This is a genomic window from Symplocastrum torsivum, assembly GCF_059505465.1.
In genome coordinates this window covers 84,328-136,244 of sequence record NZ_JCACKQ010000126.1, presented here as the reverse complement: position 1 = coordinate 136,244, position 51,917 = coordinate 84,328, and the positions used below count along the sequence as shown (strand labels likewise).

At 45.6% G+C, this 51,917-nt stretch carries 47 protein-coding genes and 1 pseudogene (1 of these 48 running past the window's edge); 18 read left to right on the top strand and 30 right to left on the bottom strand.

Annotated features, from left to right (window positions below; genetic code table 11):
• The coding region (locus AC5JL3_RS31930) for a CHAT domain-containing protein (protein WP_496078282.1) at window positions 1–1,631 on the top strand (1,631 nt) is incomplete at its 5' end.
• Window positions 1,632–1,764: 133 nt separating this feature from the next.
• On the opposite strand, the gene AC5JL3_RS31925 is transcribed toward AC5JL3_RS31930, so the two are convergent.
• The 8 genes from AC5JL3_RS31925 to AC5JL3_RS31890 form a co-directional block, all read right to left on the bottom strand.
• Window positions 1,765–2,727 (bottom strand): PhoH family protein, encoded by a 963-nt coding sequence (locus AC5JL3_RS31925; protein WP_496078281.1) that lies wholly within the window; start codon window positions 2,725–2,727, stop codon window positions 1,765–1,767.
• A gap of 143 nt (window positions 2,728–2,870) precedes the next feature.
• Window positions 2,871–3,284, bottom strand: coding sequence for a KH domain-containing protein (locus AC5JL3_RS31920; protein ID WP_496078280.1), 414 nt, complete (start codon window positions 3,282–3,284; stop codon window positions 2,871–2,873).
• Window positions 3,259–3,507 (bottom strand): 30S ribosomal protein S16, encoded by a 249-nt coding sequence (rpsP, locus tag AC5JL3_RS31915; RefSeq protein ID WP_192217886.1) that lies wholly within the window; start codon window positions 3,505–3,507, stop codon window positions 3,259–3,261. The genes AC5JL3_RS31920 and rpsP overlap by 26 nt, the downstream gene beginning before the upstream one ends.
• Window positions 3,508–3,643: 136 nt before the next feature.
• On the bottom strand, window positions 3,644–5,092 hold the full coding sequence (gene ffh / locus AC5JL3_RS31910) for a signal recognition particle protein (RefSeq protein WP_496078279.1): 1,449 nt from the start codon (window positions 5,090–5,092) through the stop codon (window positions 3,644–3,646).
• Between the two features lie 271 nt (window positions 5,093–5,363).
• Window positions 5,364–6,725, bottom strand: a complete 1,362-nt coding sequence (locus tag AC5JL3_RS31905; protein ID WP_496078278.1) for an adenylate/guanylate cyclase domain-containing protein — start codon at window positions 6,723–6,725, stop codon at window positions 5,364–5,366.
• Window positions 6,726–6,727: 2 nt separating this feature from the next.
• A complete protein-coding gene (locus AC5JL3_RS31900; protein ID WP_496078277.1) occupies window positions 6,728–7,117 on the bottom strand; it encodes a response regulator in 390 nt (129 codons plus the stop codon).
• Window positions 7,118–7,127: 10 nt separating this feature from the next.
• Complete coding sequence (locus tag AC5JL3_RS31895) at window positions 7,128–8,570, bottom strand: sensor histidine kinase (protein ID WP_496078276.1); 1,443 nt, start codon at window positions 8,568–8,570, stop codon at window positions 7,128–7,130.
• Between the two features lie 9 nt (window positions 8,571–8,579).
• On the bottom strand, window positions 8,580–11,609 hold the full coding sequence (locus tag AC5JL3_RS31890) for a hybrid sensor histidine kinase/response regulator (RefSeq protein ID WP_496078275.1): 3,030 nt from the start codon (window positions 11,607–11,609) through the stop codon (window positions 8,580–8,582).
• A gap of 497 nt (window positions 11,610–12,106) precedes the next feature.
• Here AC5JL3_RS31890 and AC5JL3_RS31885 point away from each other — a divergent pair, with 497 nt between their 5' ends.
• Window positions 12,107–12,250, top strand: a complete 144-nt coding sequence (locus AC5JL3_RS31885) for a hypothetical protein (RefSeq protein ID WP_496078274.1) — start codon at window positions 12,107–12,109, stop codon at window positions 12,248–12,250.
• Between the two features lie 87 nt (window positions 12,251–12,337).
• Complete coding sequence (locus tag AC5JL3_RS31880) at window positions 12,338–14,860, top strand: GAF domain-containing protein (protein ID WP_496078273.1); 2,523 nt, start codon at window positions 12,338–12,340, stop codon at window positions 14,858–14,860.
• A gap of 23 nt (window positions 14,861–14,883) precedes the next feature.
• Here AC5JL3_RS31880 and AC5JL3_RS31875 read toward each other — a convergent pair whose 3' ends face one another.
• The 4 genes from AC5JL3_RS31875 to AC5JL3_RS31860 form a co-directional block, all read right to left on the bottom strand.
• The gene (locus tag AC5JL3_RS31875) at window positions 14,884–15,885 is read right to left on the bottom strand and encodes a mycofactocin-coupled SDR family oxidoreductase (protein ID WP_496078272.1); all 1,002 of its coding nucleotides are present in this window, start codon (window positions 15,883–15,885) and stop codon (window positions 14,884–14,886) included.
• Between the two features lie 135 nt (window positions 15,886–16,020).
• The gene (locus AC5JL3_RS31870) at window positions 16,021–16,908 is read right to left on the bottom strand and encodes an AraC family transcriptional regulator (RefSeq protein ID WP_496078271.1); all 888 of its coding nucleotides are present in this window, start codon (window positions 16,906–16,908) and stop codon (window positions 16,021–16,023) included.
• A 246-nt stretch (window positions 16,909–17,154) separates the two neighbouring features.
• Window positions 17,155–17,973: an inositol monophosphatase family protein gene (locus tag AC5JL3_RS31865; RefSeq protein WP_496078270.1), complete on the bottom strand. Its 819-nt coding sequence runs from the start codon at window positions 17,971–17,973 to the stop codon at window positions 17,155–17,157.
• A gap of 74 nt (window positions 17,974–18,047) precedes the next feature.
• Window positions 18,048–19,484 (bottom strand): BCD family MFS transporter, encoded by a 1,437-nt coding sequence (locus AC5JL3_RS31860; protein ID WP_496078269.1) that lies wholly within the window; start codon window positions 19,482–19,484, stop codon window positions 18,048–18,050.
• A gap of 165 nt (window positions 19,485–19,649) precedes the next feature.
• Here AC5JL3_RS31860 and AC5JL3_RS31855 point away from each other — a divergent pair, with 165 nt between their 5' ends.
• Window positions 19,650–20,600 (top strand): aldo/keto reductase, encoded by a 951-nt coding sequence (locus AC5JL3_RS31855; RefSeq protein WP_496078323.1) that lies wholly within the window; start codon window positions 19,650–19,652, stop codon window positions 20,598–20,600.
• Between the two features lie 218 nt (window positions 20,601–20,818).
• On the opposite strand, the gene AC5JL3_RS31850 is transcribed toward AC5JL3_RS31855, so the two are convergent.
• Window positions 20,819–22,024 (bottom strand): hypothetical protein, encoded by a 1,206-nt coding sequence (locus AC5JL3_RS31850; protein ID WP_496078268.1) that lies wholly within the window; start codon window positions 22,022–22,024, stop codon window positions 20,819–20,821.
• Window positions 21,990–23,417 carry an MBOAT family O-acyltransferase gene (locus tag AC5JL3_RS31845; RefSeq protein WP_496078267.1) on the bottom strand — a complete coding sequence of 476 codons (1,428 nt, stop codon included), beginning with the start codon at window positions 23,415–23,417 and terminating at the stop codon, window positions 21,990–21,992. The genes AC5JL3_RS31850 and AC5JL3_RS31845 overlap by 35 nt, the downstream gene beginning before the upstream one ends.
• 623 nt (window positions 23,418–24,040) lie before the next feature.
• Between AC5JL3_RS31845 and AC5JL3_RS31840 the strand changes: the two genes are divergently transcribed.
• Window positions 24,041–24,589 carry a phycobiliprotein lyase gene (locus AC5JL3_RS31840; RefSeq protein WP_496078266.1) on the top strand — a complete coding sequence of 183 codons (549 nt, stop codon included), beginning with the start codon at window positions 24,041–24,043 and terminating at the stop codon, window positions 24,587–24,589.
• 132 nt (window positions 24,590–24,721) lie between these two features.
• Here the strand turns inward: AC5JL3_RS31840 and AC5JL3_RS31835 are convergent, their stop codons facing one another.
• Window positions 24,722–24,889 carry a hypothetical protein gene (locus AC5JL3_RS31835; RefSeq protein ID WP_496078265.1) on the bottom strand — a complete coding sequence of 56 codons (168 nt, stop codon included), beginning with the start codon at window positions 24,887–24,889 and terminating at the stop codon, window positions 24,722–24,724.
• A gap of 351 nt (window positions 24,890–25,240) precedes the next feature.
• Here AC5JL3_RS31835 and AC5JL3_RS31830 point away from each other — a divergent pair, with 351 nt between their 5' ends.
• Window positions 25,241–26,278: an adenylate/guanylate cyclase domain-containing protein gene (locus AC5JL3_RS31830; protein ID WP_496078264.1), complete on the top strand. Its 1,038-nt coding sequence runs from the start codon at window positions 25,241–25,243 to the stop codon at window positions 26,276–26,278.
• Between the two features lie 165 nt (window positions 26,279–26,443).
• Here AC5JL3_RS31830 and AC5JL3_RS31825 read toward each other — a convergent pair whose 3' ends face one another.
• Window positions 26,444–28,657, bottom strand: coding sequence for a protein kinase domain-containing protein (locus AC5JL3_RS31825; protein WP_496078263.1), 2,214 nt, complete (start codon window positions 28,655–28,657; stop codon window positions 26,444–26,446).
• A 260-nt stretch (window positions 28,658–28,917) separates the two neighbouring features.
• Between AC5JL3_RS31825 and AC5JL3_RS31820 the strand changes: the two are divergent.
• Window positions 28,918–29,672, top strand: a pseudogene (locus tag AC5JL3_RS31820) (phytochelatin synthase family protein).
• On the opposite strand, the gene AC5JL3_RS31815 reads toward AC5JL3_RS31820, so the two are convergent.
• Window positions 29,667–30,950, bottom strand: a complete 1,284-nt coding sequence (locus tag AC5JL3_RS31815) for a glycosyltransferase (protein WP_496078262.1) — start codon at window positions 30,948–30,950, stop codon at window positions 29,667–29,669. The pseudogene AC5JL3_RS31820 and the gene AC5JL3_RS31815 overlap by 6 nt on opposite strands.
• An 86-nt stretch (window positions 30,951–31,036) precedes the next feature.
• Window positions 31,037–31,753, bottom strand: coding sequence for a DUF4230 domain-containing protein (locus AC5JL3_RS31810; RefSeq protein ID WP_496078261.1), 717 nt, complete (start codon window positions 31,751–31,753; stop codon window positions 31,037–31,039).
• Between the two features lie 332 nt (window positions 31,754–32,085).
• Between AC5JL3_RS31810 and AC5JL3_RS31805 the strand changes: the two genes are divergently transcribed.
• Window positions 32,086–33,126: a hypothetical protein gene (locus AC5JL3_RS31805; RefSeq protein ID WP_496078260.1), complete on the top strand. Its 1,041-nt coding sequence runs from the start codon at window positions 32,086–32,088 to the stop codon at window positions 33,124–33,126.
• Window positions 33,127–33,293: 167 nt separating this feature from the next.
• Here the strand turns inward: AC5JL3_RS31805 and AC5JL3_RS31800 are convergent, their stop codons facing one another.
• The 3 genes from AC5JL3_RS31800 to grxC form a co-directional block, all read right to left on the bottom strand.
• Window positions 33,294–34,406: a Gfo/Idh/MocA family protein gene (locus AC5JL3_RS31800; RefSeq protein WP_496078322.1), complete on the bottom strand. Its 1,113-nt coding sequence runs from the start codon at window positions 34,404–34,406 to the stop codon at window positions 33,294–33,296.
• 47 nt (window positions 34,407–34,453) lie between these two features.
• A complete protein-coding gene (gshB, locus tag AC5JL3_RS31795) occupies window positions 34,454–35,419 on the bottom strand; it encodes a glutathione synthase (RefSeq protein WP_496078259.1) in 966 nt (321 codons plus the stop codon).
• A 179-nt stretch (window positions 35,420–35,598) separates the two neighbouring features.
• Window positions 35,599–35,874, bottom strand: coding sequence for a glutaredoxin 3 (gene grxC, locus AC5JL3_RS31790; protein ID WP_496078258.1), 276 nt, complete (start codon window positions 35,872–35,874; stop codon window positions 35,599–35,601).
• A gap of 944 nt (window positions 35,875–36,818) precedes the next feature.
• Between grxC and AC5JL3_RS31785 the strand changes: the two genes are divergently transcribed.
• From AC5JL3_RS31785 to AC5JL3_RS31770, 4 genes are all read left to right on the top strand, one after another.
• Window positions 36,819–37,718 carry an MBL fold metallo-hydrolase gene (locus tag AC5JL3_RS31785; protein WP_192218659.1) on the top strand — a complete coding sequence of 300 codons (900 nt, stop codon included), beginning with the start codon at window positions 36,819–36,821 and terminating at the stop codon, window positions 37,716–37,718.
• A gap of 124 nt (window positions 37,719–37,842) precedes the next feature.
• Complete coding sequence (locus AC5JL3_RS31780; RefSeq protein WP_496078321.1) at window positions 37,843–38,877, top strand: bifunctional riboflavin kinase/FAD synthetase; 1,035 nt, start codon at window positions 37,843–37,845, stop codon at window positions 38,875–38,877.
• Window positions 38,878–38,954: 77 nt separating this feature from the next.
• Complete coding sequence (locus AC5JL3_RS31775; protein WP_496078257.1) at window positions 38,955–39,863, top strand: AAA family ATPase; 909 nt, start codon at window positions 38,955–38,957, stop codon at window positions 39,861–39,863.
• A 28-nt stretch (window positions 39,864–39,891) separates the two neighbouring features.
• Window positions 39,892–40,485 carry a diheme cytochrome C gene (locus AC5JL3_RS31770; protein ID WP_496078256.1) on the top strand — a complete coding sequence of 198 codons (594 nt, stop codon included), beginning with the start codon at window positions 39,892–39,894 and terminating at the stop codon, window positions 40,483–40,485.
• Between the two features lie 144 nt (window positions 40,486–40,629).
• Here AC5JL3_RS31770 and AC5JL3_RS31765 read toward each other — a convergent pair whose 3' ends face one another.
• Window positions 40,630–41,538, bottom strand: a complete 909-nt coding sequence (locus AC5JL3_RS31765) for a LysR family transcriptional regulator (protein WP_496078255.1) — start codon at window positions 41,536–41,538, stop codon at window positions 40,630–40,632.
• 177 nt (window positions 41,539–41,715) lie between these two features.
• Here AC5JL3_RS31765 and AC5JL3_RS31760 point away from each other — a divergent pair, with 177 nt between their 5' ends.
• The 3 genes from AC5JL3_RS31760 (at window position 41,716) to AC5JL3_RS31750 (ending at window position 43,921) form a co-directional block, all read left to right on the top strand.
• Complete coding sequence (locus AC5JL3_RS31760) at window positions 41,716–42,003, top strand: hypothetical protein (RefSeq protein ID WP_496078254.1); 288 nt, start codon at window positions 41,716–41,718, stop codon at window positions 42,001–42,003.
• A 523-nt stretch (window positions 42,004–42,526) separates the two neighbouring features.
• Window positions 42,527–43,015 (top strand): DUF554 family protein, encoded by a 489-nt coding sequence (locus AC5JL3_RS31755; protein ID WP_496078253.1) that lies wholly within the window; start codon window positions 42,527–42,529, stop codon window positions 43,013–43,015.
• A gap of 45 nt (window positions 43,016–43,060) precedes the next feature.
• Window positions 43,061–43,921 (top strand): alpha/beta fold hydrolase, encoded by an 861-nt coding sequence (locus AC5JL3_RS31750; protein WP_496078252.1) that lies wholly within the window; start codon window positions 43,061–43,063, stop codon window positions 43,919–43,921.
• A gap of 112 nt (window positions 43,922–44,033) precedes the next feature.
• On the opposite strand, the gene AC5JL3_RS31745 is transcribed toward AC5JL3_RS31750, so the two are convergent.
• The 5 genes from AC5JL3_RS31745 to AC5JL3_RS31725 all read right to left on the bottom strand — a co-directional run bounded on the left by AC5JL3_RS31745 (window position 44,034) and on the right by AC5JL3_RS31725 (window position 48,031).
• A complete protein-coding gene (locus AC5JL3_RS31745) occupies window positions 44,034–44,306 on the bottom strand; it encodes a hypothetical protein (protein WP_496078251.1) in 273 nt (90 codons plus the stop codon).
• A gap of 106 nt (window positions 44,307–44,412) precedes the next feature.
• Complete coding sequence (locus AC5JL3_RS31740; RefSeq protein ID WP_496078250.1) at window positions 44,413–44,775, bottom strand: hypothetical protein; 363 nt, start codon at window positions 44,773–44,775, stop codon at window positions 44,413–44,415.
• Window positions 44,775–45,593, bottom strand: a complete 819-nt coding sequence (locus AC5JL3_RS31735; protein ID WP_496078249.1) for a hypothetical protein — start codon at window positions 45,591–45,593, stop codon at window positions 44,775–44,777. The genes AC5JL3_RS31740 and AC5JL3_RS31735 overlap by 1 nt, the downstream gene beginning before the upstream one ends.
• A 153-nt stretch (window positions 45,594–45,746) precedes the next feature.
• On the bottom strand, window positions 45,747–46,823 hold the full coding sequence (gene acsF / locus AC5JL3_RS31730) for a magnesium-protoporphyrin IX monomethyl ester (oxidative) cyclase (RefSeq protein WP_496078248.1): 1,077 nt from the start codon (window positions 46,821–46,823) through the stop codon (window positions 45,747–45,749).
• 458 nt (window positions 46,824–47,281) lie between these two features.
• Window positions 47,282–48,031 carry a DUF2996 domain-containing protein gene (locus AC5JL3_RS31725; protein WP_496078247.1) on the bottom strand — a complete coding sequence of 250 codons (750 nt, stop codon included), beginning with the start codon at window positions 48,029–48,031 and terminating at the stop codon, window positions 47,282–47,284.
• Here AC5JL3_RS31725 and AC5JL3_RS31720 point away from each other — a divergent pair.
• Entirely contained in the window at window positions 48,030–48,203 is a 174-nt protein-coding gene (locus tag AC5JL3_RS31720) for a hypothetical protein (protein ID WP_496078246.1), read from the top strand. The two genes, AC5JL3_RS31725 and AC5JL3_RS31720, sit on opposite strands and share 2 nt — an antisense overlap.
• A gap of 262 nt (window positions 48,204–48,465) precedes the next feature.
• On the opposite strand, the gene AC5JL3_RS31715 is transcribed toward AC5JL3_RS31720, so the two are convergent.
• The gene (locus AC5JL3_RS31715) at window positions 48,466–48,741 is read right to left on the bottom strand and encodes a MoaD/ThiS family protein (RefSeq protein WP_496078245.1); all 276 of its coding nucleotides are present in this window, start codon (window positions 48,739–48,741) and stop codon (window positions 48,466–48,468) included.
• A gap of 118 nt (window positions 48,742–48,859) precedes the next feature.
• Window positions 48,860–50,164 carry a threonine synthase gene (thrC, locus tag AC5JL3_RS31710; RefSeq protein ID WP_496078244.1) on the bottom strand — a complete coding sequence of 435 codons (1,305 nt, stop codon included), beginning with the start codon at window positions 50,162–50,164 and terminating at the stop codon, window positions 48,860–48,862.
• Between thrC and AC5JL3_RS31705 the strand changes: the two genes are divergently transcribed.
• The gene (locus AC5JL3_RS31705) at window positions 50,163–50,477 is read left to right on the top strand and encodes a hypothetical protein (RefSeq protein ID WP_496078243.1); all 315 of its coding nucleotides are present in this window, start codon (window positions 50,163–50,165) and stop codon (window positions 50,475–50,477) included. The two genes, thrC and AC5JL3_RS31705, sit on opposite strands and share 2 nt — an antisense overlap.
• Before the next feature lie 39 nt (window positions 50,478–50,516).
• Here AC5JL3_RS31705 and AC5JL3_RS31700 read toward each other — a convergent pair whose 3' ends face one another.
• Window positions 50,517–51,434, bottom strand: a complete 918-nt coding sequence (locus tag AC5JL3_RS31700; protein WP_496078242.1) for a LysR family transcriptional regulator — start codon at window positions 51,432–51,434, stop codon at window positions 50,517–50,519.
• 84 nt (window positions 51,435–51,518) lie between these two features.
• Here AC5JL3_RS31700 and AC5JL3_RS31695 point away from each other — a divergent pair, with 84 nt between their 5' ends.
• On the top strand, window positions 51,519–51,917 hold the 5' portion of the coding sequence (locus AC5JL3_RS31695; protein ID WP_496078241.1) for an SDR family oxidoreductase. The gene runs 354 nt beyond the window's last position; only the first 399 of its 753 coding nucleotides appear in the window; the start codon lies at window positions 51,519–51,521; its stop codon lies beyond the right edge, outside the window.

Sequence of the window (51,917 nt, the reverse complement as noted above, 5' to 3'; positions counted from 1 at the left end):
CGGGCGAACCACCAGAACCCACACCTCCGGGCGAACCACCAGAACCCACACCTCCAGATGGTGATGGTGACCAGAACTATAGTGTGAGTGAACAACAGCCAGCTTCATCTCAAGACACGTCGGGTACTCAAACAGCCCAGACAGCTAGAGATAGCGACCCTATTTATTTGTTAGAAGAAGCTTTTACGAAAGAATTTGAGGAATATCTTCAGCGAGACTCACAGACCAAAATTTATGCTGAGACTGATGTTCGCGATCGCACTCGTGAAATCGAGCAGGTAACAGGTCTCAAAACTGGTGTTATCTATGTCAATTTTGTACCGACTTCTGGTGCCTCACTGAACAATCAATGTCAAGCTCAATCTCCGTCTTCTTCCGCAACTGGTTCACGCACTAACTTGGCTGGACAGTCTTCTGCTAGCGCTTCTGGAGCAGAATTAACGACTCCTAATAGCTCTAACACAAGCGCTTCCGGAGTTGCTGTGATAGCACCTTCTTCTCAAGTGGATCGTCGGTTTGGTCACCGTCGTTCTGACCTTACTGAGGCAACAACGGGACAAGCTCAACAACAGGGAAATTGTTTGCAAGCGGAAAGTGACCAGCTAGAACTCTTGGTAGTCACAGCAGAGGGTGAGCCGATTCGGTATCGAGTTCCGGGAACCAATCGTACCAATGTCATTGCTGCAACTCATGAGTTTCAGCGAGCACTAACCCACCGTAGCAAAACTAACACCACTAATTATCTAAGCTCAGCGCAGCAACTTTACAAATGGTTGATTGCTCCTTTGGAAGCTGACTTACAAGCGCAAAACATTGACAGCTTAGTATTTGCGATGGATGCAGGTCTGCGCTCTCTACCTGTAGCTGCTCTTCATGATGGTCAAGGCTTCCTAATTGAGCGGTATAGCGTTAGTTTAGTACCGAGTTTAAGTTTAGTTAATTCGGATTACAGAGATATCCGTCCCTTGCAAGTTCTCGCTATGGGAGCATCAGAATTTACTGATAAAGCTCCTTTGCCTGGGGTTCAGGTAGAGTTAGCGACCATTACGCAGCAACTGTGGAAAGGTAAATCCTTCCTCAATGATCGCTTTACCCTAGAGAATTTGAAGGCTCAGCGACAACAGCAGGAATATGGGATTGTCCATCTGGCAACTCATGCTGAGTTCAAGCCTGGAACTCCAAACAATTCTTACATTCAACTATGGAATAGCCAGCTTCGATTGAATGAACTAGAGAAGCTGCAATTGTCTGATCCTCCGATAGAGTTACTAGTGCTGAGCGCTTGCAGAACGGCGCTTGGCAATCGGGAAGCCGAGTTAGGTTTTGCGGGTTCGGCTTTGCAAGCAGGGGTTGACTCGACTTTGGCAACACTCTGGTACGTGAGCGATCAGGGGTCTTTAGGGCTAATTACTGAGTTTTATCATCAGTTGAGTCAGGTGCCGATTAAAAGTGAGGCATTACGACAAGCACAACTGGCAATGATGAAAGGTAGAGTTCGCATTGAGAATAATCAGTTATACAGCTTTAAAAAAAGCATTTCTTTACCACCAGGATTGTCAGCATCAAGAACCCCTAACCTATCTCATCCTTACTACTGGGCGGGTTTTACACTTGTAGGTGAGCCTTGGTAGGTAGGAGTTAGCAAAAAGCCGTCAGCTATCAGCTATCAGCTTTTTGATTTTCCTTGCTCTGTTTAGGTTTCACAGACCTGATCTGTGCTTCATCCAACTGAAAACCGCTATAAGTCCAATAAGTAATTACAAGTTAAAATGATTTCTCATGTTGCTCATAAGCGGCAACAATCCGTTGGACAAGAGCGTTGCGGACAACATCCTTAGTGGTGAGTTCGCAGAAAGCAATGCCTTCAGTGGAGCGTAGGATTTTTTTTGCAACGGCTAATCCTGAGGGTTGGTTAGGTTGTAAGTCGGTTTGAGTTAGGTCACCTGTAACTACCATCCGTGAGCGGAAACCTAGACGAGTCAGAACCATCTTCATCTGTGCTGGTGTTGTGTTCTGAGCCTCATCAACAATTACAAAGGCATTACTAAGTGTACGACCGCGCATATAAGCCAAAGGCGCAACTTCAATGACACCGCGCTCCATTAAACTGGGCATTTTTTCGGCATCAATCAGTTCATGGAGAGCATCGTAGAGAGGACGCAGATAGGGATTGACTTTCTGCTGCAAGTCTCCAGGAAGAAAGCCTAGCTTTTCTCCAGCTTCTACAGCAGGTCGCGTTAGGATTAATCGTTCATACTGATTCGCTAGGAGAGCCTGAGCAGCTATAACAACGGCGAGAAAGGTTTTTCCGGTACCAGCAGGACCTGTGCAGAAGGTGAGATCATGACTGAGTACAGCTTTGATGTACTGCCTTTGGCCGAAGGTTTTGGCACGGATGGTTTCGCCTCGACGGGTACGTGCCAGAATGTCTTGCTGTAAATCTTGTAGTTCGTCTTGGCGATCAGTATCTAGAGCTTGAGCAGCAGTGAGGATATCGACACCTGTGATACTTTTACCTTCCTGCCAAAACGGTTTTAGCGATCGCACCAAAGCGGAGGCACGTTCAACTTGCTTGTCTGTTCCCGAAATATGTAGTTCTTGACCCCGCAGCACGATAGACGCTCCAGTATGCCGGGATAGAATTTTGAGGTTTTCTTCCCGTTCCCCAGCTAGCGCGATCGCACTTTCGCTATTTGACAGTTCAATTACTTTTGATACTTCACTCATTTGTTCGTTGTTGTCACCTTATGGTGACCGCGCTTCCTGTACCGGAAATGAAGTCCGGCAGGCAGCGTCGGTCAGTTGTCAGTTGTCAGTTGTTCTCAACAAGTAAATTCGCGACTGACTCCTGACCCCTGACACACAATAAACTACTGCGAGCGGAACTTAGGAGCTGGCTTAGGTGTTGATGAGCGCGTTGCTGGCGCTCGTTTTGCACCCCCTCTACCACCTGGAGCAGCATCTCGACGGGACTCCCCCCCCTGACTATCGTAGATATCCAGATGGACAGATTGACCGGCAGCTTGAGCAGCCGCCTGAATTACCGTCCGAATTGCCTGGATGTTGCGACCACCGCGACCGAACACCCGTCCCTTATCCGCCACGTCAAAAGCCACCCTAATCCAGACTCGCTCTTTGGTATTTGACCTTTCGCAGTCTACGCTTAAAAGTTGCGGTGACTCCAAAAACGGCTCTACCAAAAATCTGACGAGACCAACATAATCAGGGCTTGCTTCGTGAAGCGAGGAAGACAGGGTTTCAGGCACCGACTTGTTCAAGGACATTAGCTTTGCGAAGAATACTGCGTACTGTTTCAGTAGGCTGAGCGCCTTGCTGGAGCCGCTTCACAATGGCAGGAACATTCAATCTTACTTCATCAGTTCTGGGATTGTAGAATCCCAATTCCTCCAAAGGGCGTCCATCACGACGAGCGTCACTTTTAATCGCGACAATGCGATAGCTAACTTCACGCTTTTTGCCGAATCGTTTTAATCTCAGTTTGACCATGTTTCAGAATAATTCACCTGTTTGATTTTAAGCGATCTACGGGGGGTTGGTTGTTGGTATTTAATTATTGGTTATTTGTCGTTGGTTAAGAGGTGATGACGCTAGAGACCACAAACAACGAACAACTAACAACAAACTAAAGCTGACCAAATCCTTTTTTCTTTTTCTCCTTTTTCTTTTTCTTGGGAACACCACCACCTCCAGGGTAACCACGCCAGCCAGCTTGAGAGGGCTGATTACCTCCCATACCGCCAAACATCCCCCCCATACCTGCCATTCCCGGCATCTGACCTTGACCCATCTGCTGCATGAGATTTCGCATTTTGGTAAATTCACTTACCAGATTGCTAACATCTCTCTCCGCATAGCCAGAACCACGGGCAATCCGGCGTCGGCGACTAGGGGAACCTGCGAGTAAATCCGGGTTGCGACGCTCCTCTGTGGTCATGGAATTAATCATCGCTTCAGATTGCTTGAGCTTCGTTTCCCCTTGTTGCAGTTGCTCAGAACTCAGTTTACCCATCCCCGGAATCATTTTCATCAAACCGCCGAGGGAACCCATATTCTTCAACAGCCGCATTTGCTTCAAGAAATCGCTGAAGTCAAACTTAGCCGTCAGCATTTTCTCCTGCATTTTCTCGGCATCAGCAAGGTCAATCTCCTCCTGGGCTTTTTCCACCAGAGTGAGGACATCTCCCATGCCGAGAATCCGTGAAGCCATCCTGTCAGGATAAAACGGTTGCAGCGCTTCTACCTTTTCTCCAACGCCAACGAATTTAATTGGCTGCCCAGAAATACGCCGTACCGAGAGTGCTGCACCACCACGACTGTCGCCGTCTAGCTTCGTGAGGATTGCCCCTGTAATGCCAATTTGTTCATGGAAAGTCCGGGTAAGATTCGCCGCCTCCTGACCCGTCATCGCATCCACAACTAGCAAGGTTTCGTCGGGTTGCACGGTTTCCTTGATGCGGGCGAGTTCCCCCATCATGTCCTGGTCGATTTGCAGTCGTCCTGCTGTATCGATAATCACAGTATCGACACCTAGTTCTCTGGCTCGTTCTACTCCTTGCCGTGCGATCTCTACAGGATTTGCATCTTTCCCCAGTTCAAACACCGGAACATCAATTTGTTGACCTAGTGTGATTAACTGGTCAATCGCAGCAGGTCGGTAAACGTCGGTAGCAACGAGGAGACTAGTGCAGTCTTGCTTGCGAAGATGTAAAGCGAGCTTAGCACTGGCGGTAGTTTTCCCAGTACCTTGTAACCCTGCCATTAGCACAATAGTTGGTGCGGTATTGGCTTTTGCCAGAGGGACGTTGTTTTCCCCCATGACCTGCACTAGTTGGTCGTAGACAATTTTGATAAATTGCTGGTCAGGACGGACACCAGAGATGACCTCCGCTCCCTGTGCCTTGGATTCCACCTCAGCAACAAAATCTTTGACGACTTGAAGGTTAACATCCGCTGATAACAGCGCACGACGAACTTCTTTCAGGGCGTCTTGAATGTTGGACTGGGAGATTTTGTCCTGGCCCCTGAGTTTCTTCCAAGCATCTTCTAAGCGTTCGGCTAGAGCATCAAACATATGTCAATTTTTTCTAAAAGGTTCCCTGTATTAACTAAGGTAGTATTCTTGGCAACCTTTTGACAGACAAAGCGTGTTTATCGATAGTAACTGTGGTGCTGTGCGATCGCACTACCCTTTCAAGAGGCTAGGCGGCTACAAATACGGTAGTTAAGGGTCGGCATGATTTAGAGCCATTCGCACCAAGCCGACTATTGGCAAACCCAAAATCAGTCTGTGGCTGCACTGATCGCTTGAACGCTGGATGATGCGATCGCTAGTTCCGCGACTCCTATTGAGGTTGTTGACAGCGTTGACGATAAATTTGAGCAACGCGATCGCCGGGGTTTTGCCGTAGACAATCAGCAAATAGTTGTTCAGCTTCACCCAATTTTCCCAACTTGAACAACAACAAAGCTTGTGTAAAAGTCTGACTTGTGGCTAACTTGCCTTCTCGGATTTCTGGTTGATCTGCATCAAAGACTTCAAAGAGAGATACGGTTTCTGACTTTCCTTTCACCTGAACTCTATCAATAGCACGAATTGCATAATTTTCCGGGTTCTGTAATTGCATAAACGTGAAATGAGAAATTAACATCGACACGCCATAGTTTTTTGTTAATCCTTCAATTCGAGCGGCTACATTTACCGCATCGCTAATTACAGTTCCATCCATGCGGTTTTCTCCTCCGACTGTCCCCAGCATCAAAGAACCTGTATTGATTCCAACCCCAATTTGAATTGGTACATCGCCCCTACTTTGCCGCTCCTGATTATATTCATTCAGCGTGTGAAGCATAGCAATTCCCGCTTTGACAGCACAATCAGCGCTACCTTGAAAAAGTGCCATAATTGCATCGCCAATGTATTTGTCAATAAATCCCTGATTTTCATTAATTGCAGGTTCCATCCGGCTGAGATAAGCATTAATGAACTTAAAGTTATCTTCTAGTTTCATGCTTTCCGATAATGTTGTGAAATCACGGATGTCGGAAAATAAGACAGACATTTCTTGCTGTACTGCCTCACCTAATTGGATGTCAACAATACTTGATTTATTTAATAGTTGGAGAAATTGACGTGGGACAAAGCGAGAGAAAGCTTCATTCAGGTGAAAGAGTTCTTCCGTATGCTGTTTCAAGTGGCGCTCATTCGTATGCAGTTGTACAATTAATTTAGATTGCTCACGATTCAATTGGTCTAACTCCAAATTCATCTGCATGAGTTGTAGATTTTGTTCCGCGAGCTGTTTATCCTTAAAATAGCTATGGACGGCTTCTTTAACGGTTAAAATTAGGTCTTTATCGTGCCACGGCTTAGGGATATAACGATACAACCTCGCATAACTAATCGCATTGCCTACCGCTTCCAGATCGGCTTGCCCGGTCAACATAATCTTGAGGGTTTTTGGGGAAATAACATGGATGCGTTTTAGCAATTCATCCCCTTTGATTCCGGGCATGATATAGTCAGAAATTACTAAAGCGACTTCGTAGCTATCCTCTAGCAATTCTATTAAGATGTCTAAAGCCTCTTCCCCGTCTTGAGCAATTTCAATCAGGTATTCGTTTCCAAAGAAATTTTCTAGTTCAATTCTCAGGCTGTCCAGGATCGCCCGTTCATCATCAACACAGAGAATTGCCGTTTGTTTCATGGCTAAGCTAAAGCCGAGCGAATTGTTTCAATTAATTCCTGACTGTTCCAAGGCTTTTGCAAGTAGCGGTAAAGGTTAGCATATTGTTTTGCTCGGTCAACGGCTTGATCATCTGCTTGTCCTGTCAGCATTACTTTATGGATTTTAGGATAGTTTTGATGAACTTTGATCAAGAGTTCATCTCCTTTCATTCCTGGCATTAACCAATCTGAAACAATGATGAGTAACTGAACCTCTTCACCAGTCAGTTCATCAATGATTTCCAAAGCTTCATCACCACTTTCAGCGAATTCATAAAGGTAAGTATCACCGAATGCGGATTGAAGTTCAATTTCCAAACTTTTTAAGATTACAGCCTCATCATCTACGCATAAAATTACGGCTCTAGGCATATTGTTTTCCTTAACTATTGATGGGTAAAAATACGGTAAATGTAGTCTTGCCAGGTTCAGACTCTACTTCGATCTGACCTTGATGCTTCTCAATAATTTTCTTGACAATATCTAATCCCAAACCGCTCCCTTCTCCAGATGGTTTTGTAGTAAAGAAAGGCTGAAAAATTTTGGGCATAATGTCTGGAGAAATACCTTTGCCAGTATCAGTAATTTTGACATTGGCTCTATTGTCTTGTTGCATCACATCAATAGTTAATGTTCCTGTATTGTCCATCGCTTGTAGAGCGTTGTGAATTAAATTTGTCCACACTTGATTGAGTTCATCGGGATAACACCGGAACGTCGGCATGGAACGATCGAAGTTTCGGATGACTTCTACCCCTAGTTTAGTTTGGCTGTGGTAAAGGGTTAATATAGTTTCAATTCCCTCAATGATATTTGCTTCTACCTTTTCACCCGTCTGATCGTACCGAGCATAGGTTTTTAGGGCAAATACTACCTTTGCTGCTCGTTCTACAGCGGTGATAATAGTTCGGATACTGGTTTGTACGCTACCAAATTGATAGGCAGTTCTCAAAATATCTTGGCTATCTAACTCGCTGAAAAGAGGTAAGAATCTTTCTGGTTCCTCATAAACACCTAGATTGACTAACATATTAGCGATCTCAGCTTCATTTTTAACACCATAAGATTTGACTTGCTCAGTCAAAGCTTTTTTGATTTGACGTTGTTCACGAGTCGATAACATCATTTCTTGTTGCCTTGATTTTTGAAGTAAAGCAAAGAAATCAAGCTGACGTTCTGGGGAAAGTTCTTGGAAAAATTTAGGTAATTGTTCGAGGTTGTTTTTCCAAAAATTGTCAATATTCCTGACAGAGGAATTAATTGCACCTAAGGGAGTATTTATTTCATGAGCTACCCCAGCAACCAGTTGCCCCAAAGCTGCCATTTTTTCTGATAAAATTAATTCTTCCTGGGTAGCTTTTAGTTGTTGCAGGGTATTTAACAATTCCTCAGTTTTAGCTTGGAAGCTTTTTTGCAGATGTCGCAAAGCTAAGTGAGTTTCCACACGAGCTAAAACCTCTTCCACTTGAAACGGCTTAGTAATGTAATCTACCCCGCCTACCCCAAAAGCTTTGACTTTATCAAGTACATCATTCAAGGCACTGATAAAGATTATGGGAATATTGTAAGTTCGTTCATCGGCTTTTAGCTTGGTACAGACTTCATAGCCATCCATCTGAGGCATATTGATGTCTAGCAAAATTAAATCCAGAGGAACACTCTGAGCGGTTGACAGAGCTTGTAAACCATCCCTTGCGGGTCGAACTGTATACCCTTGATTCGTCAAGAGTTCGACTAACAAGCGCACATTCGCTAAGGTGTCATCAACTACTAAGATATTTGCTTTTGCTTCGATGCTTTCAGTGGAAGTCATAAAAGAAGTCATAAAAAAAGATTAATTCCTAGTTTTATCTTTGGTTTCTTGAATCAAAGACACAATTTTGCCATACTCATAATCATTTGCTAATGCTGCTAGGGTATTAGCAATAGAAGCATTATACTGGCGTATTTCATCGATATAGCTATCGATTTTATTCATATCCGAGCAGCTAGCAGCATTTTCTAAATTAGCTAGTAAATGGGTTGGTAAATTAGCTAGTCTGTCTGGGTTTAGAGCCTCTTTAAGTTCTGTTTGAGGCTGAGTTGAAATAGTAGGAATTGTTGGATCATCGTAGATATAACGCACACCGATATGTTTATTCATTGCTGCAAAGATGTCTTCTTCTCGAAACGGCTTACGCAGAAAGTCATCACAGCCAGCAGATAAGACTATCGCCCGCTCTTCTTCAAAGACACTAGCCGTTAAGGCAATGATGGCAGTAGCTTGCCCTTTCGTGGTGGCTTTAATTTGTTTGGTAGCTTTATAACCATCCAAAATAGGCATCCGCATATCCATCCAGATTAAATGGGGTTCCCAGTTATCCCAGATTTCAATAGCTTCTTTACCATTACAAGCTTCTTGAAGTTCAAATCCTAGGGGATTGAGTAGTTTAATTAGTAGTTGGCGATTGAGGGGTTTGTCATCAACAATAAGAATCCGATAACGGGGTTGATTCGGTTCTAGTGCAATAACTCGGCGTGTCAGTTGTTTGCTTTCAATGTCTTCAGCCTCAACGACAGTGACAGCAATAGCGAATTTAAAGATACTGCCACGCCCTACTTCAGAATTAACACTAATATCACCGCCCAGCAGTTGCACAAATCTACGACTAATCGGTAACCCCAAGCCTGTACCTTCTTGTGATTCTTTGCCAGCTTTGGTTTGTACAAAGGCTTCAAACAGTCCGTCTAATTCGTCAGCCGCAATGCCTGCACCTGTGTCTTCGACTTCAAAGGTGATTAGGGATTTCTGATTAGTAATCGGGTGATGCTGGTTTTCGGAGGGAACGCGAGACAGAGAGGAACCCTCACTATGATAGTAGTTACCTGGAAGCGCATCAGAAGGAGATTGCACGGTTGCCTCACTTACTGTTTGGGAATAGTGAATTGGTGAAGAGAAAGAATCTTTCCCAGTCCCCAACCCCACTCGTACCGAAACCCCACCATCTGACGTAAATTTCAGAGCATTATTGAGTAAGTTAATTAGGACTTGACGTAATTTAACCTCATCGGTGCGGACATATCGGGGAACAGTAGAAGCACAATCGAAAATCAATTGCAAATGCTTATCCTCAGCTTTGAGGTGGAACATATCTTCTACATCATCTAATAGACGATAAAAGTCAAAGTTTTTCTCATTTAGACTAGTGCCTCCCGCTTCAATTTTGGAGAAGTCTAATACTTGATTAATTAGGTTGAGAAGGTGTTCTCCACTGCGGGAGATGATGCCAGCATTTTCTATATGTTCGGGGGGAAGAGTAGGACTCTTGACCATCAGTTGAGCAAAGCCGAGAATGGCGTTGAGAGGAGAGCGCAATTCGTGGCTCATATTAGCGAGGAACTGGCTTTTGGCACGGTTAGCAGTTTCTGCCGCAACTTTTGCTTTTTGGAGTTCTGCTTCTGCTTGCTTGCGACGAGTAATGTCTTGAACAGTACCCTCGTAGTGAAGCAATTTACCACTAGCGTCACGAACAGCACGAGCGCTTTCGGAAATCCACACAACTCTGCCGTCTTTGCTATAAATCTGAGACTCAAAATCCGTCACTGCCTCGTACTTTTGGATCAAACGCCTGAACTCTGAGCGGCGATTGAACTCAACATAAAGTTGCTGCTCAACATTGGTGAGGCTCGCCATCAGTTCTGCGGGTGAGGAGTAACCGTAGATACCTGCGAGTGCAGGATTAGCGCTGAGATAATGCCCATCAGGTGTTGTTTGGAAAATCCCATCAATTGCATTTTCAAAAATGGTGCGGTATTTCTCTTCTGCTTGCCGCAGCGCATTCTCAGATTGCTTGCGCTTGTTTTGGCTGCTTGCAAAGGCAATCAAAACATAAAGGATGGTTCCCAGTACCAGTAGGGAAAAAGCTAGCACTAGATACTTTTTTATAGAGAAACCCTTAATGCGTTCTTGCAATAATCCATCTAGCTCAGGAGACAGGACATCATAAAGTGTATATTGAGCCTCTATGGCTTTTGTCCCAGCCGCAAAATAGTCAGATGCCCGGATGTCAATGTTTTGAGAGCGAATTAATTCTTTTTCAACTAAATCTAGAAATGTATCTACAGACTTGAAGCTTTCTTGAGTGTAAGTATCTATTTTATTTTTGAGATCGGTATTTTCTCTTTTAGAGACTTGTAATCCCCGTTGTAATGATTTTATCGGAGATTCTATCCAGCCTAATAAAATTGCAAGTTTTGTTTGTTCATCTGTAGTGATATTCTGTTTTGCGATCGCACCTGTACCCAACCCTCGTATTTGAGCTATTTCTTCAGCCATCGAAGGGAGCTTGGTAACCACAGCATCCATCAGATAATAACTATCAAGCTCCGGATCGAGAATTAGATTTGAAGTATCTCCGACATGAAACATCAGCGAGAGAATATCAGCAATTAGTGCAGTATGTGCATCAAAACTTTCTTTTGGACTCAACTTCAAGACTTTGCCTTTGAGCATCTGCCAATCTTTCTTGAGCGCCATCCAGCGCTCTGTCGTTATAAGTGTGACACCTAGCTGGCGATCGACTGCATCAATGGCTTTGATATCTTCTTCGATTTGAGACTGCTTGAAGATAATTTGTTTTTTAAAAGAACTTTCTCCATTCAAATAACCATAAACCATACCTCGATGCTGTTGCATATCCTCTAAAAGCTTTCTTAAAGGATTGTTGTACTGAAGTCCCAGCCTTTCCTTTTCGGCGAAGTTAATTCTCTGATCAATTTCTGCTATCAGTTGATAAACGACTACGCCGAATGGGAAAAGGAAAACGAGAAGTAAGCCAATCAAGCTAGCTTGTCGGGTTAGTAAGCTGCGTAGTTTTTTTTTCAAGGGGACAATCTCCAGTTCTTAAAAAAATTAGAAGTCTCACTTGACAGAAATGCAAAATTTAGCCCAGCCGTGCCCTTCGCTTTCGAGGTAGCGATCGCACAGTGGGCGCAATAGAATCCCTTTTGGATTTGGGCAGCAGCTAAGTTAACGCTCACAACAAGACATTAACTTACTACTCTTGTTAATAAATACGTCGAAACTTAGATGAAATCAGAAAGATGCTATTAATTTAGCTTGCCCTGATAGCAAACGGGTAAAGTCAGTCGTTAACAAAGGCAAAGGGCAGGAGGCAGGAGGCTTTTATGAAGGAGCATCAGGGGGATTCAACCCTCAGACTTAGCTGAATTGCTGAAATCTTTCTGCTGTAGGGTAAGGGCAGCACCGGGTTATTGAGCAAAAAAGGCAGAGGGCTTTTATGAAAGAGTTTCTGCCCTCTGCCTTCCCTTTAACCTGGAAGATCAATTGCTCCTGAAGTTAGAGTATTGGAAGTAGGGTGTGTGCTCCTCAACCCAACGATTGCTGGCTCGACTGATGCGGGTGGGGATATGCCCCTTAATCGTTGTGAGAAGTATTCTGCAATCAGCTTAAAAGCGATCGCTGACTTTGGGTTGAGTAAGAGAAGTGTTAGCAACCTCGTGTGAACAGGTGCAACTATTTTCATTCGTCGTTCATTACTAAGCTTGCGACAAAGCCAACGGTGACACGCTGCCCTTAATCATACTTTTCTCATGCCTACCCGTAAGCCAAGCTCCAATTTAGGGAAAGACCAACAGGCGAAAAACTTAAAACCCTCTACCAATGCACAAACCCAACAAGCGAACTCCAGTGCCTCTTCAGAGTCAGCACCTGAGCAATGTAAGAACTTAATTGAGCATCAGGCACAACTGGTCAGTTGTCACGAAGTAACTGCACTACCGAATTCTGGAGGAGAGCTTCAGAATGGTCAATTGTTTGTGAAGAGCGATAATTCGCAACAAGATTGCGATTTGTTCCCAGCCGCCAACGAAGACCAAACAATAGACAACAGACAACCAGGAACAGACACAGTACGCGAGTTGGATTGGCTAATTCATTTCCAACGCCACAGCCAGTTGTTGATGGCAGTGGTGGAACCGAGTACGTTTACGCTGCGGTATGCCAATGACTATTTTTGCAGCATAATGGGCATTGCAGGGACTTACGCAGATTTAGCGGATCGAGAAATTCGATTACCGGATTTGTTACCCGAAATGAAAGGGACAGCGGTTGACTCGTTATACCGACAGCATGTATTGCATTTAGTCCTGCGAGATATTTATAAAATTACGGTTCCTCGTTTGCGGCTACTCGATCAACCCGTAATTATTTCTCTAAGGAGTCCTCTCTATCCAGAACCACGTTTTATTGAGTTTGCCTTCCGTTCTGATCAGCTAACGATTGCTCGTATGGATTCCCATGTGGATGAGTTGGCAGATTTGGATTTGGAGCAACTTCTAGAGGAAGATCGTTCGGCAAGGTTAATTGACTCGGCTCAGTTACAAGCTTGGCGGCATCGGCTGCGTTTGGATAATTATCAATTGTCAGGACAGCTACTTTTAGAAGGCTCAGATGTTACAGAACGGGAGACAATTCGACACATTATTGGGCTATTGATTGACCGTGACTCGATTCTCCGTCCAGATAAATTTCGCCGGATTAATAAACATTTGCGATCGCTTTTTCGTGCCACCAATAGCTTAATCCTCAGCGTAGAAAATGAGCAGACGCGGCTATTTATGGGTACGGAACGCAAGGAATTGAGAACGACACTTTACTCAATGGCATCCCTCTCTGGGTCGCATTTTTTAAGAGCCGCTGAGGCAAATCGCGTCTGGAATGTTCCTGATTTGAGCCTAGATTGCCACACAGATTGTGAGCGATCGCTTTTGAATCAGGGAGTTCGCTCGTTATTGCTGATTCCTTTGGTTGTCAGAGCGATGCGATCAAAGGGAACGCGGCAACTGGCGGGAATTGTTGGGCTAATGAGCGATCGCCCCCATAGCTTTGACGGACTCGACTGTAAGTACGCCGAAGAATTGATGCCTGCTTTTACAGCTGCCCTACGCCAAGCAATTCAGCAGCGCCTTACTAATATTCACCCTTCAGTTGAGTGGCGGTTCTTGCAAGAAGCGGAACGACGTAGCTGGGGTTTGCCACCAGAACCAATTGTCTTTGCAAACGTTTATCCACTCTACGGTATCTCTGATATTCGCGGTTCATCCGAAGAGCGCAACCGCTCGATCCAAGACGATTTACTCGAACAATTCCAGCTTGGTTTACGAGTAGTGGAAGCGGTTTGCCAGTTTCAAGAGAGTTCTTTAGGGAAACAACTACAACTCGATTTACTGGAATATATTGAACAAGTTAAAGAACGAGTGACTGTCGATGCTGAAGTCACAGCACTGAGAATTTTAAGCGATCGCCTGGAAGTCTACTTAGACTACTTTGCTCAATGTGGCCCAGACGCTCTTGCTGCCGTCGAAGCTTACCGACGAAGTTGCAGCAATGACCATAAATCAGTTTATGTGTCCCGCGCCCGCTATGACCAAACAATTAGTAAGATTAACAGCCTCTTAAAGCAAACCTGGGAACGGTGGCAAGTACGGATGCAGCAAATCATCCCCCACTACTGTGACGTTGAATCGACTGATGGCATCAACCACATGATGTACGTCGGGGAATCTATTGACTCCAAGTTTTCCGCTTACCACTTGCGTAGCCTCCGCTACGAACAGCTACGCGCTGTTTGTGACTGCGCTCGAACCGCCTTCAATTTTCAAAGCCTTTACGATACCCAGCTAGAAGTAACCCATCTAGTTTTGGTTCAAGACCTCACAGTGGATATTCTGCATGACGAAAACACAGAAAAACTCTTTGAGGTGAGAGGAACACGCGATATCCGCTATGAAATTGTTAAAAAGCGAATTGATAAAGCCGTTGATGAGCAAGCACGGACTCGCATCACCCAACCCGGAATGCTTACCCTAGTTTATTCCACTGAAGAAGAGTGGACAGAATATCAACAATACTTACGCTACTTAGGGCGAGAGGGCTGGGTAGATACAGAAATCCAACTGGGTACTGTCGAACCGCTACAAGGCATCACTGGGCTAAGGTTTGCCCGTGTCCGGGTTTTACCTGCCCCAGAGCAACCTACAGATACTGAGGATTTCCCTGGTATTTTAGATCCTTCACATGAAGCTAGGACTGAAGAGGAATTAACAGATGAATAGTAGTAGAGGCAATTAACATTCCATCAGGAATTCCATCTAACATTAGCTCCTGCTGCCACGTCCATCGCTTCGCCTGTAATAGCGCCTGCTTCAGGCATTGCAAAGAACAAGAGCGCATTCGCTATTTCTTCTGGCTCCAAAAAAGACCGGGGTTGTGAATTGAAGGAGCGCAGCGCATTCTCTAAGTTCTCCTGGGTTGGGTTTTCAGGGTTAGCCCAACGCCGCGCTTCATCATTCTGCGTCATTAGTGTTCGCACTCCCGTAGGATTTACAGCATTGACAGTGATGTTATCTTTCGCTACCTCAGTTGCCACGCATTTGATAAGACCGAGTACGCCCCATTTCGAGGCATTGTAGGAGGGTGAACCGGGAGAACCAAAGCGGCTGTTACACGAGTTGACAACAATAATTCGTCCTGACTTGCGATCGCGCATATGTGGAATTACGGCTCTCATTGAACGCGCCACTCCTGAAAGGTTCACATCGATTACATCGTCCCATTCAGCTTCTGACATCTGATCTAGAGACGGAACGTAGGTACAAATGCCAGCATTGGGAACCATGATGTCTACTTTACCGAATTCCTGAATTGCACGATCAACTGCTGCTTGCATCTGACTACTATTGCGAACATCTGCCTGAATGGTTATGGAGCGCTGCCCCAATGCTTTAATTTGTCGGTCAGTCTCTGCCAAGTCTTCCAGCGCTGCCATTGGATACTTGACTGAATTAATTTGACTGGCAATGTCTAAAGCAACGATATCCGCTCCCTCACGCGCCAGAGCAACCGCGCACGCTCGTCCAATACCACGAGCAGCACCTGTTATGATAGCTACCTTACCTTGAAGCCTTTCCATACGATTACTTCTGTTTACTTCATCTTCTACGGGCGGCTGTCCGGTAGCTTCGTTTACCTGTATGCTGCCAATTGTGGCTAGTCCTGCCAATGCTGCGCTGCTACCTGCAATGATTTGCCGTCTTGTTAAGGATGCCGAAGGCTTTTTTTTACCCGCTTTGTTTGGCATTGATTTAGTTCCCCAAGACATTGATTACAAGCAGCAGAATATAGCGACATTACTATAAAAGTCGTTCACATTCTTGCTAAAACGTATCTATTCTTGCGGTAATTGAGTTCAGTAAGTAGCCTAATACAGAAAGAACTATGACTGCGCTTGGCGGTATGCTTTCGGGGATATTCCCGTTACTTGACGGAAAAGCTTTGAGAGGTGACTTTGGCTGGCACAACCGACACGTAGAGCAATTTCGGTGATTGACAAATCTGTTTTTGTCAGCAGAACCTTAGCTTGTTCGATGCGGCGCAACGTAACATACTGGTGCGGAGATAGTCCTGTTGTCTGCTTAAATTGTCTAGCAAAGTGGTACGGACTCATCGCACTTACCTCCGCAAGATCGGAGAGTGATAAATCGTCTTGGATATGTTCGTTGATGTATTCACGTACACGCCGAAATTTGTGCGGAGGGAGTCCACCCATGTATTCACGGATAGGCTGTGTGGTTGCACAATAGTTGTGCAGTAAGTGAACTGCCAGCGCTGTTGCTAATGACTCAGCATAGAGTTGGCTTCCTGCTTTGTTCTCTTCAATCGCGGCTCTTAAGGCATAACCAATGTGGGTGATTTGGGCATCCTGCTTACCAAGGTAACTGATAATCTCAATCCGATCGGGGTTAGCATCACTGATCCCAGCCGCAACTCCCCGTAAAAAGTCAGGCTTGAGATGCATATTGATGACATCGATTTCCTCACCTTCTAGACGGCACCACTTGCTTGGTAAGCCTGCGGGTACAATCGTTACATCACCTTTCCTCAAACAGCTTTCATGAGTTCGTCCGTCAATCTTCTCCACCAGAGTGACCGGATGCCCAAAATGAACGGCAATGATGTGGCTTGAATAAGCGGGTACACTCAGCTCACTGTAGCTATAAAAATTATGAATTACCTCCAGCCCTCGCCAAGCTTGTTCCCTACTGGATAGAACAGTTGAGTCTGGAATGAGTTGTGATATGTCGTTTATCTTGCGTAAAGACAACGTGGAACTCCCGATCTATCTTTTATGCAAACTTATGACATTTTGTGCAAACTAAAGATTTTTAGTCATCACTCTTACAGTTAGTTTTATAAAAATCTCAAAGCGACTTTGGCAGGTGTGCCTCTTACTTTGCTTAAGGACAGTAGCATGGGGAAATGCCCAGTTTCGCCAGCCCAACTGGCACTAGCAACAATCTTTTTGGAAGCCGTAGGTACGGAGGCTTCCCCTGCTCTCATCCTCCAGTGCCTAGTGGCTCAGGGGGATTTCTCGCAGGCTCTTGTTAAATACTGGAACCAGTTCAGGGCTACTTGCGACGAGTGTGGGGAAGGACTTCGCACTATAATCCTGTCCAACTTTAAGGGGAAAAATTGGCTGTGAATCCAATGGCACCCAAGTGCCACCTGCTGCTTGCACAATCACCCACGCCCCAGCAATATCCCAAATTTTTGGTGTCGCTTCAACACCGCCTAAAGCTGCACCCGCAGCAATAGTGAGGAAGTTGTAACTCGCAACTCCTAGCATCCGAATCTTGCAGGGTAGGGGCTGCTGCAATAAGGATGCACTTCGGGAGCAAAGGTTGAAAAAGTGGTTATTGCTGGGATCGTCTTTGCTGCTGTGGATGGCGCGTCCATTGAGAAATGCACTGTCCTCTACGTCTGTTATTCCCGATTTACCACTCCAAAAGCCATGAAAGGTTTGTCCAATGGGCGGGAAATGAACGTAACCAAATACAGGCGTTCCTTGATAGAACAATCCTAAAGAAATTCCCCAAATCGGAATTCCCCTGGTAAAGTTCGTGGTGCCATCTAGAGGGTCGATAATCCAGCACCATTCTGTATCAGGAAATTTGTGTTCTGCCTCTTCACTCAAAATTCCATGGCGAGGATAGTGAGAAGCGATCGCATTTGTGATCTCCTCATCCGCCCATCTATCCGCTTGCGTCACCAAACTACCGTCAGCTTTTTGCGATGCCTGCACTTGTCCAAAATCTTGCAATAATTGGGTGCCGACTCTGGCTGTTGTCGTCTGGGCAAAGCTTAAAATGTCTGTCCAAAAATCTGTCATCCGATTTTAGAGTTTATAGATTGTTCTTTTAGTAGTCAGTTGTTGTTCACTACTGACTACCAACAAAAAGTGATTTAGTCGAGATCGCTTTCTATAACAGTTGCGATCGCTTCTCTGGCATTAGTGCGAAACTCTTGCACGTTCACTCGCTTAAGAAACCAGACTGCCAGAGCCATGCAGGCAGCTTGAACAGCAAAGACCAACCCATATGCTAACACCAGGTTGCTAAACAGCCTCTTCCCTGTATCAAACACAACCCCTCCAGTCACCGTCGCCACTCCTCTTGCTAAAGCCTGTGCTAACCCCCAAGCACCAATAAATGTCCCTGCTGTTTCTGCTGCCGTTAGGTCTAGCATCAAAGTAAGAGCGCCTGTTGTTAAGACTCCAGAAACCAAACCAAAAAACAGCAAAGCGATTTGCAGTTGTTCTGGCTTATGGGTAAATCCCGATAATACGACCCAGGCTAAAGAGAAGATGACTAATAGACCACCTAATCTAGTTGTCTTGCGCTTCCCCAGACGCGGAACCAGAAGGAAACCCGCTACGCATAGACCAACTAATGTCCCAGTTCCCCAGAATGCGTTGAGAGTAGCTGTTTTACCGACCTCCATGTTGAAGACATCACCACCATAGTTTTCCAGGATGGCGTCTTGCATGAATAACCCAATGGTCATTAGCACTAAGAAAGTAAAAAATAACCCAGTTTGGGGCGTTGCCGTCAAGATGCGCCAAGCTCGATTCAGCGTAATCTTTTCTTCTTGGTTAACTAATGTAGAGCGCAAGGTATAGCGAGAATATTTTTTTTCGACACCCCAGGTTGCCACAAAGGCAAGCCCAAAAACCAGCAAGGGCACAATCAGAAATAAGCGATTAATTTGTACCTGTAGTAACTCAATCGGGGCGTTTAGAGTTAATTTTTTGAGCAAGACACCAATGAGGATTGCCCCAATAATTGTTCCCCCAATCAGCATTGACCAGTCAATGCCCACCAACTTGGAGCGATTATCTTCATCGGAAACATCCACCAAAAGCGTTGCAAAGGGCGTAGAACAAGCGCTGACTGCCAAACCATACAGTGCAAACAGTAAAGCTAGCAAACCCGTCCAAGCATAAGTTGGAGTAGTCCAGCCTCCTGCCTTTAAACTATCGCCCACCTGCCACATCACTTGTACAAGTAGAACCGAAACGATAGCCAGACTTGCGGCACCAACCCAGATATACCCCGTGCGATGATACCCCCACAAAGGCTTCGTGTCGGACATATGCCCAAACCAAATCCGCGCTGGAGCAACAAACAGCGTCAAGGCAAGAATGATTGTACTAAGCGTTGCTGGCATTCCCAACTCTCTAATCAGGACACGGTTGAGTACTCCAAAGACCAGCACTGACATCATTCCCAGTCCTGTTTGGAATAGACCTAGCCGGAACATAGTTAGTAGCTTAAGTCTGGGAAGTGCTTTGCCTTGAACTGAAGAGGTTGGTTGGGAATCGGAGAAATCACTAGTTTCCATAGCTTTTTATTAGCAATGCTTGCAGAATTAAGTATTTTATTTGCGTCTTATATCTATCTAAGGATATACGTTTTTAAGTTCTCTTCCTTGCTATCGATAGCTGTTTGTAACGATACACTGAGTAAATATGAAGAAATATAAAGAAGAGGATTGATAATGCAGACTTTGCAAACCACCACATTAGGTGAAAATGGGCCGACCATTACTTCCCTAGGGATTGGCACTTGGGCATGGGGAGACAAACTCTTTTGGAACTACGGCAACGATTACGGTGCATCTCAGGTACAAGAAGCCTTCGAGGCAACCTTAGATGCGGGGATCAGCTTTTTTGACACCGCTGAAATTTACGGGTTTGGTGAATCTGAATCACTTTTAGGGCGGTTTATGAAGCAGTTGGGGCGTCCTGCACAGATTGCGACTAAATACTTTCCTATGCCTTGGCGATTTTCAGCTCATTCCGTCTCTGATACTCTAACCGAAAGTTTAAAACGTTTACAAGTTGAACAAGTTGCACTTTACCAAGTCCATATGCCCTTTGGCTTCTTCATGAGTCAAGAGACACTGATGAATGCGTTGGCAGATGAAGTGAAGCGCGGCAGAATTGGGAGTGTTGGTGTGAGTAACTACTCTGCCGAGCAAATGCGAGAAGCGCATGGTTACTTGGCAGCACGAGGAGTTCCCCTAGCCGTAAATCAAGTACGATACTCGCTGCTGGCAAGGAAAATTGAGAGTGATGGCATTATGGATACTGCCCGTCAGTTGGGTGTTACTCTGCTTGCCTATAGTCCTTTAGCCCAAGGATTGCTCACTGGAAAATATACGCCAGAGAAACACGTTGAACTACGTGACGCACGCCGAATTGACCCACAATTTAGCAAAAGTGGTTTAGAAAAAATCGCTCCTGTTGTGAAGCTATTGCATCAGTTTGGGGAAAAGTATGATCGCACACCTGCCCAAGTTGCCCTGAACTGGTTGATTGCTCAAGGCAATGTTGTGCCAATTCCTGGCGCAAAAACAGCACAGCAGGCAGCACAAAATGCTGGTGCTTTGGGATGGAGTTTGAACCAAGAGGAAGTTGCCCAATTAGAGCAAGTCAGTCGTCCCTGGCTTAGCTAACAAAGGGAGTAGTAGGTGGTAGGTGGTAGGTGGTAGGTGGTAGGTGGTAGGGGGTAGGTGTGAACTGAATTTTCCAACAACCTACAACCTCCCTTCACCGATAAGTTTCCAACATTAAACAAATGGTATTACTGGAAATGGGCAACCTATTGCCAATTCCCAATTCCTAGAAAATCCGTGCTGTGACCCTTCAGGGTGCGGAATGTAGAGGCTATAAGTTATGGCTTTTTATGCGTAGCTGCTTCACTAGGAACTGAAACAACACGGTGACTCCGCTCAAAATTAGTATTAATCAACTCCAACACAGATTTGGCTATTAATTTATTCGCACTCTGAACGAAGTGTCCATCACCGATAAAGTTTCTCACATCAGTAGCTGGTGCAATATTGTGGGTACTGACATAGGGAATCGAGTTGCTCTCTAGAGTTGGCTTCAGGGCTTGGAACAAATGATCGTCATATCCTCGATCATTAATAATCAAGACAATCGGTAGCTTGCCATCTGCTTTTGCTGTTGCTGAAAATTCTTTGGCAATAGCGCTTAAAACTGGAATATCTAATTCTTTGTTAAACCCAGTAGAATCATGAACCTGATTGGTCACTGCTGTCTGATAGCGCTGTGCCGAAGCTCTACGAATCAAGCGTACAATCGCAGAGTTATCCAGCCAATTGTGTTCAAACAGGAATGGATTAAAAAACTGATCGTGTTCTCTTAGCTGGTTTACCGCTGCGTCCCATTGTTCTTCGTCTTGGAAGGCAGTACGAAGTTGCGCTAATGATTGAATCTTGGGCGAAATTTCCTTAAGCTTCCCATTATCCACCACGTACCGAGGATAAGTATAAGGAGCAGGGGCTTCAAACTGCCACGTCGAGCCGTTCATCGTTCTGAGTCCTTTGACACTGGATGCCAAAATTCCTAGAATCACGACATCGGCTTGATGTCTCCCCCGATCTAATTTGTAGGCAGCGTAGGAGTAGTTAGGTGGCGCAGCGGGTCCCGCGATCGCTCTAACACCTAGCTTGGAATCTATTGCCTTCATCTCATCGCCGACGTAGTTTGAAAATGACATGCCGTAGATTGCAACCAGCAAGTCTTGGTCGGGTTCAGGGCTAACAGGTAAATCTAATTTTTTCCACAATTGTGGGTCTAACCAACCCGCTACAGCTAGCGATGAACTTGATTCATCTGTTGCACCAACCATCCGTGAGAGTTTTCCCTCAACCGATCGCCCATACTCAAAATAGGTATTGAGTTGCCCAGGAGACATCGCCTGTGGATCGGATGGATAGGGGAATAGAATATTAACGGCAAAATCGAACACAAGCAGGAAGAAAACAATCCAAAGTCCCATGACTAACGACTTACGGATTGCTGGGTTTTTCGGGGAATCAGAACTGAGAGTATATGAACTGTGCAGGTGCATTGCTTTGTCCCATTAACACAATAATGATCAGTGCTGCATAAAGGGCTGCACGCGCTGGAGTTGGGAAGCGACGTTTTAGTTGTGAATTTTCAGCCAGGTATTCAACAACCTCATAGCCAATCAAAAGAGGAATGCCCAAGAGTGCAGGTAAGGGTGGCTTAGGAATACTCAAGGTCAAATTGCCAAAATCGAGAAATAGAATCTTTGTGAAGGTGATAATTTGAGCCAGAGAGGTGGCGCGAAACAACAGCCATCCGTAGCAGGTAAGGACAAAGAAGAATAATGTCGTTCCTAAGCCTCCTAAGAGACTCAAAGCAGTCTTGCTAGGTTGTTGTTTCTTAGCTTTAGGGGTAAAGAGTCGATACCCGCATAGCAACGCCCCCTGATAAAAGCCCCAGAGGACAAAGTTCCAGGCAGCACCGTGCCAGAGTCCGCCCAGCACCATTGTTGTCATCAAATTTTGATAGGTTTTGCGATCGCTTTGACGGCTTCCTCCGAGGGGGATGTAGAGATAGTCTCGTAGCCAAGTGGAGAGGCTGATGTGCCAACGCCGCCAGAACTCGCTGGGGTCTTTTGAGAAGTAGGGTAAATTGAAGTTCAGCATCAGCTCGATACCGAACAACTTCGATACACCTCTCGCCATATCCGAGTAGCCGGAGAAATCGCAGTAAATTTGGATTGCGTAAAGGAACGTTGCCAAGACAACATCAATCCAAGAAACCGTCCCACTTGTCCCGTAGATCGCATCAACTGAAGTCGCAACTCCATCTGAGATGGCTACTTTCTTGAACAAGCCAAATAAGATCAAGTAAACGCCTTCGCTGGATTGCTTAAAACTCAGCTGACGTGGTTTGGCGAACTGAGGCAGTAACTCCGATGCTCGATCAATTGGACCCGCTAGTAATGGGGGGAAATAGGCTAAGAAGAGTGCAAAGTTTAAAAACTGCGGTGTTGCTTCGATCTTGCGTCGGTAAACATCAACCGTGTAACTAATCGTCTTAAACGTGTAGAAGGAAATTCCTACAGGTAAAACGATGTTTAAGTGTAAGAGTTCTGCCTGAATGCCAAAGGTACGAATCGCTCCCTCGGCGCTGCCAATAAAGAAATTGAAGTACTTGAAGAAGCCGAGAAGGGCAAGGTTAGTAAATATACTAATAAATAGGAATAAGTCACGGCGCGGCTTTTCGTCCATTGCGGTGAAGCGTGGATACAGGAGATTTGCGATCGCAACAATTGCCCCTGTCCCCAGGAATACCAGCCAACCTGACCAAGCTGTAGGTAGCAGTTTTGCCCACTGCACAGATAGAGATAAGGGTTGAGTCGTTAACCCAACCGCATCCCACTGCACCGTCACAAAGAAAAACCCGGCGCATACGGCAAACAAAGAAGCCACGCCACGTTTCTCTTTCGACAACTGCCCTCTTCCAATCATTGATCCACAGTAGAAGTCAACTACAGTAGATAGAGTGATTAGAAACAAAAACCATACGTCCCACCAGCCATAGAATACGTAGCTGGCAATCAGTAAGGTCAAGTTTTGCCCTCGCAAAGTTAGGCTGCGGTAGAGGCAATAGGTAACTACAAAAAAGACTACGAACTCAATCGAGTTAAATGTCACCTTTCAAGCACCCACATTAACTAGTAGAAGTTCAAAAGTTCCTTCTGACCTAAAATTTAAATACAAAACTTAGCTCAGAAAAGGGTTTGTGTTCAAACTTGAGGCGTATTATTGCATGGCTCCCAAGGCAGTGCCACCGATTTTTATCAGCTTCATCAAAGCTTTACTTTATTGCAAAGTTGAACTCATAAGCCTTACGCTCTGGTAGGTTGAGCCAAACATTGTCTTCGTAACACGAGGCTTTTGGTAGTCACGGCTACAAGAAGAAAGATTCTTTCCAATGGCTGAGCCTCGTTGTTGGGAAATATCATATACTCAACTATATTAAGAATGTTTGCGTATGCTTGCATAATGCCAGCGTCTACTATCTACCTAATATCTCGTGAGGAATAGCATCAGTGACATCACAGCTACAGATTGCTCAGAAAACTGAAGAACCCTTAATTGCAGCATTTTTCCGAAAATCATCAGGTAACTGGCGCTCTGAACGCCGCTACTATACGCTGCCGGACGGAGACACAAAGGAAGTGGTTAGCCAGATTAATATTCGTTTTTTGGAGCAAGGCTGTGATGAACTACTACAGCTACAGCAACTGCATGAGCTACCCACTGACATGGTTTTGACCTGTGGTGCTTGTGTTAGCTGGAAAAGCAGCGATTCTGTAACGGGAAAAAAGCAGTCAGAAGATTCAACCTTGTTTGGAGCGCTAGGAGATATACTTTATCGCGATCGCGGTTTTGCAACCTCCAAACCAGTCACCGCTCAGTTCTACTTCCCCAACCCTGAAACCTTGTGCTTACGAACAGAATACAAAGGTTCTGTGTTTGAGGAAGAACTAAAACTCGTGGGTGAACACTACCGTACAAGGCAAACAATTATCTCCCGTGCTGGTGAGCAACAGATGATTGGGCAGTACTTGGAAAAGCGGTTAGAGATTGCTGAATAACGGTATGATTTCCGCCAATTCCCCGACTTCTGTATCAAAATTATCCAGTAGCAGTTAGGTTTTGACAAAAAATTGGGTCTGGGTTGTCTTTTATGTAATTCCCTATTAGGTTGGATCTTACTCACTTAACAACTAGATTATGGGATAAATAGATACATCTGGACGGGAAAAATCATCAGTGTACTTATTCAACAAAAATGGGGGATAGAGCTTAAGAACAGCCGCATCTATGAAATTCTTGATTCCCTCAAAAAGCTGATAATGCAAATCTTGGAATTCCTGATGAAGATGTGCTGGCATTTGCTATTAGTGATAATCGCATAATTCTCACACTCAATCGCTCTGATTTGATTCGAGTGTATCGTCCATCAAGATGAAGACACCGTGCGATCGCATAGCAGCTATTGCGCGATCGCAACATACGGCACGATATTGGCACTTATAACTAAGAAGTTGATTTGATGCGATCAAGATTACCTTGGCAATTTATGCGATCGCACTCTTGTCAATGCGATACTTGATGTTATCAAGCGCCATCTTCAAGCATTACCTACAAGGCGCTAGCTTCAGTCAGGGAGAGCATTCTACTATTCCGGATACCTTACTTGAGTTAGTAGAAAGTAAGTAATAGTACTCTCTTGGCGGCTTGATATGCCACATATTCACTACCTGCCTGATGAAAAACGCATTGAGGTTGATGAAGGCGAAATCATCCTTGAGGCTTCTTTGCGCTTCAAAATTCCTCATACTCATGTCTGTGGAGGGCTAGCCCGTTGTTCTACCTGCCGTGTTCTAGTCGTCGAGGGCTTAGAAAATTGTGGTGAACGGAACTCAGCAGAAAAAGCGATCTGTGAACAACTGCACTTTACTCCAGCGATTCGGCTAGCTTGTCAGACGCAAGTTTTTGATGATGTAACAGTACGCCGAATGGCAATCGACACAGAAGACTTGGAAATAATCAACGATGAAATGAGGGGAAAGGTTGTTCCCAACACCATCGATCAAGAAAAACAAATAGCCATCCTTTTTGCTGATATACGCGGATTCACCTCCTTTTCTGAAACAGTACTTCCCTACGATGTCATCTATGTTCTAAATCGGTACTTCCGGAAGATGGGGCGAGTCATCAATCGCTACGGTGGCATGATCAATAACTACATGGGTGATGGACTGATGGCACTCTTTGGGATGGAAAACTCTCAACAAGCTGCTGAACAATCTGTGAGGGCAGCCCTTGAAATGCTTGAGGCGATGGAAAAATTCAATTCCCACTTAGAAACTTTGTACCATCAAAGTTTGAAAATTGGGATTGGCATCCACTACGGAAGTGTAGTGATTGGTGAAGTTGGAGCCTCCGATAACAAAAGAGTAACGGCTATTGGTGATGCTGTTAACTTAGCCTCGCGTATTGAATCAGCTAATAAACTTGTCGGCACCAGCTTGCTGATTTCCGAATCCATCTATGCACAGGTGAAAGAGCAAGTCATTATCAACCAATGCCATAAGGTGCAACTTCCTGGTAAGAGTGGCGAATACCTACTGTATGAAGTCGTGGGAGTGACTTCCCCCAATGTTCGCCAAGAGATTCTCCCAAGTGTGAGCCAAAGCTCACCTCTACAACGTTTGTTCAAGAGGGTTAAGCAATTCCTCACTTTTGGCTGGAAAAGGCTGAAGAGAATCTTGAGATAGTTGATTCAGTTCACAGCAACTAAGCCGTCTACTCTACTCATTTATAGCAATCAGCAGTCAGCTTTGGGCGGTCAGCTTTGGATCAAATCGGCTCTAGTTAAGGAACGCTCTTCTCCCCTTAATGTCCTAACATTCGTGGCTACTGCTATATCTGAGTTGAACACATCATCGCCAGATCTTGATCGTCTTATCCTTGCTGCCACTCACAAGAGTTTGCCCATCGGGGCTAAAGGCAATAGAAAGTACCCAATCTGAATGTCCAGAGAGAGTACGGTATAGTTCCCCAGTTTGTAAGTCCCAAATCTGAACAGTCTTGTCAAGGCTTCCACTGGCAAGAGTTTGCCCTAAAGGATCGATCACAACGGAAATGACGCGGTCAGAATGTCCTTCTAAGGTGCGGATCAGTTTTCCACTCTGCAAATTCCAAATCTTAATTGTCTTGTCCCAACTACCACTCACAATTGTTTGCCCATCTGGACTAATAGCCACCGTTCTCACCGCATTAGAATGTCCTTCTAAGGTGCGGATCAATTTTCCACTCTGCAAATTCCAAATCTTAATTGTTTTATCTTTACTGCCACTCACAAGCGTCTGTCCGTCAGGACTGATTGCAACTGCCCAAATCGAGTCAGAATGTCCAGAGAGAGTATGGAGTAGTTCTCCATCTTGAAGATTCCAAATCTTGATTGTGCTGTCATAACTGCCACTGACAAGCGTCTGTCCATCAGGGCTAATTGCCACTGACCAAACTGGGTCAGAATGTCCAGAGATAGTGCGAAGTAATTCTCCTGTCTGCAAATTCCAAATCTTGACAGTTCTATCCACACTACCACTAGCTAGAATCTGTCCGGAAGAATCAATAGTGACGGTTCTTACTGCGTCTGAATGACCAGAAAAGGTACGCAACAGTTCACCATCACCTAAATTCCAAAGCTTGATCGTTTTGTCAAGACTACCACTGGCGAGAGCCTGTCCATCGGGGCTAACGGCAACCGACCAGATTGAGTTTAAATGCTTAGAAAGAGAGTTGGCTAGAGAAATTGCTTGTTTGTCAACGATTGGTTCTGTTTCGGCAAGTGGTTTTACGTCCTGAACAACTGATGGCTTAGATGAGTGTGACGAATAGTAGGCTCCTAGTGTTACAGCTAGAGTCATAATTAGACCAACTCTAACCATTTGCCAAACGGATTTGGGTTGCGGCAATGGAGAATCGCCACTTAGAACCTCCGGTTCCTCAACAACCGTAGCAGAAAGGGTTGCTGTACCTTTTACCACCGAGTGAGCTGCCTCAGATATTTCCTTAGAGGTAAGTGTGGAAAACGGCGAATAACTTGATGTTGATATTGGCGATCGCATAGTCGGCTGCTCACCATACGTCCTCATCCATCGTGAATCCAGTGCAGAGTAAGGGGCGCTAGCTGTATAGGTAACCTCGCGCAATTGTCCAGATGTAGCTGCTTGCAGAGCCTTTTCCAACTCATCAACCGACCCAAAGCGCTCTCGTGGTGCTTTTTCTAAACACTGCATTACGACTGCCTCAAGTTGCGGCGATAGTTGCTCACACCCTAGCTGTTCGCGCAATGGTAGAGGTGGTTTAGATGCATGAGCGATAGCCCAAGCTAAGCTACTTACTTTATTTGTAATGAAAGCCAAGCCAAATGGGTCAGTGCCAGAAAGCATCTCGTAGATAATGATGCCCAAGCTGTAAATATCTGCTCGCTCATCCAAGTCTTTCTCAACTTCAAGCTGTTCAGGAGCAGCATAGTGGTATGTACCTAAAAATACATTTGTGGCATTCGTCTGTTCAACTTGGTCACTACAAAGTTTAGCAATCCCAAAATCGAGAATTTTTACTAATTCTCCCAGCACTGTAGGCACAAGAAAGATATTTTCTGGCTTTAGATCGCGATGGACAACTTTGACATACTCACTAGAAGCTGCACCATCATACCAAAGGTTAATCCCTTTATGAGCAAGATGTAGACCTGCACAAACTTGAGTAACAATGCTGACTGTTCGTTCAACCGACAGACGCTGCTCTCGTTTCAGCAGTTTTCCTAACGTCTGTCCACAAAGATACTCCATGACAAAGAAGGGATACCCTTCGTCCGTGACACCATGATCACTAACTTGAACAATGTGGTCACTCCTGAGGGCAGCGCATAGAGCAACCTCACGCTCAAATCGCTTTCTTACATCTGTTGATGCTGCCAGTTTTTCCTTCAATAGCTTCAAAGCAACTGGCTGACCAAGCCGAGTATCCATCGCCAAGAAGACTTCTCCCATACCACCTTCTCCCAAGCGTTTGTCGAGGCGATAACGCTGGTGATTACCAATCAAGTGACCGATCCAAGGCTCTGGCAGTTGAGGAAGGTTCATCTGGCAGACTGCAACCAATAAGAAGTCTAGATTATAGGCATAGAAGAATCATGATGATTCTGCCAACTGGCAGACTATGCCCCTAATGTACCAGCGTTGATGATTAATACAATTGCTTTGCTTTATGTGTTAGCGATCGCAACTACGGCTCTATGAGAAAAGGCACAACAGTCTTAGTAATAAAGTTCTTCTATAATTCAAAAATCTACCTTTAGTTAGAAATGCCTTAACTTTTTACTCAACTTATTAGGGAATACGTGATGAATGCCAGCAAGTATCAAATGGGTGTATTCAAGATGATCCGCCTACCCTTACAGGCTGTAATTATAGGACTTAGCCTTGCTAGTGGAGGACTTCTCGCACAGACACTTCCACTTCCCTCAAATCTAATTAACTTCAACTCCGCTGAGGGAGAAGAGTTACTGATGGAAAGCCAAGCGCGACAGGATTATTTCCCACTAAGTATTCAGTTTATACCCAGAAAAATCAAGCTTACTGTGGCGTGGCAAGTAGCGTGATGGTGCTGAATGCGATCGCAATTCCTGCCCCTGAAGCACCTGAATTTGGTCAGTATCACGTCTTTACTCAAGACAACTTTTTTAATGTACAAACTCAACAAGTCATAGAACCAGAGGTTGTTGCTCGTCAGGGTTTAACGCTGGAGCAATTAGGCAAACTTGTAGAAAGCTATCCTGTTCAAGCGGAAGTTCACCACGGCGGCGATGTGACACTAGACGAGTTTCGTACCTTGGTGAGTAAGAATTTGCAAGAATCGGGAAATTTTGTTTTGGTCAACTACTTGCGTAAAGCTATTGGTCAAGAAACAGGAGGGCATATCTCTCCTGTAGCCGCTTACAACGAAGAGACTGATCGATTTCTCATCTTAGATGTATCGCGCTATAAATATCCTCCAGTTTGGGTAAAAGCTGAAGAACTCTGGAAAGCAATGGCGACAGTAGATTCTGCTTCCGGCAAAACACGGGGATTTGTGCTGGTAAGCACCCAACCATCATAATAAGTTATGAGCTAAGATAGGCTTCCCGGTAGATATAACCTGTTCGACAATATCAGCGGCTCGGCTTACTCCACCTGCACGAGCGATCGCCTCAGCTAGCCTAGAAGCATTGTTTCTATAAGAATCGTCCCTCAACACCCCTGCGATCGCATCTCGTAATTTGGGAACACTCAAGCGAGCAAGAGGTATAACTTCCCCAGCCCCAGCCCAGGCTAGACGTGCGCCCACCCCTGGCTGATCATTGGCAATTGGAATCGCCACCATCGGCACTCCGTTACTTAAAGATTCCAGAGTGGTATTCAAACCCGCATGGGTGATGGTAAGGGTAGTTCGTTTGAGCAGTTCCAGTTGAGGCGCATAGCCAACAACTAGGGGTGAACCAGGAAGATCTGGCAAGGCTTCTGGGCTAGTTGCACCACCCAGAGAAATCACCAACTGGGCATCTAGTCCCATACAAGCCTCAGCAATAGAATGAAAAATCCCTAACAAACGATTTTGTATTGTCCCCATTGAGGCATAAATCAGGGGTTGTCCAGTCAGTTTTTCAAAGGAAAAAGCGACAGGTTCTCGACTGGCAGGATTGTGATAGGGGCCGGTGAAATGGAAGCAAGGCGGCAAATTCTGCCTGGGGAACTCAAACTCAGCAGGCTGTTGACTTAGCTGCGCCAGTTGGGAGTACCTATCATTTGGGGTCAAGTGTTTGGGTAACTTCCACTGTTGGCGATACTCTGCGATTGTCTCTCGCAATGGTCTTCCAATACGGTTCAGTAGAGAATATGCTCCTCGATTCCTTAGCACTGCCCACCAGGCAGGGTTATAGCCCCAGGATGTATAAAAAGGAGGAACACTAGGTTCTCGATTCAACAGCAGGGCACTACACATACTAATGAAGGGAATGTCCAGAAAGTCTGCAACAGTTCCTCCTTCCGGTGAAACCTGATCTACTAACAGTGCCTCTACACCAGCTTCTTTAAGTGCTGCTGGAGCTTCACGTAGGAACATTACTGCCATCTTTTGTATCCAACTGCTGGTGTACTGCAAGGCAGCAAACTTGCTCTTGGTTCCCAGTTCGGCAAACAACTGCCTCATTGCTCCACTTGGAAACTCAGACTCACCAATTGCCCAGAATTCTAATCCTGCCGCTAGTGTCTTGGGTTTGGCATCAAGTATCCCGACTAATGTGACGCGATGACCACGTTGTTGCAGTTCACGACCTAAAGTAGTCATCGGGTTGAGGTGACCAGCAGCGGCAGGACAGATGATGCCAATGTGAGCCATATGCCAATCCAGGAAGAGGGAAAGTTTGAGTTAATCTTAGCTTCCCATCAATTGCCGAAGAAATATAGTGATATTTCTATTCCCTTTTAGATACAAGTGCCTGGTAAAGGCGATCGCGTTTTCACCTCAACGTCCTTGTATCCTGCTGTATTCAATAACTGCGTGACTGCGAGTTGAGCGCGATCATTTGCTTGCTCTAGCACACGCTCTCTACAGGCAGTACTGACAATTTTTTTCAATGTCTCTTGTTGAGCGAAAGTCTGTAGCTGCGGTGCGACATCTGGTCCCAACCCCAAGAAACCGCGATCGTAGTCGTAGACACTCGAACGAGTCACGTCAATCTTACTATCCAGGAGACGGGGAGGCGGGAGCTGAAGCTGAATCGTATCGTTGACAACTTGCACATTCTCTGGAGTTAATTCTTGTAAATCAACCCCAGCCCTCACCTCACCATAAGCAATGTAGAGAAGAGTCGTTGTGCCAACCTTATATCCCGCCACATTTCTATCCTGACGGGCAGGAACAACAGCTTCCATCGTAAAGACAGCCGTTGTCAGTTCACTTGCACCACGAATTTGATGGACAACAAGGGTACGGACATCAACCTCTGGTTTAGGTTGTGGCGCATTAAATATCGCATTGAGTCCCTCAAAGAACCGCGCGCCCGATCGCAACATCCCAATTCCCAAAACCAGTGCAATCAGGATAGAAGCACCTGTCGTCATCAGCATCAAGTTTCTAAAAAGTCCAGAAGTAATGTTACTTAGTGGACGCTTTTGAAACTGATGAAACTGATCTCTCATGTCCTTTGCTCCTATTCTTGAAGGCTGTATTGATATTAGTAGTGGTTGAAAGCCGATTATGAATAAATCTACCTAATGGTAAAGCACTCTGCCTGTCACTAACGAGTTAGTGCTTGCTCTATTATGTCTTCCTGCAAAAGGCGATCGCTGCCTACCGTAACAGTGAGTGGATAAGGGCGAAGAGACATAGAGAGACTCCTCATCCGGATATATCTGCCTAACTATAGCCAACAAAAGATTATACAACTCTCTTTCGACAGAAGTATTCCATAGAGTCTACGGTAAAAATTCTTCAAGAGAGAGTTCAGATTAGATTACAACTGAGTACATCAATGAGTTCATTAATCAGACAAGCTAAACGCTTATTACTCAGCACAGTAATAGTGAGTGTTGGATGGACACTACCAGTACAAGCCCAATTGTCTGATGCTCAAGTTGGGGCACTAGTAGAGGCGCTACGATTGGCAGCACCGCAAACTGGCATTGAAAACGATGGTCTGTATAGTGATTGGCAAATCAAACCGGAAAATATTCCGCGTTGGTCTAGACAATGCACTGGTAAGGAACTGACACCAACACAATTTCAGGATAGTCCTGCAACGGCTCGTTCGATCCTCGTGTGTGTGATGCGTAATGTGTTCAGAGAGCAGTATGGTGCTAGTAACAACAACGAATCATTAGCTGTGCAGCGTACTGCTTCCTGGTGGATGACTGGCGACGCTACACGCTACAACAGCACGCCCACTACTTCCTACACTCAGAAAGTATTAAACTTCTACCAGCAGCAGCGCAATAATCGCCAGTCTCAACAACCCGCTACTCCTCAACAACCTGCGACTCAAGCTACAGCAAGTCAGCCCCAACCTGCATCCCAACCCGCTACTCCTCAACAACCTGCGACTCAACCCACAGCGAGTCAGTCTCAACCTGCATCCCAAACAACGCAAAGTACGGCACGTTCATCATCTTCACCTGAGATTTCTGATGCCCAGGTTGGGAGGCTAGTAGAGGCGCTACGATTGGCAGCACCGCAAACGGGAGTTGAGAATGACGGTTTATATAGTGAGTGGCAAGTCAAAGCTGAGAATATTCCCCGTTGGTCTAAGCAATGCACGGATAAGGAACTGACTCCAACGCAATTTCAGGATAGCCCTGTAACTGCCCGTACAATTCTGGTGTGTGTAATGCGTGATGTGCTAAGGGAGCAGTACAGTGCGAGTAATAATAACGAGACTTTAGCCGTGCAGCGTGCCGCTTCTTGGTGGATGACTGGTAATCCAGGACAATACAACAGTGGCTCAACAGCTACCTACACCCAAAGAGTCCTGGACTTATACCAGCGGTCGGAACTGAAGTTCTTCTCTCATATATAAGTTGAAAATAGGTGTTAGGTAGGGGTTAGGTTGTAGGTGGTAGGGGAGAGGGATTTTCATCGCAACGTTAGTGAGCAACTGTTCATAGGCATCTAAGTTGAAATTAGGAGGGTAAGGGGAAAGAAGAGGTAATCTCCAGCTACTTTTTACCTTTCCTCTAGCGCTTACTACAAGCCAACAGCCAAGAATGCCTCCAAACTTGGCACCTTTACCCAGCTTCCGGTTTCATGGGATTGATGGGTTAAATCCATTAATAACTGCGAGTAGACACCTTCTTTGAGTGAGGGTGTTATTGCCTTACCACTATCGATTCCTTGCACCCATTGGTCAACTACCCGAATAAAGGGTGCCAAACGTCCATCGGGATAGTCATTAGAGAACGCCAAGCGCTTAGGGATTTCTACCTCAGCAAGCGGTTGACCAGCAGGAGAAGCCAAGAGACGAAACCCATGCACATAATCTTTTTGATTGTTGCTTCCTAAAACTAGGGTACCGCGATCGCCATAGACCTCAACGAAGTGTCCCCGACCCTCATACGCCACGGAACTGATGCAGAGTTGGCAAGGTGTTCCATCTTCCAATTCCAGCATCACCAGACAGGTATCATCAGCATCCACGGATTTCAGCCTACCGCTATCTGTGGGGTCTGGTCGTTCTGGAATCGCTGTACTCAGTTGAGCGCACAACCGACGCACTGACCCAAACAACCAACTAATATAGTCAAATGAATGAGAACCTACAGCTCCCAACGCTCCTCCTCCCTTGTCTTTTTGAGCGTACCAGTTCCAGGGACGTGAAGCGTCGGCACGGCTTGAGACTAACCAATCAATTTTAATTAAGCGCTTTTGCCCGACATAACCTTCTGCCAGATATTCTGCGAAGAGTTGCCATGCGGGGACAAAGCGAAATTCAAAATCCATCATTGCAACAACGCCATTGGCTGACGCAAGTTGGTAGAGTTCCCTCGCTTCACTTGCTCTCAGAGTTGTCGGTTTTTCAAGTAACAGGTGCTTTCCGGCTTGCAATGCACTTTTTGCCATTTCATAATGCAGAAATGGTGGCGTTGAGATGCTGACAGCGGTAACTTCTGGTATGGCTAGGGCATCTTCAAGGCGATCGCAAACATGAGGAATATCATGAGTAGAGGCGATCGCTTTTGCCTTCTCCCTATCGCGGTGATAAACCGCCACTACTTCTGTCCGTGGATGAGCCTGAAAGCCAGGAATGTGAATCTTTTGCCCAAACCCAGTACCAACAACCGCTACACCCACCGTCGGCATCTGCGTAGCAGCACTTTTGTCAGAAAGATTAGCAGGTGAGGAAGACATCATCGCTTTGTTTGTTCCACCCATTCGATTACTTGTTCACCCAGCCGCACATTATTGAGCCTGTCGATCTCACGGATACCAGTAGGACTGGTAACGTTCACCTCGGTCAGATAGCCACCAATAACGTCAATACCAACAAAATATAAGCCATCCTTTTGTAGCTGTGGCCCGACTTGTTCGCAGATTTTCTGATCTTGGGGAGTCATCTCCGTTGCTGCGACTCTACCGCCAACCGCCATGTTGCCACGAAACTCTTTCCCCGTAGGAATCCGGTTTACAGCTCCAATCGGCTTGCCATTGAGCAGGATAATTCGCTTATCTCCCTCTTTTGCGGCTGGTAGATAAGTCTGAATCATTACTGGCTCCCGACCCCGTTGGGTGCTAACTTCAACTAGAGAATTAAAGTTGCGATCGCTCGGCTCTAAAAACAAAATTCCTTCACCCCCTTTGCCACCCAACGGCTTGAGAACCCCTGCTCCTTGTTTCTCAACAAATTTCTGAATAACCGACTTATCCTGGCTGACAATCGTCTCCGGAATCACTTCCTTGAACTGGAGGGCGTACATCTTTTCATTTGCCATCCGTATCCCAGCAGGTGTATTAACCACTAAGGTTTTCTGTGGATCGATGTAGTCCAGAATATACGTGGCATAAAGGTAAGGAATCGTTACAGGCGGGTCTGTTCGCATGAAGACTGCATCCATGTCTTCCAGCGATCGCAAAACTGCCTCAGAAACGACATACCACTGCTCACTGACTACCCAACGCCCTTCTACTAGTTCGGCTGGTATCAACTGCACCTGCTCCAAGAGTGCCCATGCCTGAGCATTCATAACACTCAACTTTTCAGCTTGGGTCACCCAAACTTCGTGACCCAGTGCTTGAGCCGCTTCCATAAGCGCTACACTCGTATCGTGACCAGGGTCAAGCTTGGAGAGGGGGTCTATGATGAACGCAAATCTCACACAGGAAATCCTTTAACTCGTCGGACAAACGCCCAGAGCGTTTCTTCTATTAAACCGTTAGAAGGGGTGTTGAACGTTCAATTGCGGAAAATCTCATTGACAAGATAAGTCTAGTAGCCAGCATTTAACCGTCAGTAAAACGTCTTTGAAGAAGAACCACGTACCCTGTAGAGTGGCGATCAACGAGTTGCGGCACCACCTTGCAACAATGGGTCTAAATTTCCCTGAGCTTCCAGATCATAAAGATCATCACAGCCGCCAATGTGTTGGTCATTGATAAAAATTTGGGGCAGACTGCGGCGTCCATTTGCTCGTTTAGCCATCTGTGCCCGTGCCACCTCATCACCATCAATACAGTATTCGGTATAGTCAACGCCCTTTTCATCGAGCAACGCCTTCGCACGAATACAGAAGGGACAGCGGCTCCAAGTATATATTTCCACGTTCGGTTCCATTTCACCCTCCGGTGTTATGCAATATTTCTTAAATTTTAGATCGGCAGCGGTTACACAAGCTTAATTCAGGTATTCTTCAAGGGCAACGAACAACAGGTAAGTTGATGGGCATTTCAATTAGATATTGACTCTAGTCACTTTGTGTTGACTGATAACGGTCAACAAAGAACGAATTAGTTATATATTCAAGTTGAAGATGAGGGTTGCTTAACAAGCTTGGATTTTAGATCTCACTAATAAAATGCAAAGTACCTTATTTTGCATTAAAAAACTTATTCAGAAATTTAAGGACAACGTGGTGTGAAAGTTTTATCCTGGAAGTAGCGACTTAGATTGTATGATGCGATACTTCCTTAGCTAAATAGTACTCGAAGCAGGACTTTCCCTAAATGGATGGTTGCTGTCTTCCCCTGTGTGTCCGCCGACTGGACGCGACCTAAATCAATCAGGGTTTATTGATTCGTCGCTGTGCCATTACCTAAGTGATCAAAGTCACATATTTTTGTTGTGTAAAGTGCAGGACATCTTGAAGCTGAACCTGCTAACCTTTTGGAAAAGGTAGGTATGGTTTAAGAGCCTACGCTTCAAGCTATGTGATCCTAAAACAGGAATTGGCATAACTGAGCGAGGGTGGCAACCCAAAACCGAAATGAACTTAGCTGCTTTGTGCAACTACTACAGAGGAGCAGTTGGGAGAAATACTTCATTTGTAAGATCTCGTTTGTCTTCTGTCGTGAAAAATTCTCCTTGCTCAGCAAGCTCAACTTTCGTTTAGAGTAGATGGCAATCCCTAAGCAAGCATAGGTCAAATTGGCTAAAGCTCACTACCACCTCGATTGGACTGAGCGCAAAAACAAAACTCTAAATTAACGCTCCGGCAAACGCTAATCAACAACAGTAAAACTTACTAATGGACTGCCTGAAGAAGCCTCTAAGGAAAAATTATGTCTAGTACGCACAACTTGTTCACTATTCAGTTTTGGGGCGTCAGAGGGAGTATCGCCTGTCCAGGGCCGGAAACAGTTCGGTATGGAGGTAATACACCTTGCATCGAGATGCGCGTGGGTAGCGAACGTTTAATCTTTGATGGCGGTACGGGCTTGCGAGTTTTAGGGCAGTCATTGCTATCGCAAATGCCAGTGGAAGCGTATATGTTTTTCACCCACTCCCACTGGGATCATATTCAGGGTGTTCCGTTCTTTATCCCTGCCTTTGTCAAGGGAAATTGTTTTCATATCTATGGAGCGCTTTCGCCCAACGGAGCGAGCCTTAAGCAACGTCTAACTGACCAGATGCTCCACCCAAATTTTCCGGTTCCCTTGCAAGTTATGCAAGCGGATTTACGCTTCAACGACTTGAAAATCGGGGAAAAAGTTGAGATTGGTGAGATTACAGTAGAAAATGCCCTGCTGAATCATCCTGGTGAGGCGGTGGGATATCGCGTAAGCTGGCGCGGGTATTCAGCAGCTTACATCACCGATACCGAACATTTGGCGGACGGTTTAGATAAAAATGTCCTGTGGCTAGCACGTAACGCAGATGTGATGATTTACGACGCTACCTACACGGATGAAGAATACTACTCCAAAGCAAGCAGTAGAGTTGGTTGGGGACATTCAACTTGGCAGGAAGCCATCAAGGTTGCCAAAGCTGCCAATGTGAAAAAATTGGTGATTTTCCATCATGACCCACTTCACAATGATGATTTTCTGGATCATGTTGGGGAGCAAGCCGCTCAGCAATTTCCCAATACATTGATGGCTCGCGAAGGTCAAACCATTCAGCTAGTGGGAGCCTCTACGCAAAATCTAGTTGCTCTTGAAGAAGCAAAGGTTTCTGTTTAGAGAAGCCAGTTGCGATCGCCTTTTGGCTTGTCAGGACCTTCTCAACAACGCACTTCGGATAAAACACTCATCGCCGTGGTAAAAAGTTAGCACGTCACTACTTAAATATGTCAAAATGTTAAGCGTGTGGGTTACTTCTTCTCCAGCCACTGCTTTAACACCAACCGCTGTTGCCCTAGGAAACTTTGACGGCGTTCACCGAGGGCATCAACAGGTCATCCAGCCTATTTTACAGACTTCTAAAGCCATTGTAAGGACATCATCGATCGGGGATGAGCAAGAGCCGTATGATTTTAGCGGAGCGAACCTTACAGAGAATTTTGAGCGCAAGGTTAGTGTAGGGACAGGACACACCTATGCGACTGTGGCAACATTCAATCCTCATCCGCGTGAGTTTTTTTCGGGTGAGAAATGGAAGTTATTAACGCCACAGGCCCAAAAGGTGCAACAGCTAAGTCTGATGGGTGTTGAACAGTTGGTGCTATTGCCTTTTGACCGGGAATTGGCTTCCCTAAGTCCACAGGAATTTGTCGAAAAGATTTTAGTGGAGCAACTTGGCGTAACCCATGTCAGTGTAGGACAAGATTTTTGTTTTGGGCATCGACGCGCTGGGACATCCAGTGATTTAAAAGCGATCGCATCTTCCTATGGTATTCAGGTCACCATTGTATCGTTGCAAACTTGTCAAGGAGAGCGCATTAGCAGCTCGAAGATTCGACAATCTCTCCAGCAAGGGGATATTCTTCAAGCCAATGAATTACTGGGACGTCCCTATAGCCTCACGGGAGTAGTCGTCAAAGGTCAACAACTTGGTAGAACAATTGGCTTTCCTACCGCTAACCTCCAACTTCCTCCAGAAAAGCTTTTGCCTAGGCTGGGTGTTTACGGTGTCCGAGTTTATGGTGTTTCACCAACATCACCGACATCGTCTCAAGTGGGAGTGATGAATATCGGACAACGCCCTACCGTCAACGGCACTAGTTTGACAGTTGAAGTTCACCTGCTAGATTGGTCAGGTGACTTGTATGGACAAACCTTGACCGTGAGTTTAGAGCAATTTTTGCGACCCGAACAAAAGTTTGCTTCCCTAGATGACCTAAAGACACAAATTCAGGCAGACTGTGCAGCAGCAAGAGCCTTTTTAGGAACTAGAGACTAGGATTAGGGACTGGGGATAGCTAGAAGAATTTAGTTAGAACAATTAAAGAATATGCGATCGGGAGAAATCTACCACTCATGAGGCAACAGATTGAGACGTTAACAGAAAACCTTGGGCGTACCATTGTCGGGAAAGCCGATGCAATTCGCTTGGTGATTGTTGCTTTACTAGCAGGTGGTCATGCTTTGTTGGAAGATGTCCCTGGAGTTGGTAAAACACTCCTAGCTAAATCTCTCGCACGTTCTATTGATGGGCGGTTTCAGCGGATTCAATGTACACCTGACCTTCTGCCTACTGATATTACAGGGACTAATATCTGGAATCAAAGCAGCCGTGAGTTTGAATTTCTTGCGGGTCCAGTGTTTGCGAATATTCTGCTAGCCGATGAAATCAATCGAGCAACACCTCGTACTCAGTCAGCATTGTTAGAGGTGATGGAGGAACAGCAAGTCACCGTAGATGGCGTATCGCGTCGCGTACCTAAGCCGTTTTTTGTGATTGCGACCCAAAATCCGATTGAGTATCAAGGTACGTTCCCCTTGCCAGAGGCGCAGATGGACAGATTTACGGTGTCTTTATCCTTGGGTTATCCTAGCGAGGCGGAAGAACTTCAGATGCTGCAACGACATCAAGGTGGAATGCTGATCTCAGAGCTTAGCCCTTGTATATCTACAGAAGATGTTCTGGAGTTACGGCAGCTATGCAGTGAAGTCAAGGTAGAGACATCATTACAACAGTACATACTCAACATAGTACGCGCCTCACGCGAGGCTGAAGAAGTGAGCTTGGGGGTAAGTCCTCGTGGTACTGTTGCCTTACAGCGAACAGCTCAGGCACTGGCTTTCCTGGATGGTCGAGAGTATGCGATTCCTGATGATGTAAAATATCTTGCCCCCCATGTGCTAGCCCATCGTCTAATTCCCGCAGGCGGGCGTCGAGCGAAGCCGATTGTGGAGCAGTTGCTGCGTTCTGTCCCAATTCCTTAGAATTGTTTTTTTTAGTAGGTCAAAGCGTGTGAGGTCAAGAATTCGACAAAAGAAACGAGGGAAGCGTAAAAATCGCTCACCTGCGGTTTTGTTGCTATTACTGCTCGTCTGGAGTATTTGCTTAGGGTGGGGAATGGCGATCGCTCTAGGGGCATCGAAACCGATCGCCTTAGAGGCTACTCCCAACTCTGAGATGATTGCCCAAGCGTCACCAACAAAAATAGGTACAGTTGACACTGTTGCAGCTCGCTACCAACTCGGAAAAGAACTTTACTTAGAAAATTGTGCCAGTTGCCACGTTGCTCTGCCACCTGAAGTTCTACCTACCGAAAGTTGGCGTCAACTGCTTCAGGAGCCAGACCAACACTATGGTCAGAAGCTACCACCAATGATTGGGCCATCGCTCCTTATTATGTGGGACTACCTGCGAACTTACTCTCGTCCCTTTGTAACAAAAGAACCCGTCCCTTATCGGCTTTCTGATTCTCGTTTTTTCAAAGCGCTGCATCCACAAGTTGACTTACCTCAACCCGTAAGACCAAATAGCTGCGTTAGCTGTCATCCTGGTGTTGCTCAATACGACTACCGTAGTCTCAGCGCAGAATGGGAAAACTCACCTTGATGTTATAGCTCTTCAGCAGTCAACTTTGGGCGGTCAGCTATCAGCCAAATAGCTCTGGCTAAGGGTTATAGCCTCCGTTGATGTCCTAATCTGTACTTCGACTGCTATAAGTGACGAAATTTAGAATGGCTTAGTCTAGGGAAACTAGCTGGCTGCGGCTAAGCGTGTCTCCTTAAGCATATTCATAAAAGCAAAGACAGCAGGAGGGTGAAGTGCATCTGCCAAAACAGCCGCACCAACAACCCGTTCTAAAGGGACTGGTAAATGGCAAACCTTCACCTCTGGCGGAATCGGTAGTGCTGCTAGTCGAAAGAGAATGGCAGCCCCCAAACCTTGAGCTACCATACGCACCCTGGTTGAGTCTTCTCTAATTTCGTAGGCAATAGGTAACGAGATGCCGCAGTTTTGTAAGTAGTTGCGAAGTCTTAGATAGCAAGCATTTCCAGGAGTCTCAAAAATCAGGGGATATGTGGCTAACTGCTTCCAAGTTAGCTGAGGACAGCTTACCTCAGCCGTTGGTGGCAGCAGGGCGACATACTCATCCCGCAGGATTTCGCAGGTTTCAAAGTCCTCACTATTGGGCAGATCCATAAAACCAACGTCTATCTTACCTGCCCGTAAATCTCGTTCGACCTCCAAGGCATCAAAGTATTCAATAAGCGTGACAGCAATATCGGGAAAGCGACTGCGAAACTGGGCAACGAGTTCTGGTAGGACATGAGTTGCCACACTCCGGAAAGCGCCAACCCTCACCTGCCCTCCCTTTAAACCTCTATGGGAATTTGCCTCCTCAACCATTCCATCTAATAGTTGCAGTACTTGTCGGGCGTAGCTGATCACACCCTCTCCGGCTGGGGTGAGATTAGCACCGTGGCGTCCTCGTGCTAGTAAAGGGACTCCTAATTCTTCTTCTAACGTTGCGATCGCATGGCTAACCGCTGATTGCGATATTTCTAAGTGAAGCGCTGCCTCGCTAAAGTTACCGTGTTCAGCGACTACAACGAGGGTACGCAACTGGGATAGCTTAATCCGGTTTTGATTAATTCCATGCATGGCAGTGCTGAAAGTATCTTAACTAGGACAGACACCGTTGCTCAGTCCAATTTTTATCTATCTATTATATTCATGCATACAATGAATTTTAGTTTTTGATTCTTAAGTAAGACAAAAATATAGTGTATTCAGAAGCAAATATCAATCAGAATACATTGTTTGAGGAGTGTTAGTTCAATGCATAACTCTATATACGACCTTAAAAGAGAAGAATTAGAGCGAATCTTTCATCAACAACCGAAGTCAACAGTTAATAAACTAGCATTTGCATCAAAAATTAGTAGGCTACTACAGCAAATTATTGCTTCTTTAACCAAAGCTCCAGAACCGAGAATTGGTACAGTTAAAGATAGCTTTGGCAAGACCTTATGGTGTGTCTATGATCCAATTACAGATCAGTCGGCTCGTCTTGCTTCCGAAACTGAAGTACGCATTTGGCTTGAGGGACGTTACTATACTATGTAGTAAATCTTATTAGCTAACTATTAGCTTATGTACTCATTAAACAGAAAGTTAGTGGCTCTTCCGTACCTAGTATGCTAATCAGCCTCATGCGATGCTTAAAATTCTTGCAGAACAAGAATTTTGAGCATTATTAGAATTACTTATGGCGGCAGAGGTACTAAATTCCGGTATATCAAGCTTCTCAGCCGTTTAAACTGATAGTTTGGCATACCAAGTAATGAAGAGCCAAGTTAGTTTGAATAACTTAAGTCTTTAAAGGGATAGAGTAAGACCAAAACTCTATCTCTTAATCTAGTTTATTAAAATTTTTAATTGAAGAAATTAAATCATCTTGCTGTAGAGAAGTAGTAATTGTGTATCTGAGCACAAATATTGCTGCAATAGTCGCAGTAGAACGAGGGGTCAATCTCAACATTGGCACCAAATAACTCATGGAGAATTTGCGATCGCGTTTATAATTCTTGCTCTGTCGTAGAGTTATAGAGGCAAGTAAGACGACGTATTCTCTGGCGTTCTGCCAACTATGACTCTTGATTTCTTTGCAAAGACCAGTGGTACTTGGATTAATGTGCTAGCTGTAGCCCTAGGTACGAGCCTTGGTCTACTCCTCAAGCACCGCCTTCCCGTGCGGATGCAGCGCATTATCACACAAGGGGTGGCATTGATTACCCTCTTTATTGGCTTCTCAATGACGGGGAGTCTGACTCAAGTTAAGGCAGGTCGAGTTGATGGTGTCGTGTTGGGACTGCTGACGATGGTATTGGGTGGTTTACTGGGGGAGTGGTGGCAAATTGGAGCCAAACTCGAATCCCTTGTTGCGGGAGTCCTCGCTCAAGCTCTGCCTGACCCTAGCACTGACCCTCAAATTCTCCTCATAACGGGTGTAGGTGGATTGATGATTTTGGGTACAGGAATTAACTTACTAGAGTTGACTCAAGTGCGTGTCGCCTCTTTCCTACCTGCTTTGGGACTTGCCCCTTTTCTCTACCAAGTTGCTAAGTTCGTTGGGTAAGACTTACACTTCCCAGGAAAATAAAATTTTCAGCGGCAATAAACAATGCGGGCAAGGATACGCGATACAGAAATTTACTTTGATGTTGAGGGTTCCGGTTTAGTCGTGGATGGTTCCCGGATGCGCGAGAAACCTGTGATGTTCGTCATTCACGGTGGACCCGGTGCTGACCATACGTCTTATAAACCTAGCTTTTCTCCCCTTAGCCACAAGGCGCAGTTGGTCTACTTTGACCACCGAGGTCAGGGGCGGTCGGCTTGTGGTGCAAAGGAAACCTATACTCTGGAAAATAATGTTGAGGATATGGAAGCACTACGCCAACATTTGGGCTTGGACAAAATTGTTGTGCTTGGTTCCTCGTATGGCGGGATGGTGGCACTTTCCTATGCAGTTCGCTATCCGCAGAATGTCTCGCATCTAATTGTCATTGCGACAGTTCCTGATTCTCGCTTTTTGCAACGGGCAAAAGAGATTTTGGCACAACGAGGAACCGAGGAGCAAAAAGCGATCGCCCAACGTTTATGGGATGGCACCTTTGAGAATGAGGAACAACTGCGTGAGTACTTTCAGGTAATGGCACCGATGTACTCGATCACCTATGACCCAGAATCCCGCCAGAAAGGATGGGATCGAGCAATTCTTTCAGCTGATGCGATTAATGTTGCCTTTGGTGGCTTCTTGCGCTCTTACAACGTCCTCGATCAACTACACAAAATTACTTCACCGACTCTGGTAATTGGTGGACGACATGATTGGATTTGTCCTCCGGAATTCTCCGAAGAGATTGCCAAAGCGATTCCGAAGGCTGACTTAAGAATCTTTGAAAACAGCGGTCATTCAGTTCGCGCTGATGAACCGGAAGCACTCTTAGATGCGATCGCTGGTTTTTTAGTTTACAAGCGTTAGGCAAGGAGTTAGCTGATCACAGGTTCCCCTTACCAGTAGCTGCGCGATCGCTTCACTAATCGGTTGACCTGTTGCTTGTTGGTAGTAGGTAAATCCTGGAGCTGGATTGACTTCAAAGCAGTACCACTCCCCTGACGGTGTACATCGTAAATCGATGCCAGCTACAGGTAGGTGCAAAGCTTTCGCCAGTATCCGGCAACAAGTCAGCTCCTAAGAACTCAGCATTAGACTCGTTACCGCTAAAATGAACAGCCAGCAAGTCAACCCCTGCCACATCAGCAAGGCATCGAGCTTGGGTTGCCAGCACTCGGTCAACTGAACCAAAAATGCGATCACCCACTACTGTAACTGTCACTGGCAATTGCTCAGGAGTTTGTGGTAACACCTCAGCCCCCAGTGCAATATGTTGATGCACCTGACGCACGGGAATCCCAACCTGAGCAGCGGCATAAACCCACTGTTGATGCCGCCAGTTTAGTCCCAGTAGATAGCTAGGTGTTGGACGGTTCAGTACAGGACATTTCTAGCCCAGATAACCAGGAAATCAGAAATGCATTCATTTCCGACGCACTATAGGCGCGATCGTCTGGGACAATGTGGAGGAGTTCCTGCTCAAAAACACAAGGCAGACGAGTTAGAACACCACTAATCTCTTCCACTCCAACCACCTGCCCATCAACGGCTGCCGCCGAGTCCGGCAAGGATGGGGTTTCGCCACCCTTACCGCTCACAGAGTGTTGCCAGCCGACTATCGATAAATCCTCGCAGGTAAGAAGTCTAGCTTCCTGATTTGCCCAACGGTCTACCAAAGACCGAGCGGCTTCATCATAATGACTGGCTACAACGACAAGCATTAGACTCGATTCCCTACTTGGTTATTAACCACTTGTTCCCCAACTTCTGGGCGTTCTTGGGGAGAGATGAAAGATTTTCCTGCTGCCTCAATGCGTTCTTCTAGACCATTGATGCGTTCAGCCATCTGATTGAACATCTGCTCTATACCGCTAATTGGGACAGTGGGTATGGTGTTATCTGTAAGATCTTTGATCGCCTTTTGTGAGACTTGCATTCCCCCAGGCACCTCTATGAGGTCTGTTCGGAAAGACCTCAGTGTAAACAGGCTGCTACCAGTTGCAGTAGGAAGGCTGTATACGAGTTGATCAAAGTCAGGATTGGGAGCGGCTAAGTCCTGAGGTAGGAATGTTCCTCGATGCTCAGGAGTCAGAAGCACGTTGAGACCATTGAGATTAAAAGGACTCCGTAAAAAGATATCGACATACCCACGAATCTCATATTGAGTTGTTATGAGATCTGGCGTTCCAAGGGGAGGTTGAACATCCCTTGCAAGGTCAGGTAATAAAGTCACTAAAACAGTATCATGAGCCGGAATATTCAAGTCGTAGGTGAGCTTTTTGGGATCGGCAGTAGGCACAAGTTCACCAAAAACATTACTAGCGTTGCCCACTGCTAACACGTCGCGGATTACAACGGTATCTGCAAGCGTCAGCGTCGGTGTCGTTGCAGCGAATTGCAGTCGCACACCCACGTCAACGTTGTTGGGATTAGCAATTGTCAAGAAGTAACCTTGAGCAACCAAGCGAGAAGCTGATGCAGGACCAAATCTAGGTGTTGAAATTGGCTTAACTAAAAGTTCAAAGGTCGATACAAGCATTGATTTACCTCGATTGAATGTATCTAACCTAACTGCCAATAAATATGGGTCGCAGTACCCTCATGGGTACTATTTACTCACCTTACTCACCCATAAAAAAGCGGTTCTACAAGAGTGTAGAACCGCAGACATCACAATTTAGCGGAGCAAACTTTAACGGACAAGGCTTTGTTGAGCAGTCATGTCAATGGGTTTCATAAAGTACAGTCGTAGTAACTGCCAACCACTAGAGAGATAAAAGGGAAGCTTCTGGAACAATTGCAGGAATTTAGGAGTATTTGAAGACGAGATCGCACTCAGTTTTTCATTATTGCGAATGCAAACATCTAAGCGATCGTAAAACTCCGGTTTCTCTACATCCAGAATCACTGGGAACACCCGTCCTGCGGTTTCGTTCGTCTTCTTGATCACATGAATGTCATACTCACGGGCATCCAATCCCAAACTCGAATAAAATCCAGAGCGTTGGATGTCATTGAGGTACATGGTCGCAAAGACGGATAGCAGGAAGAAGCGACACCACAGCTTTGCCTTCCAATCATTCAAAGTATCAGGCTGCGCTCTCATCAGAGCATCAAAGAAGTCACCGTGACGGTTTTCATCCTGACACCAGTTTTCAAAGAAGCGGAAAATCGGATAAATCCGGTCTTCAGGATGCGCTTCTAGGTGCCGATAGATGGTGATATACCGCCAGTAGCCAATCTTCTCAGACAAATAGGTGGCGTAGAAGATAAACTTCGGCTTAAAGAAGGTATATTTGCGGCTCTTGGTCAGGAATCCCAAATCCAATGACAGATTGAAATCTGACATCGCCTTGTTGAGGAACCCTGCATGACGTGCCTCATCGCGAGACATCAAGTTAAAGCACTCTGCCAGCAGTGGGTTTTTATCCTTCAAACGGCGCCCCAGTTCTTTGTAGAGCAAGAAGCCAGAAAACTCGGCTGTGCAAGAACGCTCTAAGAACTCCACAAACACTTGGCGTGTTTCCCCATCAATGTGGTTCCAGGACTGCTCAAACTCCGCATCCCGGACAAAGTGGTGGCGATTGTAGTCAACGCGAAACTCTTCTAGGATTGCCAGCAGCTCATCCTCGTTGGGCGAGAGATCCATCCGCGCCATTTCATCGAAGTCAGTGGTGTAGAACCGGGGTGTCAGCAGGGTTTCCTTTGCTGGGACTTTGACACCTGGTCGCAGCTCATCAAAGCCCGGTTTTTTGAGGGAATCTACCATCTTCTTTTTTTATCGTTTTGCCTTGGAGGGTCGTGCTAATGCTGTGTTTGGCTAGATGGAATTCAGTCTACCAAGGCGAAGGGGTATGAAACCCAATTAAAACGTTAAGAGTTGCAACATCGTAGTTAGTTGTTGGTTGTTTATTTTCTTTAACCAAACAACCAAGCGGTGGATGGCTATCCCATCGCTTTCTCTTGAACAAGGCGATCGCACTGCTACCAGTCGTGATGCGTAAAGTAGCAATGCCAAGCTCTTACAGCCTATTGAAGGGTGTAAGTCTTGTCTTGTTTGAGGGAACTATTTACAAAAAAGTTAGCGATCTCTTTCTCCTTACAAAAGATGCGATCGCTTCAATGATAATGACTTGTAGACGAAAAATTTATCAACTTCCAAAGGATTGGGGATGAGGAATTGGAGCTGAATTCTGGTTCAGAGTCCTAGTCCCCAGCCCCTAGCCTCTAATTTCTCGCCAGCCACTTCTGTGCGTTTAGACGTTGCATCGTGTAAAACACAATCAGGTCTAGCGTTACCCTGCGCTCATCAATCATGAAAGACTCTAGCGTACTAGGTTTTGCACCATTGGTTGCCCAGGAAAAAGCCTTCTGCTTGCTGATGTCTTCGTCAGGGAAATAAACGTTAAATTTGCGCTGTCCATCTTTCCAGGAACCCGCCACTTGCCAGCAGTCATCACCTTGACTTAAGCCAGCAATTTGGATTTTGTCCTTAACAAAATTCACCTGTACATCCTCAATGCCTTCTTTTGCAAAGGCTTTCTTCAAGGCTGGCACATAGTCTTGTTCGATAAATTCCTGAAAGGGTTTGTCTTCAACAGCAGGTGCCTTCTCTTTTTTGGCTTTAGCCGCAGGCTTATCACCAGCAGCTTTAGCCGCAGGCTTTTTCGCAGCGGGTTTATCTTCTGCTTGTTGTTCAGCAGAGGCAGCAGGCACATCAGCATCAGTTTGAGTATTCGTATCCTCAACTGCCGTATCTGTGGTTGGCTTCTCTCCCGCAGCATTCGGGTTGGTGTCTGGATTTAGCGCCTCAGGACTAGGAGCGTTAGCCGAGGGAAAATCCGTTGCTACTGCTTCATCGGTACTGGCAACATGTTCTTTAGAGGCATCCGGTGTACGTGATTCTCCAGCCTCTGGATTAGGAGGACCCGATGTAGGGTCTTTGGTGTTTGGATCGGGATTTGACTTTTCTGCCATGGCTCTGGTGAATCCTTATCTCTATGTCTGGGGCGATCGCTTAATTTTGGGTGTTTGTATATTTATCTTTAATCTTTGCATAGGATTGCCAAGGGAGTATCCAGCTTCCGAAAGAAGTAAACCTGTGCCAGTAGAGAAGCTGTTAGCTAGCTTATTAATGAACTGGTTTTAGGAGAAAGGTAAAAGGCTATTGTCCTTCCAGCTTTTGCTGTTAAGTCAGATTGATTATTAAATTTGCGATCGCTTAATCCCCTTGTTATAGAGAAAGCCAATGACGTTTATAAGAAAAATGATGATTAGCCGAGAAATTTTACCAATTTACGCAACAAAAATCGGCAGCACTCCTTTCCCTAACTACTCTAGCTAGAGGAAAGAAACGCTACCGCTTCTTAGTTAACTCATTTAATTCGGTTGACAGTAGAAATTAGACTACATCAGCCACCAGCAACCGCTGGTACAATGCTTACTTCATCTCCATCTTGAAGAGTTGTCTCTGTACCTTCTAGAAAACGAATATCTTCACTATTCACATAGAAGTTCAAGAAACGACGTGGTTTTCCCTGTTCGTCACACAGCCGTCCTTTAATACCAGGACAACTGTTTTCTAGAGAGTCGAGCAGTTCAGTAACATTGTTAGCGGCACACTCAATCGTTGCTTGGTCGTTGGTGAATTTTTGCAGAGCAGTAGGAATCAGAACTTTGACAGCCATAGATTAGTTGTTGGTTGTTGGTTGTTAGAGTCGTGAGGAATGAGGGTTTTTCACTCACAACTTTGAAAGAGTGAGTTACGTTGTTCTGTTAAAAAGCTGATAGCTGACAGCTTTGGAGCTATACAAGGACTTGTTGCCATTCGAGGCGATCAAGAGTGCGGGAACGCTCTAATGCTCGCTCGAAACTCTCTAGCTTTGCTTCAATTGTTAGAGGTTCGCCGATGTAGCCTTGGACAGCTTCTTGAGTCTTCAATCCGTTGCCAGTGATGTAAGCGACTGTAGTTTCATCAGGGTCAATTTTTCCGGCTTCCACCAGCTTCTTCAGTACGGCGATTGTCGTGCCACCTGCGGTTTCGGTGAAGATGCCTTCGGTTTCTGCTAGCAGCTTCATGCCTTCAATGATTTCCGCATCAGTTACTGATTCAATATGACCGCCAGTTTTCCGCGCTACTTCCAGAGCATAAACGCCATCTGCTGGGTTACCGATCGCGATCGATTTAGCAATTGTACTTGGCTTAACGGGTGTTACAAAGTCTCGGTTTTCCCGGAAGGCTTGCGCGATAGGGGAGCAACCTTCTGCCTGTGCCCCACTAAAGCGAACCGCCTTATCCTCAACCAGACCGACTTTGATGAATTCTTGGAAGCCTTTGTAGATTTTGGTGTATTGAGAACCAGAAGCCATCGGAGCAACAATGTGGTCGGGTAGCTTCCAGCCGAGTTGTTCAGCGACTTCATAACCCAAAGTCTTTGAACCTTCGGAGTAGTAGGGACGCAAATTGATGTTAACGAAGCCCCAACCGTGGGTATTAGCAACCTCACAACACAGACGGTTAACTTGGTCGTAGTTCCCTTGGACTGCCATCACTGTGGGGTTGTAGATGAGCGTGCCCAAGATTTTGCCAGCTTCCAAGTCAGCGGGAATGAAGACGCAGCAATCTAGACCTGCATGAGCTGCGATCGCAGCGGTAGAATTAGCCAAATTGCCAGTGCTAGCACAGGAAACTGTAGTGAAGCCTAACTCTTTGGCTCTAGTGAGAGCAACAGACACCACCCGATCTTTGAAGCTCAAGGTGGGCATATTTACCGCATCATTTTTGATGTAGAGATTTTTCAGACCAAGGCGACGCGCCAAGCGATTCGATTTCACCAACGGTGTCATCCCCGTACCGACATCAATTGGGGTATCTGTCTCAACAGGTAAGAAGGGACGATAGCGCCAAATTGAATGTGGACCTGCTTGGATACTTTCGCGAGTTACCTGACGTCGGAGAGCGTCGTAATCATAGCTAACTTCCAAAGGTCCAAAACACATTTCACAAACGTGCAATGCCTTAAGTTCATACTCTGCGCCACACTCCTTGCAGGTCAAAGCTTTAAATGTGGCAGATGTCGCTGTTGTCTGGGGTTGTGTCGCCTGAGTCATGAGTCAATCTCTTTGCATCCTTCAACGGTCGATTGATAGTAACACAGGCAACAATACCCGTCAAACATACCCGACTTTTTTTGTCGGGTATAAATTTAAATCGCTTTTCCTAAAGGCGGAAATTCGTCCTGATAGTTATCGCCTCTATAGGTATAGAGAAGTGGTAGATGCACCCTGTATTCACCCCCCAAGCTTTACGGTTCGGGGGTTTTTTCTTGCCATTTTTTCGGTGCTAAAAAACCAGGGGGAGCAAGAGAGAGTAGGGGAAGCACAGGAAGAAAAATTTTCCCTATGCTGTTCATGGAATCTCTGAACAAGCTGACTTAACCGTTTCAATCTGGCGCATAGCAAATCAAAGGGAGGCACAAGCAGTCTTTAGGGTTTGACGTAGCCAGCAATTTGCACTGTCTTTGTCCACCAATTTGCTCCACAGCAGGGATACTGTCCAAGCTTGCGTTTCAATCGGTAGTTCAAATATTTCTAGTTCTTGATGACAGATCAAATGGGTTGCGATGCGAGAGGGAACCGAGGCAATTAAATCACTAGAGGCAACTAAGGACGGTAACACCATCATGTGCGGGGTTGTCACGGCAATCCGGCGTTTCAAGTTGTAGGTGGCTAAAACCTGATCGATGTATCCTGTGTCATCTCGTCGGATTGTGACCAAGGCATGGGGTAAATTTGCAAAGGTTCCTAGTGAAACTGACCCATTTGCGATCGCCCCATGTCCTTTGTGAGCAATGCCAACAAATCGTTCTTGAAATAGAGATTCATGTAGTGTTTCTTGAGGTGGATTGGGGAACACGCCTAAGGCAAGGTCAATTGCACCTTGCTCCAATAAATCTTCTACACTATCTTTTTCAAACCCAATCAATCGAACATTTACTCCTGGTGCAGTTTGCTGACACAAAGCGACTAATTTTGGCACGATGACAAAGCTTGTGTAATCTGAGCTGCCAATAGCGAAACTGCGCTGAGTCGTTTTCGGCTCAAAGCTTTGGTTAGATTCGAGAGTCTGTCGAATTTGGTTGAGTGCCAACAAAATCCCTGGTGCAACTTCCAAAGTTTTGCTCGTCGGTTGCATCTCTCGACCAATACGGATGAACAGTTCATCGTCAAACAACATTCTCAATCGCCTCAGAGCAGCACTCATCGCAGGTTGTCCTAAATAGAGTCGTTGAGCAGCCGCTGTGACACTTCGTTCTTCATATAGCGCTTCAAACGCAACCAAGAGGTTTAGATCGATGGATGACAAATCTATCGATTTCATTGATAGCTATTATCTTTTTAATCAATTTGTTTAATTCATCTTACCTAGCTATTGTGAAATTAAAGACATTTGGCAATAACCGAAATGACTGAGCAGAAAAAGACTGCCGTAGTAACTGGCAGCAATCGCGGATTAGGCTATGCTATTTCCCGTAAATTGGCTCAAATTAGCGATATTTGCGTGATAGTAACTAGCCGCAAAGAGTCTGAAGGACTTGCTGCCAAGCAGCAATTGGTGGATGAAGGGCTAGATGTGGACTTTCACAGTTTGGATGTTACTGATGATACCAGCGTTCAACAGTTTACTGAATGGTTGCAAGCAACGCATGGCAGGGTAGATATTTTAGTTAACAATGCAGGTGTCAACCCAACTAGCAGTCATCCAGAGGAAGCGAGTCTGCTGAGTGTTCAATCGCAAACCCTGCTGTCAACCTTTGAGACAAATGTTTTGGCAGTACTCCGGATTTTTCAAGCCTTAATCCCC

Excerpts from the sequence above, each read along its gene's own strand:
- AC5JL3_RS31925 (WP_496078281.1), bottom strand. The coding sequence starts at position 2,727 with ATGAGTGAAGTATCAAAAGTAATTGAACTGTCAAATAGCGAAAGTGCG.
- AC5JL3_RS31920 (WP_496078280.1), bottom strand. The coding sequence starts at position 3,284 with ATGTCCTTGAACAAGTCGGTGCCTGAAACCCTGTCTTCCTCGCTTCAC.
- rpsP (WP_192217886.1), bottom strand. The coding sequence starts at position 3,507 with ATGGTCAAACTGAGATTAAAACGATTCGGCAAAAAGCGTGAAGTTAGC.
- ffh (WP_496078279.1), bottom strand. The coding sequence starts at position 5,092 with ATGTTTGATGCTCTAGCCGAACGCTTAGAAGATGCTTGGAAGAAACTC.
- AC5JL3_RS31905 (WP_496078278.1), bottom strand. The coding sequence starts at position 6,725 with ATGAAACAAACGGCAATTCTCTGTGTTGATGATGAACGGGCGATCCTG.
- AC5JL3_RS31900 (WP_496078277.1), bottom strand. The coding sequence starts at position 7,117 with ATGCCTAGAGCCGTAATTTTATGCGTAGATGATGAGGCTGTAATCTTA.
- AC5JL3_RS31895 (WP_496078276.1), bottom strand. The coding sequence starts at position 8,570 with ATGACTTCTTTTATGACTTCCACTGAAAGCATCGAAGCAAAAGCAAAT.
- AC5JL3_RS31880 (WP_496078273.1), top strand. The coding sequence starts at position 12,338 with ATGCCTACCCGTAAGCCAAGCTCCAATTTAGGGAAAGACCAACAGGCG.
- AC5JL3_RS31875 (WP_496078272.1), bottom strand. The coding sequence starts at position 15,885 with ATGCCAAACAAAGCGGGTAAAAAAAAGCCTTCGGCATCCTTAACAAGA.
- AC5JL3_RS31865 (WP_496078270.1), bottom strand. The coding sequence starts at position 17,973 with ATGACAGATTTTTGGACAGACATTTTAAGCTTTGCCCAGACGACAACA.
- AC5JL3_RS31860 (WP_496078269.1), bottom strand. The coding sequence starts at position 19,484 with ATGGAAACTAGTGATTTCTCCGATTCCCAACCAACCTCTTCAGTTCAA.
- AC5JL3_RS31850 (WP_496078268.1), bottom strand. The coding sequence starts at position 22,024 with ATGCACCTGCACAGTTCATATACTCTCAGTTCTGATTCCCCGAAAAAC.
- AC5JL3_RS31835 (WP_496078265.1), bottom strand. The coding sequence starts at position 24,889 with ATGCCAGCACATCTTCATCAGGAATTCCAAGATTTGCATTATCAGCTT.
- AC5JL3_RS31830 (WP_496078264.1), top strand. The coding sequence starts at position 25,241 with ATGCCACATATTCACTACCTGCCTGATGAAAAACGCATTGAGGTTGAT.
- AC5JL3_RS31825 (WP_496078263.1), bottom strand. The coding sequence starts at position 28,657 with ATGAACCTTCCTCAACTGCCAGAGCCTTGGATCGGTCACTTGATTGGT.
- AC5JL3_RS31815 (WP_496078262.1), bottom strand. The coding sequence starts at position 30,950 with ATGGCTCACATTGGCATCATCTGTCCTGCCGCTGCTGGTCACCTCAAC.
- AC5JL3_RS31810 (WP_496078261.1), bottom strand. The coding sequence starts at position 31,753 with ATGAGAGATCAGTTTCATCAGTTTCAAAAGCGTCCACTAAGTAACATT.
- AC5JL3_RS31805 (WP_496078260.1), top strand. The coding sequence starts at position 32,086 with ATGAGTTCATTAATCAGACAAGCTAAACGCTTATTACTCAGCACAGTA.
- AC5JL3_RS31800 (WP_496078322.1), bottom strand. The coding sequence starts at position 34,406 with ATGCCGACGGTGGGTGTAGCGGTTGTTGGTACTGGGTTTGGGCAAAAG.
- grxC (WP_496078258.1), bottom strand. The coding sequence starts at position 35,874 with ATGGAACCGAACGTGGAAATATATACTTGGAGCCGCTGTCCCTTCTGT.
- AC5JL3_RS31785 (WP_192218659.1), top strand. The coding sequence starts at position 36,819 with ATGTCTAGTACGCACAACTTGTTCACTATTCAGTTTTGGGGCGTCAGA.
- AC5JL3_RS31775 (WP_496078257.1), top strand. The coding sequence starts at position 38,955 with ATGAGGCAACAGATTGAGACGTTAACAGAAAACCTTGGGCGTACCATT.
- AC5JL3_RS31765 (WP_496078255.1), bottom strand. The coding sequence starts at position 41,538 with ATGCATGGAATTAATCAAAACCGGATTAAGCTATCCCAGTTGCGTACC.
- AC5JL3_RS31760 (WP_496078254.1), top strand. The coding sequence starts at position 41,716 with ATGCATAACTCTATATACGACCTTAAAAGAGAAGAATTAGAGCGAATC.
- AC5JL3_RS31755 (WP_496078253.1), top strand. The coding sequence starts at position 42,527 with ATGACTCTTGATTTCTTTGCAAAGACCAGTGGTACTTGGATTAATGTG.
- AC5JL3_RS31750 (WP_496078252.1), top strand. The coding sequence starts at position 43,061 with ATGCGGGCAAGGATACGCGATACAGAAATTTACTTTGATGTTGAGGGT.
- AC5JL3_RS31740 (WP_496078250.1), bottom strand. The coding sequence starts at position 44,775 with ATGCTTGTCGTTGTAGCCAGTCATTATGATGAAGCCGCTCGGTCTTTG.
- AC5JL3_RS31735 (WP_496078249.1), bottom strand. The coding sequence starts at position 45,593 with ATGCTTGTATCGACCTTTGAACTTTTAGTTAAGCCAATTTCAACACCT.
- acsF (WP_496078248.1), bottom strand. The coding sequence starts at position 46,823 with ATGGTAGATTCCCTCAAAAAACCGGGCTTTGATGAGCTGCGACCAGGT.
- AC5JL3_RS31720 (WP_496078246.1), top strand. The coding sequence starts at position 48,030 with ATGGCTCTGGTGAATCCTTATCTCTATGTCTGGGGCGATCGCTTAATT.
- AC5JL3_RS31725 (WP_496078247.1), bottom strand. The coding sequence starts at position 48,031 with ATGGCAGAAAAGTCAAATCCCGATCCAAACACCAAAGACCCTACATCG.
- AC5JL3_RS31715 (WP_496078245.1), bottom strand. The coding sequence starts at position 48,741 with ATGGCTGTCAAAGTTCTGATTCCTACTGCTCTGCAAAAATTCACCAAC.
- AC5JL3_RS31705 (WP_496078243.1), top strand. The coding sequence starts at position 50,163 with ATGAGTCAATCTCTTTGCATCCTTCAACGGTCGATTGATAGTAACACA.
- thrC (WP_496078244.1), bottom strand. The coding sequence starts at position 50,164 with ATGACTCAGGCGACACAACCCCAGACAACAGCGACATCTGCCACATTT.
- AC5JL3_RS31700 (WP_496078242.1), bottom strand. The coding sequence starts at position 51,434 with ATGAAATCGATAGATTTGTCATCCATCGATCTAAACCTCTTGGTTGCG.